The sequence below is a fragment of the Enterococcus sp. DIV0724b genome, from assembly GCF_050531475.1.
Taxonomy (GTDB): Bacteria; Bacillota; Bacilli; order Lactobacillales; family Enterococcaceae; genus Enterococcus_L; species Enterococcus_L haemoperoxidus.
The window spans coordinates 2,941,238-2,998,908 of sequence record NZ_CP172890.1 but is presented as its reverse complement, the minus strand read 5'-3'; the positions used below and the strand labels follow the sequence as shown (position 1 = coordinate 2,998,908).

The window sequence follows — 57,671 nt, the reverse complement described above, 5'->3', positions numbered from 1 at the left end:
ATTGCTGGATTTGCATCCGTTTTAAATGCAGTAGATGTAATAGAAGAAAAAAATCCAGATTTGGTTTTAAGTATTTTTCCAATCGAAATTGTAAATCGTCCTTTTGTTAAAGTGAATCCGCTACCGACAGAAGCAGATATTCATAGTATTCAAGAGGAAGTCAATAAAATTTTGACGCATACAAAAACAGGCAAGGTCCCACGATTGATTCCTCGTCAACAAATAAAAGAAAAACAAGGAATCGAAGCGGAAAGTAGAGATATTCTTGTACGGACCTATGTGATCTATGAAGAATTACTTAAAGCATTTGCTGAAAAATTGACGCAAGAATATAAAGAAGCGTTTTTACTTCATGTAATGCTGATGGTCCATCGAATCACTTTTGATAGTCAATACGAAAGTGAAGGGAATATTGTTAAAGAGACTTTGTTGGCACAGCAAGAATTAGTTGAACAAATAGAACGAATTTTTGCTAAAAACGATCTAATGGTTAATCAAGCAGAAATTACTGCTTTATTGAATTATATAAGAGAGGAGGGGCACACATGAAGTTAAATGACGATGCTCAAAAAATCATTGATGAAAGCCCAAATAGAGTTGAGTTGGAAGCATCACTGGAAAAAATCAATACATTGTTAGTAGAACAAGCAATTCAGCCGACTGAATTACAATGGACGATTTTGATCAATCATGTCAATGAAATGATCAAACGCTCGATTGCAGATGAAAAAATGTCTGGCGTTGATCCAATAATGTTTGAAGAAGTATCTAAAGAAGCGTTAGCGATTGCAGATCAAGTTGTTCAGCATATTGGAAATCTACCGCAAGACGAGATGTATGTATTATCGATCCATTTTGAAGCAGCAAGACAAAATGAAGCATAAGAGAAAATAGAAGCATCAATGATGCACGTTTAAATAAAAAATTGGAGGAATAAATCATGATAACAGTAGTAATTGCAGATCGTTTAGGTAAAGGTCAAAATGTTGCAAAAGGGGTAGAAGCAGCTGGCGGCAAAGCAGTTGTTGTGCCGGGAATGGGTGCAGATATGCGTTTAGGAGATGTCATGCAACAAGAAAATGCGGATCTAGGGATTTCATTTTGCGGAAGCGGTGGTGCAGGTGCATTAACAGCTGCTACAAAATATGGCTACCCAGAACGTCACGGTATGCGTTCTATTGATGAAGGTGTGACAGCAATCAATGATGGTAAAACGGTATTAGGTTTTGGTTTTATGGATCAAGAAGAATTAGGGAAACGTATAGTGGAAGCGTATCTGAAAAAGAACGCCTAACATTAAAACTGGAGGGGGAGAACCAAATGGAAAAAGTAACAATTAAAAAGCGTCAGGTCATTCAGGTCGAAGGGACAGGAAAAGAAAAAAATCTGGCTTTTGCAAATGCGTTGAATCAAATCCATAATCGTGTATTAAAAGAAAAAGATGATGTGATCGTTCGAATTGAACCGCTGGATATTCAAATCGTAAAAGCAGAACAAGAAACCTTTACAGAGCGCTTTTTCTTTTTCTTTTTACCTCGTACACGTGCAGATTATCGTGTATTGTTGGATGTTGAAGTTGAAATTACATTGATTGAAATGGAAACAATTCCGTTTATCGAAAAAAGAGTTACTGATCCAAATGGTCTTCCAATCCCTTTTGGAAAGAAAAACAGAATGCATAAGGGGGCAAATTAAATGGATGTTTTAGTCGTTTTACTCAAGTCATTATTGATTGGGGGATTAGTTGGATTTGCAGCAGGAGCAGGAGCTGCAAGAATGTTCCATGCGCCAAGCACACAAGGACTAGGTGCTTTTAGAACGTTAGGTGAAATGAACGCTTGTGAAGGAGATGCGGCCAGTCATTTTTCATTTGGACTAGGATTCTTCTTTAATGCTTGGGCATCAACTGTTGGAGCAGGAGCATTTACTCAAGATGTGGATCACCGTGTGATTCCTAACTGGGCAGCAGCAGCATTATTAGTAAAAAATAAAAATGTTTCTGAAACAATGCATAACCCGAAAAAAATGGGGATTTCAGGTGCAATTGTTGGGATGCTAGTCGTGGCTTTCTTGAATACGACGGCTTCTGCAATTCCAGAATCATTACAAGTAACTGCGGTTGCAGTTTTAGTACCGGCAGCAAATTTATTGATCAATACAGTAATGCCAGTTTTATTCTGGTTAGCAGCGATTGATGCTGGAAAACGCTCTGGACTTTGGGCAACAATTTTTGGTGGTCTTGCAACGATGATCATGGGAAATGCAGTTCCAGGTGTTGTACTAGGAATTCTAATTGGTAAAGGTGTCGATGAAATCGGCTGGAACAAAGTAACGAAAAGCATGATGGCAGCAGTTATTCTATTATTTGTACTTAGTGCTTTTTTCCGAGGATTCGATTTACAAATGATCGAAAGTTTCCGTTTACAGATTCCAGGTTGGCTGCAAAATATGCATGATATTTTTAGTATAGGCAAGTAACTAAATAGAAAGTGGGGAACCTTAATGGATGAAATAGTAGAATTAGAAAAAAAGAATTTTTGGTTTGCTGATTGGTCATTTCCGATTTTAGTCGGGTTATTATCAGCAGGTGTGTTTGCTGGAACGCATATGTATATAGAGCATGGCGTGGGAGCTTTTAATGAAGTGGCAATCGTTGCGATGTTAAAAGCTGGAATGGACGGCGGCTCTTATGGTGCAGCTGCGGCATTTGGGGCAAGTTTCTTGTTTGCACGTATTTTGGAAGGATCATTAGTCGGTATTTTAGATATTGGCGGAGCGATTTTAACTGGAGTTGGGATTGGGGTTCCAGCGATTCTTTTAAGTATGGGAATCACAGCACCCGTTGAAAACTTTGGACTTTCCTTACTAACTGGGATGGTTCTTGGATTGATTATCGGTGGAATTATTATTATGATTCGGAAATTTACAATCAATCAGTCAAATTCTACATTTGGTGCGGATGTCATGATGGGAGCTGGAAATGCTTCTGGCCGTTTCTTAGGTCCTTTGATCATTATTAGTGCATGTGGGGCTTCGGCTCCAATCGGTATTGGCTCAATTATCGGGGCTGTAATTTTCTATGTGTGGAAAAAACCAATTGCTGGTGGTGCAATTTTAGGTGCAATGATCTTTGGTGCAATATTCCCAGTTGATTTACCTAGTTAAAGTCAATTAAAGTTGCACTATTCATTTGAAAACCGTTTACATTATAATGTTACCATGTTATTATGAATAGGAAATAATTTGATTTTTTATTCATACTAATTTTTTGAACGGAGGACAAAAGAAATGAATGGTTTTGTGCAATGGATGGAAGTAAAATTGATGCCGATCGCCAATAAATTTGGCTCTCAAAGGCATATGACGGCGATCAGAAAGGGCCTTATTGCAACTATGCCTTTGACGATCGTGGGTGCTTTTTTCACAGTATTTCAGAATATTCCAATCGATGCTTACATGAAATTTATTGAACCCTATGAAGCAGTTTTAGATATTCCATCTCGGTATACAATGGGGATTTTAGCTCTGTATGCAACATTTGGTATTGCCTCTTCTTTGGCGACGAGTTATAGATTAGATTCTTTAACTTGTGGGATCTTAGCAGTGATGGCCTTTTTGGTCACAGCAGCTCCACCAACTCGTGTTTTTGAAGACGTAAAAGATGTTATTGGTGCAGGCCGTTACATTAATTTAGCTAATATAGGTTCCGCTTCGTTGTTTGGAGCGATTGTTACAGCGCTAGTTTCTGTGGAAATCTACCGCTTCTTTATTCAAAAGGATATTACGATAAAAATGCCTGATGGTGTTCCACCAGAAGTTTCCAATTCGTTTATCGCGCTGATTCCTGGCGCTGTGATTTTATTGTTATTCTGGGTGATTCGTCATGTGATTGGTTTTGACTTAAATGGTTTCTTGAGTACGTTATTAATGCCTTTGAAAGATACCTTAGCTGGAAACAGCTTATTTGGTGGGCTACTTACCGTCTTCTTGATTTGTTTCTTCTGGGTTTTAGGGATTCACGGACCAGCTATTATGGGACCTATCATCAGACCATTTTGGGATATGTCGATTGCAGAGAATACACTTGCTTTCCAAGAAGGTGCATCGGTTCATAATTTGCCAAATATCTTTACTGAACAATTTTTACAGTGGTTTATCTGGATCGGTGGCGCCGGTACTACTTTAGCTTTAGTCGTTTTAATGATGTTTTCTAAATCAACATACTTGAAAAGTTTAGGACGTTTGTCCTTCCTACCAGGATTATTTAATATTAATGAACCAGTGATTTTTGGTACACCGATCGTAATGAACCCAATATTAGGGATTCCGTTTATCGTGGCACCGTTGATCACAACAACTTTTTCTTATTTCTTAACTGTGACAAATGTGATCCCAATGATGGCAGCGCGTTTACCATTTGCCATACCTGCGCCGATTGCCGCTTGGATGAGTACAAACTGGAGCGTACCAGCAGCACTGCTTGTTTGCGTTAATTTCGCGATTACTTTGGCGATTTACTACCCATTCTTCAAAGTATATGAAAAACAACAGTTAGACAAAGAAGCAGAAGAGTTGGCGGCTGAACAAAAAGCAAAATCAGCTGCTTAATTAAGAAGAGAGGGAGGGTAGTAGTGTTACTATCCTCTTTGGTGATTAAGGTCATGATAATTTGGTTTATTGTATTTTTTATTCTTAGTCAAGTAATGATTGAAAAGAAGTGGCTACCTGCAAAATTTATGGAATTAAGATTATTATATTTGTGTATAGCTTCGATTGGGTTGATTTTCTTATCAATCGTGATTGGAATTTTAATCAAACAACCTGTATTCATAGTAGGGACCGTAACCATATTGTGCAGCTCAGTACTTTCTTTTAAATATCGTAATAAATTCGACCATATAAAGCGAGGGTAAAAGCCATGAAAAGAGCATTAGGTGTATCTGTATATCCAGATCATAGTGATACAGAAAAAGATAAAGCGTATTTGAAAAAGGCCAGTGAATGTGGGTTTTCACGAATTTTTATGAGTATGTTGGAAGTAACAGAAGGCAAAGAAGTTGTAAAAGAAAAGTTCAAATCGTTGATTGCTTTTGCAAAAGAGTTAGGGTATGAAACGATTTTAGATGTGGCACCGAATATTTTTGATGAATTACAAATTTCATATGATGATTTAACGTTCTTTTATGAGACTGGTGCTGACGGTATTCGGTTAGATGCTGGATTTGATGGCAACAAGGAAGCGAAGCTGACGTTTAATCCATTTGATTTAGCGATTGAACTGAATATGAGTAACGATGTGGCGTATCTTGATAATATTTTGACCTATGAAGCCAACGTTCCATTTCTTTATGGATGTCACAACTTTTATCCGCAGGAAGGGACAGCTTTGCCGTATGATTTCTTTGAGCGCTGTAGTGTTCGTTTTAAAAAACATGGGATTCGAACAGCGGCATTTATCAATTCTCAAGCAGGCAAGATTGGTCCTTGGGATGTGAATGATGGATTGCCAACATTAGAAATGCACCGACATTTACCAGTAGATATCCAAACAAAACATTTATTTGCAACGGGCTTGATTGATGATGTGATTATTGGAAATGCCTATGCATCAGATGAAGAATTAGAATTACTAGGCAGCTTAAATCGTTATCAATTAGAATTCGCTGTTGAATTTAAAGAGGATACAAACAAGGTTGAAAAGGTGATTATATTGAATGAACAGCACTTCCGTCGTGGGGACATTACGGATCAAGTGGTTCGTTCAACCGAAGTACGTAAAAAATACAAGAATGAAGCCAATCCAGCACATGACAATACAGAAGGATTTCAAGTTGGAGATGTTGTGATCGGCAATGATGCGTTTGGGAAATACAAAAATGAGCTGCAAATTGTTTTACAGCCGCATTCAGATGACCGTAAAAATAAAGTAGGTCAAATAACAGAGAAAGAATTGTTGTTGTTGGATTTTGTAAAACCCTGGACAAAATTTAGATTTAAAGAAAAGTAGGGGATAAAATGAGTTACGACTTAATTATAAAAAATGGGCAAACCATTGAAGGTAGACCAATAGAAATAGCAATTAATGCTGGGAAAATTGCAAAAGTTGCCGATAAAATCGAAGCAGATAGTAAGAAAGTTGTTGAATTATCAGCGGACGCTTATGTATCCGCTGGTTGGATCGATGATCATGTCCATTGTTTTGAAAAAATGACTTTGTATTATGATTTTCCAGATGAAATTGGTGTTAAAAAAGGCGTAACGACCGTAATTGATGCGGGTACGACAGGTGCAGAAAATATCCATGAATTTTATGACTTAGCCAAAAAAGCGAAAACCAATGTTTATGCTTTAGTGAATATTTCAAAATGGGGGATCGTTGAACAAGACGAATTGGCAGATCTTAGTAAGGTGAAAGAAGAATTAGTTCATAAAGTATTGACTGAACTGCCAGATTTTGTTGTAGGAATCAAGGCCCGCATGAGTAAAACGGTGATCGGGGACAATGGGATCACTCCTTTAGAAATGGCTAAGAAGATTCAAAAAGCAAACAATGATCTGCCTTTGATGGTGCATATTGGATCGGCTCCACCAGAATTGGATGAAATCCTAGCACATATGTCTAAAGGTGATATACTGACCCATTGTTTCAATGGCAAACCAAACGGGATTTTGGATCAATCAACAGATAAGATTAAAGAATTTGCATGGGAAGCCTATGATAAAGGGATTGTTTTTGATATTGGTCACGGAACGGACAGTTTCAATTTTCATGTTGCTGAAACGGCATTATCTGAAGGAATGAAAGCAACATCAATCAGCACAGATATTTATATCCGTAACCGTGAAAAAGGACCTGTGCATGATTTAGCTACTACAATGGAAAAATTACGTGTAGTTGGTTATGACTGGTCTGAAATCATTGAAAAAGTGACCATTGCTCCTGCTGAAAATTTCCGATTTGAGTCAAAAGGTCAGTTGAAAGAAGGATATGATGCTGATATCACGATCTTTACAATTGAAGCAGGTCAAAAGACCTTGACAGATTCCAACGGATTTACCAGAGAAGCAAAAGAATTGATCAAACCTGTAAAAACCATTATTGGAGGAACAGTCTATGACAATTAGTTATGAAAAATTCAACCTAAAAGAAGTCATCAATGCCTCAGGTAGAATGACGATTTTAGGGGTATCAAAAGTGTCAGAAAATGTCTTAGCTGCTCAAAAATTTGGCGGCGAACATTTCTTTGAAATGAGTGAGTTAAGTATTCAAACAGGTGCTTATTTAGCGAAACTTTTAGGAGTTGAAGATGCTCAAGTCGTTTCTTCCGCATCTGCTGGTATCGCACAAAGTGTGGCTGCTTTGATTGGTGAGGGTTCCGTTTATCATGCTTATCATCCCTACACAGATAAAATCACTAAACGGGAAATAATCCTACCTAAAGGGCACAATGTAGATTATGGGACGCCTGTTGAAGTGATGGTCGAACAAGGTGGTGGTCAAGTTATAGAGGCTGGTTACGCTAATATGTGTTCACCAGAACATATCGAAATGATGATTACGGATCAAACGGCTGCGATTCTTTATATCAAGAGTCATCATACTGTTCAAAAAAGTATGTTAAGTGTTGAAGAAGCAGCAACCGTAGCGCAGAAACATAAGCTACCATTGATTGTGGATGCCGCAGCAGAAGAGGACCTGTTCAAATACATCAAAGCAGGTGCAGATCTAGTGATTTATAGTGGTGCAAAGGCTATCGAAGGTCCAAGTGCAGGACTTGTGATTGGGAAAAAAGACTATATCGAATGGATTCGCCTGCAAGGAAAAGGAATCGGAAGAGCGATGAAAATCGGTAAAGATAACATTCTAGGATTTACCCAAGCGGTAGAGGATTATGTGAAAAATGGTAGTGAAGCAGGGGATTCAATGCAAGCACGATTAACACCATTTATCGATAGTCTAAATAAAATCACAAATATTGAAGCTAAAATCGTTCAGGACGGTGCAGGTAGAGATATTTATCGTGCTAGTATCAAAGTAAGTGGCGTAAAATCAGCTAAAGAAGTCATCCAAGAACTAAGAGCTGAGAGCCCTGCAATATATACTCGTGAATACCAAGCAAACAACGGTATCATCGAATTCGATATCCGTTCAGTCAATGAAGAAGAAATGAATAAAATCGTGACTCGTTTAACCGAAATCATGAAATAAAAAAATTATAAACAGGAGTGAATCAATCATGACATTAACACCAAATTATTTAGAAAACCGTATTTGCCTAAACGTCCTAGCTAACTCAGTAGAAAATGCGAAAGACTGTTATGAAGCAGCAGAAGGACACATTGTATTAGGTGTATTATCTAAAAACTATCCAACTGACGAAGCTGCGATTGAAGACATGAAAAAATATGCCGCAGAAACGAACAACGCATTATCTGTTGGTTTAGGTGCAGGTGATCCAAATCAAAGCCAAATGGTATCAAGAATTTCAAAAGAATTACAACCCCAACATGTCAACCAAGTCTTTACAGGTGTAGGTACATCACGTGCATTATTAGGTCAAAACGAAACAATCGTCAATGGCTTAGTATCACCAACAGGTAAAGTCGGCATTGTCAATATCGCTACAGGTCCATTAAGCTCACAAACACCAGCTGGCGAAGTTACGATCGAAACAGCGATTCGTTTATTACAAGATATGGGGGGCAGCTCAATCAAATTCTTCCCAATGAAAGGCTTAGCACATATCGAAGAATATAAGTCAGTCGCTGAAGCATGTGCTAAATATGACTTCTACCTAGAGCCAACAGGGGGAATCGATTTAGAAAACTTTGAAGAAATCGTACAAATCGCAGTAGATGCCGGAGTGAAGAAAATCATCCCTCACGTGTATAGCTCAATCATCGATTCAACAACAGGAGATACAAGACCAGAAGATGTGAAAACATTACTTGGGATGATCAAAAATACATTAAAAAAATAAAAGCTGAGTGAAGTTCGTTCGGCGCTGACAGAAAAATAGGAAAATATGACTGAGGCGAAATGTGTCTCACTCATATTTTGTCTTTTTTCCGAAACGCAAGCTCACAAAGCTAGAAAAATAAAAGCTGAGTGAGCTCGTTCAGCGTTGACAGAAAAATAGGAAAATATGACTGAGGCGAAATGTGCCTCATTCATATTTTGTCTTTTTTTCGAAACGCAAGCTCACAAAGCTAGATAAAAATAAAAGCTGAACGAACTCGTGAAGCTAAGAAATAGGCAGGGATCGACATGAGAATTGCAGCATTTGGTGAAATAATGATGCGTTTGACGCCACCAGAATATCTGATGTTGGAACAAACCAAAGAATTACGTTTAGACTTTACAGGAACAGGAGTTAATATTTTAAGTAACCTCGCTCATTTTGGCTGTCAAACAAGTTTACTGACAAATCTTCCTAACAACCGATTAGGTGAAGCAGCTAAAGCAAGTGTCCGTCAGTTAGGGATTCAAGATCGTTGGATCGGTTTTTCTGGTGATCATATTGGTTCTTATTTTGCAGAAATGGGGTTTGGACCAAGACCGACACAAGTAACGTATCAAAATCGTCGAAACAGTTCATTTGGTGTGAGTGGAGCTTCTAAGTATAATTTCGATATATTTTTAGCTGAAACCGATTTAGTGCATATTTGTGGAATTTCATTAAGTTTGACAGAAGAAACTCGTGAGGCTGCGTTTGTTTTAGCCGAAAAGGCGCATGCTCTAGGAAAGAAAGTCTGTTTCGACTTTAATTTTCGACCTAGTTTAAATGAAGTGCATGGTACTTCATTTATGAAGGAACAATATGAAAAAATACTACCATATTGCGATTTAGTTTTTGGTAGTCAACGTGATTTAACAGACTTATTGGGAATGAAGCTTGATGAAACAGTGGAACCGTCTAAACAGTTTGAAGCATTAATTCACCAATTTATGCTGGAATATCAGATTGAACGCTTTGCTGGGACGATTCGTCAAGGCGAAGGGAATAAACATTATTTAACTGGTTTTTTATTCGATTTAGAAAGCTATGTTCAATCAGCTCCCCGCGAGATTATTAATTTGGATCGAATCGGTGCAGGTGACGGTTATGCTGCAGGGATTTTGCTTGGATATAGTGAATCATGGTCATTACTAGAAACAGTAGAATTTGCCACTGCCAATGGCGTTTTGGCGCATACAATTCAAGGAGATGTTCCGCTGACAACGCGAAAACAAGTTAGGCATATCATGGAACAACCAACGGTAGATTTGATCCGCTAGAGGAAAGATTAGAATGAAAAAGTGTAAATGCGTTTATACTACTTTCGTTCTAGTCTTTTTTTCATTATAATGAGTATGAGCTGGAATTTAGCGAAACCATTTACGTAGCTGGGATAAATTGGTATGCTAAAGGAGTAGTGAATACATACATGTTATTTTTTTTAAAAGTCTGTTTGTAGGAGGAGATCAACGTGACCGATGAAAATATTTGGAAAGCACTAGACGATGATGTTTTGAAAGATAGTATTCGAAAACGACCAGGTATGTACATTGGTGGAATTGGTTCGACAGGCTTGGAAAGTATGGTGCTGCAAGTGCTGGATCATTTGCTGCAATTGGCAGTTGATCTAAAGCAGACAGAACTGTCGATCGAACTTTCAAAGACGCAATTCATTTTTTCTTTTTTTAGTAAAAAAGGGTTATTTTTAGATAAAAGTCCTGAAGAACAGTATACACCGCCTTATCTTTTTCTTTCTGTCGTCAATGCGTTGTCAGAACAATTAGGTTTTGGGGTAGAAAAATTAGGGAAGCGAACGATTCAAATCTATCAAAATGGACAGCTGAATAAAAAAGCGCTGATTCCTTCGGAAGATGAAGGGCAAAGAATCGAGCTGGCCTTTACACCAGATGAGACATTATTTGGCAATAAGCCGGTATCCTATTTTGTTTTATTTAACCGATGTCAAGAACTAGCAATGCTAAATAGCGGGTTGACTATTTCGTTGACCGATGGTAAAAAACAGAAAAATTATTTTCATTATGAGCAAGGTCTCGTAGATTATATTTTTCAAAAAGATGACAGTATCACGCGCAGCGGTCAACCATTGAGCATTAATACGATCAGTGAAGGTGTGACGATTCAAGCTGTCATCTCAAAAAATGGTTCGACGAGTATTAAAGACAGTTTCGTCAACGGGCATTTACCTTCTGATGGCGGAACACATCTTGATGGATTTGTGCAAGGGACTGTTGACGCAATCAATCAATTTTTAGAGGAAACGAATCGCTTGAAATACTTAACAACAGATAATTTTTCAGAACGTTTTGACGTCGTTTTGTCAATTCAAGTCAAACGACCAAGATACACTGGGGCGATCAAAAAGAAAATCAGAAATCCTGAGCTTTATAAAATCGTGAAAGAAGCGGTATTCACTGAAGTTTCTATCTTCTTAAAACGACATCCTGCTTGGTATTTAAACTAAGATCAAAGCACTGAAAGGAAACGAGGATGAAAATTTTTGTCGATGGTGATGGTTCACCGGTAAAAGATACTACAATTGAAGTTGCCTTAACTTATTCACTTGAGGTTGTGATCGTAACGAGTATCGATCATTATTCTTTGAAAGAGTATCCTAAAAACGTTTCATTTGTTTATGTTGACAAAGGGGCTGATGCTGCTGATTTTAGAATTGTTCAACTGATCAAAAGAGAGGACCTTTTAGTGACACAAGATTATGGGTTAGCTTCATTAGTTTTGCCTAAAGGTGTGTGCGTACTTCATCAGTTGGGCTATCAATACACAGAAGCAAACATCGATGGATTATTAGAACAACGATATTTTAGTGCGAAAGTTCGCAAAAGTGGTGGTCATACAAAGGGACCTAAAGCATTTACAGCAGAAGATCGTGCGACCTTTAAAGGGAAGTTAATCGAAGTAATCGAGGCGAAAAAAGAGGATTTATATGTAGAATAAGGCATACTTAATTGAATGCTTTATTTTTTTTTATCTTTCATATCAGGCAAATCAATGCACTTTTCTCGATTAAAAGAATACCAAGGCTGAAAAATTTCCTTGATTTAATGATTTGTTTCTATTCGGACTGTGGCTTTTATGCTAAAATATGAAAGAGCTATTTCGAATTTCTCTGTTGATGCAACAGTATAGAAGAAAATTTAGGAGGAAAAGCATTTGAAGATTATTTTGCTATATGGTGGGAGAAGTGAAGAACATGATGTTTCCATACTATCTGCCTATTCCGTTTTAAATGCGATTTATTATAATTACTATCAAGTCCAACTGGTCTTTATTAGTAAAGAGGGACAATGGGTCAAAGGACCGATCCTAACAGAAAAACCTGAAAGTAAGGATATTCTTAAACTAACTTGGTCTGAGGATGGGGAAATAGATAAATGGGGTGAATTTACTGGTAAAGTGATTCAACCTTGTGATATTCAAGAAGAAGATGCAATCGTCTTCCCAGTATTGCACGGGCCAAATGGTGAGGATGGAACGATTCAAGGCTTTTTAGAAACGATTGGAATGCCCTATGTCGGAGCTGGCGTATTAGCTAGTGCTAATGCAATGGACAAGATTATGACGAAGTATTTGCTTCAAACAGCAGGTATCCCTCAAGTACCATATGTTCCAGTTTTAAAAAGCAATTGGAAAGAAAATCCTAAGAAGGTTTTTGAACAGTGTGAAGGCTCTTTGATTTATCCTGTTTTCGTCAAACCTGCTAACATGGGTTCTAGTGTGGGAATCAGCAAAGCCGAAAATCGTGAAGAGTTACAAAATGCTTTAGAAGAAGCGTATCGCTATGATTCACGTGCAATTGTTGAACAAGGGATCGAAGCACGCGAAATCGAAGTGGCTATTTTAGGAAATGAAGATGTACGGACAACACAACCTGGTGAAATTGTAAAAGATGTTGAATTTTATGATTACAACTCAAAATATATCGATAATCAAATCACAATGCAAATTCCAGCAGAAGTGCCAGATGAAGTTCATCAAAAAGCACAGGAATATGCTAAAAAAGCCTATACTATATTAGATGGTAGTGGATTGAGTCGCTGCGATTTCTTTTTAACAAGTAAGAATGAATTATTCTTAAATGAATTAAATACTATGCCTGGTTTTACTCAATTTAGCATGTATCCATTGCTATGGGAAAATATGGGGTTGAAGTATAGTGATTTAATTGAAGAGTTGATACAATTAGCGTTAAATCGTTTTAAACAAAGACAAAGTTTTTTCGAAAGATAAAAAATAGGGAGGAGATAAAACCGTAGAAGTTTTGTCTCAGCCCTTTTCTGGTTAAGAGTACTAAAAAATAATTGTATCTGATTGAACTTGATCGATCGCACAATTAAGAAGGAGAACAAAACAATGAAACTAACTTTCTGGGAAGCGGCCGAAGCAATCAAAGCAACCAATGATTGGAAACAATGGCCTGATTTCGACTTGACTGGCATTGAATTTGATAGTCGTTTGATTCAGTCGAATAATCTGTTTGTGCCACTAAAAGGAGAAAATGATGGACATTCATTTATTGAGAGTGCCATAGAAAAAGGCGTGGGTGCTACACTTTGGAGTGCAACAAAAGCGGCACCAGAGAAATTACCGATTCTACAAGTTTCGGATACTTTAAAAGCTATGCAGGATTTAGCAGTTTATTATTTAAAAAAAATGAAGCCAACGGTCATTGCGATTACTGGAAGTAACGGCAAAACAACAACAAAAGATATGACTGAAGCTGTTTTGGCGCAACAATTTAAAACGTATAAAACGCAAGGTAACTATAATAATGACATCGGTTTACCCTATACTATTTTACATATGCCAGACGAAACAGAGAAACTAATTTTAGAGATGGGTATGGATCACGCAAATGAAATTGATTTTCTATCGAGACTGGCTCAGCCAGATGTGGCAGCCATTACAATGATTGGTGAGGCGCATATTGAAAATCTTGGTTCAAGAGCAGGAATTGCAAAAGCAAAAATGGAAATCACTGCAGGACTTGCTAAGAGCGGTCTGTTGATTATTCCAGCAGATGAACCATTATTATTGCCATTGACAAAAGAGTTACCGCAAGCGATCAAAACATTTGGTCTAGTACAAGCGGACTGTATGGCTGAGATCATTGAAGCGCAAAAAGAATTTACATCGTTTAAAATAAGCGGTTCAAACACATTATTTACGATTCCTGTTCTAGGTGAATATAACGTAGGAAATGCCTTGATTGCCATCAGTATTGGTCAGTGGTTTGAACTTTCAGAAGAAAAAATCAAAATTGGCTTAGCTGATTTTAAATTAACTAAAAATCGCACAGAATGGCTAAAAAGCAGTACAGGTATTGAAATTTTAAGTGATGTTTATAATGCGAATCCCACAGCAATGAATTTAGTGCTGGATAGTTTTAGTCAAATGCCTACACAAGGAAAACGAGTGGCTGTTTTAGGGGATATGCTTGAGTTAGGGCCTGATTCTGCTAGTATGCACGCTTCTGTGAGTGAACATTTAAAGCCAACAGAAATCGATGAAGTTGTTCTTTATGGATCTGAAATGCAAGCATTATATGATAGTCTGACGACAAAATATGAAAAAAAACATCTCCATTATTTCAAAAAAACAGAAAAAGCAGCGTTAACGGATACATTAAAAGAAATTCTTGAACCAAAAGATATGGTTATTTTAAAAGCAAGTAACGGGATGGGTTTAAATGAAGTAGTCACTAAACTTCTCGAAATTTAGCAAGCTTTCATAAAACTTGCTGAAAATGTAAATCTATGCTAAAATAACCTATTGCCGAAAGATCGAAGTAGATAAAACGAAAGTACCTATTGAAGATACTTTTCTATCATATAAAGATTAAAAAAGCTGAACGAACTCGTTTGGCTTTTCTAGTGCCTGTAGCTTCATAAGGTGGATTTTTCGGTAACGCTAATGAGAAAATAAACTAAACCTATGTTGAAGGTTTACTGACTCCATGAACATTTTCGAAATTAGTGAAAGTCAAATCACCTGTAACACTATTAAATTAGAAGAATCACTTTCTTCTGCAACAAACACTATTAGGAGGATATCATTTGAAATTTAAAGAACTAGGTTTAGAAACAGATTTATTGGCAGCAATCGAGCGCTCAGGATTCGAAGAAGCAACACCCATCCAAGAGGAAACAATCCCTCTAGCATTAGCAGGAAAAGACGTAATTGGACAAGCACAAACTGGTACTGGTAAAACTGCTGCGTTTGGCTTACCAATGTTGCAAAAAATTGATACATCAAACCGTGTCTTGCAAGGAATCGTTATTGCACCAACACGTGAATTAGCGATCCAAACACAAGAAGAATTATACCGTTTAGGCCGCGACAAAAAAATCCGTGTACAAGCAGTTTATGGCGGAGCTGATATTGGCCGTCAAATTCGTGGATTAAAAGAAAACCCACATGTTGTTGTCGGAACACCTGGACGTTTATTGGATCACATCAATCGCCGCACATTAAAACTAGATACAATTGAAACATTAGTTTTAGATGAAGCAGACGAAATGTTGAACATGGGATTCTTAGAAGATATCGAAAAAATCATCTCTAAAATTCCGTCAGCACGTCAAACATTACTATTTTCAGCAACAATGCCGCCAGCAATCAAAAATATTGGCGTGAAATTCATGAAAGAACCAGAACACGTGAAAATCAAAGCAAAAGAAATGACTGCAGATTTGATCGATCAATATTACGTACGTTCAAAAGACTTTGAAAAATTCGATGTGATGACGCGTTTATTGGACGTTCAAACTCCAGAATTAACCATTGTTTTTGGTCGTACAAAACGTCGTGTAGATGAATTAGCTCGTGGTCTAGAAGCTCGTGGATATAAAGCTGAAGGAATTCATGGGGATTTATCTCAACAAAAACGTATGAGTGTTTTACGTTCATTCAAGAGTGGAAACTTAGATATCTTAGTAGCAACAGACGTTGCAGCTCGTGGGTTAGACATTTCTGGTGTAACACATGTTTATAACTACGATATCCCACAAGATCCAGAAAGCTATGTTCACCGTATCGGCCGTACTGGTCGTGCTGGTAAAGGCGGAATGTCAGTGACTTTCGTTACACCAAACGAAATGGGCTACTTGCATGTTATCGAAGAATTGACGAAAAAACGTATGACACCATTACGTCCACCAAATGAACAAGAAGCATTTAAAGGACAATTAGGTGCAGCAATCGAAACAGTCGAAGAAAAAATGGCAGAAAATGGTCTAGATAATTACTTGCCTGCTGCTAAAGATCTTTTAGAAAAGTACTCTGCTGAAGATTTAGCAGCATTACTACTAAAAACTATTTCTAAAGACCCATCAGATGCTGTTCCAGTTAAAATTACACCAGAACGTCCATTACCATCAAATAAAAAAGGTTTCAACAAAAATAATCGCAGCGGAGGCGGCGGAAATAGCCGTAATCGTAATAAAAACGGTGGTGGCGGCTATCGTGGCAACAAGAATAACAAAGGTACAGGCGGCGGCACTGGAAACGGTGGCGGCTACAATAAGAGCAAAGATAATCGTTCAGCAAAACGCCACAACGATAAAAAACGTAGCTTTGTTATTAGAGACAACTCAAATTAATGAATCCATAAAGGCTAGAAATCAGAACTACTTATTTATTTCGTAGTATTTGCTGGATTTTAAGAGGGTGGAACAAAGCATATACGCTTTGTTCCACCCTCTTTTATTTGATTTTATCTCATTGGAAAAAAGATAAAACTTGACTGAGGAAAGAGGTGCCTCAGTCCCATTTTTCTCTTTTTCGGTCGAGATAAAATGAGTTCATTCAGCTTTTTATTAATTTTTCCATTATTATGTGGAAAAATTGCTAAAATTTGATAGAATAAGAGTAATTTATAAAATAAAAAAAGAGGGCTCTGAAGAATGATAAAAGGAATTGGTATAGACATGGTAGAACTTTCAAGAATCGATAAAATTATCGGCAATAAATCTTCTTTTGTACAACGAGTTCTCACCGATAATGAATATGTGCTCTTTCAAAAATTACCACATAAACGTCAAGTAGAGTTTTTAGCGGGGCGTTTCGCTTGTAAAGAGGCTTTTTCTAAAGCTTGGGGAACTGGAATAGGAAGTTTGGGATTACGTGATGTTGAGATTTTAAAAGAAGATAACGGAGCGCCTAAAGTGACAAAATCTCCCCATGAAGGAAATGTATTTGTGTCTATCTCACATACAGACACACATGCTGTTGCTCAAATTATTTTGGAGACGAGTTAAACGAGAACGCATTTTATCTATAAAATTTGAATAAAGGTCCAGATAAATCCTCTGAACTGATAGACTTGGTTCTTTTCAGTTTGAGATGTGACTTAGATCGTTTGACTATTTTGATTCGACTTTAAAAGAAAGAAGGATACATATGGCTGTAGGATGGCATCGCCCCACAAAGTTAGTAATCGATACACAGGCAATTAAAGAAAATGTTTGCAATGAAGTAAAACGTATGCCCGAAGGAACAGAGTTATTTGCTGTAGTCAAAGCAAACGGCTACGGACATGGAGCTGTTCAGACGGCACAAGCGGCCATTAAAGGAGGCGCTACTGGGTTTTGCGTGGCACTCTTGGATGAAGCTGTAGAACTACGAGAAGCCGGTATTACAGAACCGATACTCATTTTAAGTGTCGTAGATGTTTCTTACATAGACTTGTTGCTAAAATACGATTTATCTGTCACTGTAGCAACTCAAGAATGGTTGGAGCAGGCAATCGATCAATTGAACCATATAGAAACACAAACACCATTGAAAATACATATAAAAGTCGATACAGGGATGGGACGTATTGGATTTACTACGCCTGAAGCTGTTAAACAAGTAGTTGAATTAGTACAATCGACTCAATTCTTTATTTGGGAAGGGTTGTTTACTCATTTTTCTACTGCAGATGAAAAAAACGGATGCTACTTTGAAAAACAGACACAACGTTTTCAAGCAATATTATCAGTATTGATTGAATTGCCAAAATATGTTCATGTAAGCAATAGTGCAACGGCCCTTTGGCATCCTGATAATGTGGGAAATATGATTCGATTTGGTATAGCTATGTATGGATTAAATCCTTCAGGCCGGGCATTGCCAGAAGTTTATCCGTTAAAACCTGCATTAAGTTTATTCTCCTCTCTAATTCAAGTGAAACAACTTTCAGCTGGAGAAGGAATAGGTTACGGCAATACGTATACGACAACTGAAAAAGAATGGATTGGCACGGTACCGATTGGTTATGCTGACGGATGGCTACGTCACCTGCAAGGTTTTTCAGTATTGGTTAATGGCGAAAAATGTGAGATCGTTGGAAGAATCTGTATGGATCAATGCATGATTCGTTTGCCTAAAAAAACAGCAGTAGGAACGCAAGTCACACTGATCGGACACGATCACGGAGAACAGATCACAATGCAGATGGTGGCAGATAAATTAGAGACGATCCACTATGAGGTGGCATGTACGTTTTCTGAACGCATGCCAAGGGAGTATAAATAGAATAGGAGGCTTCAAATGGTCAAAAGGGGTGACATATATTTTGCAGACTTATCCCCTGTTGTAGGATCAGAACAAGGGGGAGTACGTCCAGTACTAGTCATACAAAATAATTTAGGCAATCATTTTAGTCCAACCATTATTGTCGCTGCAATAACAGCGAAGATGGCAAAGCCAAAATTGCCTACACATATAGGAATTAATTCTGAAGAAACAGGAATTGAGCGCGATTCAGTTATTTTACTGGAACAGATCCGCACCATTGACAAAATACGTTTAAAAGAAAAAGTTTGCCATCTAGGTATAGAAATTATGGATTCTGTCGACCGAGCATTAGGAGTTAGCGTAGGGATTTTTGAGGCAGAACTAGAAGAAGAAAATCTTGGTACATATCGTTAAGAGCATCAGGCTATTTAAAATAGAACATAAAACCTATTCTATCTTCAGAATAGCTGTTTCAGACAACATAAGATGAAATAGAGAAACCTTACTAATTACTTATGAGCTGTTATTTTTTCTTGCTTTTTAATGAATAGAAAAAATACGGATATCAAGAACAAAATACTGTAAAACAATCACATATATATAATTTCCTTTAGCTTAAATAATAAAAAAATACTTAATTTTGAGAATCACCCTATTGTTTTTATTGACTTTTAACTGTGTTTATAAAAAAAAGTTGGCAATAACGTAACGTAATGTTACAATAAACTATGTATAATTGGGTGGAAAGTGGATAACTTTCAAAAAAATAGATATATTGAGTGTTTTTTTATTAAGGGATAAAGGAGTTTATATTTGATGACAATTTTCATGTTTGTATTAGTAGCAATACTGTTTCTTTTTTTCAGTTATCAGTTGTATGTTCGTTTTCAATTGGAGAGTCTAGATTCTGATAGTCCAAAAATGAAACGCAAGATTAATTTTTATAAGTATCAAGAGAATAATCGATCATTATTATTTTTGATGATTGCAGCAATTATTTTTTGTCTAATACTTTTTGGGATACTTTATAATCAAGATGCTTTAAGAAAAGATAATAAAGATTTAGAATTGAAAATAGGGGAAATTAAGGATGCCAGAGGCGGAGCTTCTGGTGCTGAAATTGAGAGCTATAAAGAAAATTCATTGAAATTGACGGAATTCCCTTGGAAAAAAGTCGTTGAAAGTCGCGATGCTCAAACACTAGATAACTATGAACTTCAATTTTTGAGAGATTGGCAACCCTTTTTTGGAGAGGCAAACGTGGCAATCATGATCAGTCAAAAAACGGAAACATTGACAATCTCAGTCTTTCCAACAGCATTGACATTTAGTGATTTCCAAACCGCTGAAAAAAATATCGAGACATTTATTAACGAGTTACAGCCAGTAAAAGAAATCACAATGATTGATTTTAACTTTACATATCGAGATAAAACGAACAAACTATCTAAAAAATCGATCGTTTATACAAGAGAATCGAAAGAGAGTAACTTAGAAAAGGTAGTATTAGAAAAATAGAGTAGAGAAATAAAAGACGGGGTGTAAAACACATGGCAAAGAGACGGTTAATTAAGAAAATTAACGAAGTTTCCGAAGAAGAATTAACACAAGAGGTAGATTTTAATTCGGAAAATGAAGAGAGACCATCTACAGTAACAACAAATAATAGTAGTTTATTGGCTGAACAAGAGCAAGAGATCACACGCTTAAGAGAATTGATCGAAGAATATAGATTGCAAGAAACTGAATTTGAACAAAATAAAGAAGAAAATTTTCGTTTATCTCAACAAAATAAACAGTTAGTAATCAAGGTTGAAAGCAATCAAGATGAACTTGAATTGTTAAAAGAGAAAAATGATGAATTGGCAACACAACTGAATCAAAAAGAAACTGAAATTTTTGAATTGGAAGATGTGAATGAAACAGCTGGCTCTTCTGAAGAAATCACAAGTTTAAAAGCTCAAATAGAAGAATTAAAAAAAGAAAACGTCAGTGGACAAGAACAAATTGCTTACTTGGAAACAGCCCTTGTTGAAAAAGAAAAAGCATTAGAAACACAAATTCTTGAAAAAGAAAAAGAAGTACAACAATTACAAGCTGATTTAGCTGCCCGAGGAACAATCGGAGAAAAACAAGAAGCATTGGAGACGGTGAAGATGGAATTAGAATCATTGAATGAAAAACTTCAAACTACTGATAAAGAAAATCAAGAGTTGACACAAAAACTTGCTGATCTTCAAGAGCAAATGCACCAATTACAACAAGAAAACCAAGAATTAAAAGAAAAAGAAATCACTCTATCAACAAATAGTGATGCTTCTGTTGATAACAGCCGCGTTGAAGAACTAAAAAGAGAATTAGAATCTGTTCTAAAAGATAAGAGCGAATTAGAAACAAGCTTAGGACGTATCCAAGGTTTGAATGATAAGTATTCGATTCAAAAAAATGTATTTGAATCTGAATTAGCTGGCTTAAGAAGCATCTATAAAGAAAAAGAAGAAGAGTTAGAAAACTTAAATGCTGAACTTGAAACAATGCGCAGCATGTCTGCAACGGGTGAAGCAACAGGAAATCAATTAGCTGAACTATTACAAGCAAAACAACAAATCAATGATTTATTATTGAAAAACCAATCATTGCAAGAAGAAGCCTTGAAATCACAACAAGAAATCGGTGAAGTAATGGTTTCTGCTAAGAAAGAAGCAAATCGTATTATCAGTGAAGCTCAAGTTGAAGCAAAACACATGGTCAACTCAGCTGAACTTGAAATGCTAAATATTGGAAATCGCGCGAAAAATATTTCTAATGAAGTAGAAGAGTCTAAAAATGAAGTAATGACGATCTATCGCGAATTAGAAGAACGTTTAAGTAAACTATCACGTTTGGACAAATCTGGAAACTAAATGACCACAAAACAAATGAAGGGAAGAACAATATGAAAAAACGAATCAATAAAAAAAATTCTATACTGTTGATTTTTTCTGCAATATTGTTTAGTACTGCTATCTACTTTATGTCTAGTTCATTGGTTTTAGGAGCATCAGTCGGAGGCTCTTCACCAGTAACTGCTGGTGGGGAAGAAGTGGTTTTACCTACTCCAACGCCTGCGCCTATTGCGCCAGAATCAGAACAACAGAAAGAAACAACAAATGAGAATACTGTTGCTGAACAAAAGGAAAAAGAAGCGCCTAAAGAAGTCTATATTGTAAAGACGGGTCAAACTTTATGGGAAATTGCTCAAGATTCAGGCCTATCGATCCAAAACTTAATGAACAAAAATCAGCTTAGTAGTAGTGTCATTGTTGAAGGACAAGAATTAGTATTTGATTAATAATCGATAGTATCGTATAGGTACTCAAAAAGTATTGACTGAATTATAGGTGAGTGAAGTAAAACTTTTAGAGTTTTACCTCACTCGCTTTTTTCAATATAAAAAGCAGTAAACGAATAAAGAGACACTGAAAATAGCTGAGAACAAATCAGCATGTTTTTGCTAGTGTATAGAGGAAGTCTGGATGCTTTTCATACTTCCCGAGTTTTGTATGGAAAAATGGACAGCAGTCTGTTATTCTTAATTAAGAGTATTAATTGGTAGGATTGAGGTGTACCATGGATGAGATAAAAAAGCGTTTTGAACGACTAAAACGCCAATTAAATAGGAAATTCAATAAAAATAAAAAATCAAAAAATAGAACTAAAAATAGAGAACATTCGCAAGCTGTAGTTAAAAAGAAACGACCGCAACCTAGAGAACGAGTGGTACCAATAAAAGAAGATATTCAAGCTAAATCAAGACTTAAAGAAGAGCAAGCTAGAAAAAATCCTCCGACTAATAAAAAGAGAAAAAAGAAAAAATTAACGAAAGAAGAATTCGAAAAAAGAAAAAAGAAAAAAAGAAAAGAAAGCATTATTGAAATCGTCAAATTTATGCTCCCAGTTGTTTTTTTTGCAATTTTTGTTTTTTTCTTTATCTTAAATACGTCACCCCATATGGTTGATGGAGACTCAATGAAACCAACGTTATTAAATAAAGATCGCGTTATTGTTCGACGTACGAAAGAGCCAAAGAGATATGAGGTTATCACATTTAAACCACCTGTGAAAAGTGATTTTCAATATGTAAAACGTATCATAGGGATGCCAGGAGACTTGGTTTGGACAGAGGGGACTGATTTATTCATCAATCATCAGGCCGAATCATTACCAAAAAGCTCAGAATTCTCCGCTGCTAGCGAATTACCGGATGGAACGATCAAAATAAATGTATCGGAAGATTGTTTGGACCAGATGTCACAATTGAAAAAAATCCCTAAAGGACATTATTTTGTATTAGGAGACAATCGAAATAATTCCAGCGATAGTAGAGCGTTTGGATTAGTGGACGGTCAAGCAATCGAAGGGGTTGTTTCCTTCAGATTTGCTCCGTTTGATAACATAGGTTGGATAAAATAAAAAAACGATATTTTTATATCGTTTTTTTTTGTTTTTGTAAATGAACTAAAAAAGATTAATATTTGCAAAAAATGTAGAAATATTTATAAACAAAAATGCGAAAAAATAGCTCAAATTTATGATTATTCTCATTAAATTTAATAGATATCAAGAAAACGGAGAACATCAAGAGCATGTTCTCTGCTATAATTTCATTAGTAGTATATGAATAAAAAATTGTTTTATCTAGTATCAATCAGCTGAATGATCAGTTTTTCGATTTCAGTCATATCATAACTATTCCCAATATCTGAAAAGATATAGACTAATTCTTGTTTTTCAGAGATCACTTCACTATAAATATTAGAAAGTAATATATCATAGTGACTATCTTCTTTGAAAGCTTCTGCTTTGATGGGATATTTGTGTCCTAAAACATTTGTTAAGTGCTGGATAACTAATTCACCAATAAATGGATTCAGTGAATGATAAACACCAATCGCAATTTTTTCTTCATTTAATTCAGCAATGTGATTTAATATGATCGTATAGTGAATTTCGGTAAATTTATTTTTATAGCTACCTTTTTCACCATCTTGATCAAACTTTTTAGTCGCAATATCCATCAATTCAAAAACTTCATTACCCGAAAACGGATGACGATGTGCATTGACTATGGATTTTATAGTCCAACTATCAAAAGGCAGGATAAAACCATCAAAGTAATAAAGTTGAGAATGAAGTTGGAACAATAGATTTTCAATATACAATAATCGAGCGGATGAAGCATAGCTCGATAAATAACCTTGTTGCTTTAGATATTTTAAGATCACTTTATTCATATAGTTTAAATAAGAACTTTCCCTGCGTTGTTTTTCTGCCAATCTAAACGCAAAAGAAGAGTTCGGAGAAAAATTATGCATAGAACAAAAGAAGTCATAAAACATGTATGCTTCATAAATAGTATATGGACGGTCGATTTTTTTCATATATGTATGTAAGGCTAGATTGATTTCTTCAAATAACGGTCGATCGGGATAATCATAATTCGGACTGATGACAGGATTGTATTCAGTAGTCAGCCGCCTGAACGATATTTTCATCCACAATTTAATTTGCAATACTTCAGTTGGATCAAACACTAGGTTAAGAGAATCCTTTAAAATATCTACAAAGCCAAGATACTGATTAGCAGTCTCTTTTTCCAAGCTTGTCTTATCTTCAAAAAGAAACCAAAAGAAACTAAAGAAAAAATAGCGTATTTGTTTTTCTTCGCCAATAAGTTTTCCGCGTTTGATTTGCAAGCGAAATTCCTTTAAAAGGTCATTTAGTTCAGTGATCTTACGATAATACGTTGCGGAGCTGATTGCATAGTTCAACTGAAAATAGTCACAGGTTAGCTCCCCTTTATTGAATAATTGATTGATCATTTGAAATTTAATTGATTTTTCTAGAAAAAGAACAACGACTTTCTTTAATGGAAAAGTTGGTTGTTTTTTCAACGAAATATTTTCACCGTTTAATGTTATTTCTACTTGCTCACTTACTTGGTTCTCTTCAAGGAAACTTTGTAAGAAAGACAGGTATTCATTTAATGTTGGTAAGCTAATTTGAAATTCAGTGACTAGCTCATTTTTTGTCGCTTTGCCTTGATTGTTGTATAAAAATAATAATATATCATTCATATAATCGAAGGGCTTTTCTAAAAAATCTCGTTTTAGCATAATAGACACCTCACTTTAAGGATACTTGATTCATAAGAAAATGGCAATACGCAACCTATAAAAAGAAATTTACTACTTAATTATTATTTAAAAAAATCAAATTTTTATATATAATGGGATAGAATGTTGCTTATATTTATGCAATTATATAAATAGGTTATTTGATCGAAAGGAGAAGAACCTTAGTGAAAGTGGTAATTATCGGAGCCTCACATGGTGGGCTTCATGCAGCATTAACATTGAAGAAATTAAATCCTCAAACTGAGGTTATTCTAATTGAAAAAAGAAATGAGGTTAGTTTTGTTTCAAGTGGAATCATATTGAGAATGAATCAATTAGTCGATGAATTAGATAAAGTGAGATATCTTACATCAGAAGAATTGGATAAAAAAGGCATAGACGTTTTACTTAATGCAACAGTTACTACGATCCATCCTGATAAAAAGACAATTATTTATGAAGATATCCATAAAAACACAAGGGAAGTCAGTTACGAGAAATTAATTCTTGCAACGGGATCAAATCAATTTTCAACAAATCTGACATTGCCAAGTAAAGACAAAGTAACGGTTTTTAAAAGCTACCCCAGTTCAGTGGAAGTCCTGAAAAAATTAGAAAAAGCGAAATCAATTTCAATTGTCGGAGGCGGCTATATTGGAGTAGAGTTATGTGATGCATTGAAAGGAAAAGGAAAAGAAATTCACTTGATCGAAAGCGCAGACTCAGTCCTTTTTCGATATTTAGGTAAGGAACTATCTGAACTAATTGAACAAAAAATAAGAGATTCGGGGGTCAAACTTCATTTAAATGAAAGTGTTATTGGTTTTTCTAACATAGATGAAGAGACGTTTATCACAAAAACAACGAATGAGGAAATCAGAAATGATTATGTGATTGTGGCAGTAAACGCTCGTCCGGATACTACTTTAGTGAAAGAATTTTTAGATTTAAATGCGAATGGAACAGTTCGGGTCAATGAGCATATGCAAACAAGCGATCCTGATATTTTTGCATTAGGTGACGTTATTTCTTATCCAGTTCGTAATAGTTACCGTAAATCATTTATTCCATTAGTGAATAATGTTGTACGAAGTGCAACCGTTGCGGCTATGAATGTATTGGGCCATCCGATGAAATACAATATGACGCAAAAGACAACTGCGACAAAAATTTTTAACAGCTACGTTGCTAGCACAGGACTTACAGAAGTCGAGGCTAAATTCGAAGGCATTGAAGTTGAAAGTACCTTTTTAACATTACCATGTCAATTACCTTTTCTTGAATTACAAGAAGAAGTACATATCAAAATGGTTTTCGAAAAAGGATCGCACAAATTAATCGGCGGTCAGTTGATGTCTGAAAAAGATATTACCCAATCAATCAACACATTGTCACTAGCAATTGATAAAGAAACAACACTGGAAGAATTAGTTACAATGGATTTCTACTTTAATCCAGGAATCAACCAGCCAATGGGGATCATAAGTCGAGCAGCGTATGAATTTTTAATTGAAAAGTATAAAGTTTAAAAGATCGACGAGCAATTAATGATTTTTGGATCAGTTTGCAAAACAAGGAGATAAAGCTGGTGTTTGTTTATTTTGTTTTTTCACATAATTCTATTTTAGGATGATAAAAGCAAATCACTTCTACTTATTGTTATTTAAGTTTATAATAGAATAAAATTCTAGGAGGCATAAGCGATGAAAGCAGACGAAAAGAAATTTTATGACTTCATAATGGATCGAACAACAGCGGAGCATCAAGAAGACATGAAACATTTACTAGCAGAATTGATGGAAAGAAAATCAACGGATAAGCTAGATAAGATGTATCTTATGAGTGTGGTTCCTAGAGCACTTTCCTACTTAGATCCTGATTCAGTGAACGAAGTTAAAAAAGTAGTATCAGAGTTTTCAGCAAAACTATAAACAGTTAAGGTAAAGACAAGCTGATTCAGTCGGATGAGTTTGTCTTTTTTTAGGTGTCAGAAAGGCTCCGCTAAATACATAGAAGAAATCTCTACGACAATTTGAGAGACCTGTCGTAGAAATGGACAAAAAAATGATTTTTCATTTGTTATTGATAAAAAGATTATGCTAAAGTAAATCAGTCATTAAAAAGAGTGGGTGAACAGGATGAAACACATAAAAAATACATTGAAGTTATTTAAATTAGATTGGCAACGCATTTTTAAAAACCCAATTGCTACATTTTTGATTATTGCACTGATGATTATTCCATCACTTTATGCATGGTTCAATATTAAAGCCTTATGGGATCCTTATGCAAACACAGGAGAATTACCGATTGCAGTATACAGCGACGACAAAGCAGCAACCTTCAAAGACAAAGAGGTCAATATTGGTGATGAAGTTCTTAAAAATCTTCATAAGAATAAGCAATTAGGTTGGAAATTCGTAGACTCGAAACAGGAATTAGATAAAGGGGTAAGATCTGGTAAGTATTATGCGGGTATTTATTTACCAAAAGATTTCTCTAAAGATTTGTTGAGTTTCACGACGGGGGAAATTACTAAGCCTAAAATAGATTATTCAATCAATGAGAAAATCAATGCGATTGCTCCTAAAATTGCAGAAAAAGGTGCGTCTTCTTTACAAGCACAAATTACAGATGAATTCACTAAAACAGCCAGCGGCACATTAGTTAGTGTGTTTAACGATATTGGTTACAATTTAGATTCTAATCTAGTTAGTATCACTAAAGTGAAGAACATGATTCTTTCAACAGATGAGAATATCGATCAAATCGATAAGTATACACAAGAAGTTGTAGATTTACATGGTAAAATGCCAGAGCTGAAAACAAAACTAGCTAAAGCAAATGAATTTGTGGAATACTTACCTCAAGTCGATGCATTAGGTGCAAAACTAGTCGACTTAAATAGTAAGATGCCGACGATCAAAGAACAAGCCAAAGTTATTTTAACCTTACAGCAAAAAATTCCGGAAATTCAAAATGCCGGTAAACAGTTAGCGATGATCGATGAGGACTTCGCTTCAGTTGAACAAACAATGACTGAAGGAATCAATGAAGCAAAACAAGGACTAACAATTATTCAAGGGGTACAAACAGCTTTACCAGATATTCAAAAGCTGGGTGATCAAGCAGATAGTTTAGCGACAGCAACTTCTGAAGGGGCGGCTAAACTACAAGAAGCGCTACCAGGCATCACCAGTAGCATGAAAGTAACTTTACAAGCAATTGGAACCATTAGCTCAAGCGTTGCCTCTGTGGTAGAACAACTGCGTGACAATCGTTTGACACCAGAAGAACGTGAAGTATTGAAACAACAGTTATCAAATAGTTTAGGGCAACAAAAAGCGGTCATTCAACAATTGATCCAAACCTTGACTCAGATACAAGAATCGGCTGGAAATCAAGATTTACAGCCTACTATTGATAAGCTAAATACAGTTAGTAATTTGATTTCGACTTTAAAAGCTAAAGTGGATAGTTTAGACGTCAATGCAATCACGGATGCTGATTTGGAAGCTATTCAAAATGGTGCAAATGAAATTGCTGCAACAGCTTCAAGTATTGATGTTGATGCAGTTTCAACGATGGTCAATGATATTTTAACTAAATTAATCGCGACGATCGGCACGGCTCAAGGTTTACTAGATAAAGCAAAACAAATCGATTTTGCTACATTACTAAATTCAACAGAGGGCACAGTCGCTAATGCGATCGGTATCTTAGAGAAATACCAAGCTGAATTACCTGCAATCAAACAAGAAGTCCACGATGCCAATGTTCTATTGAACGGTCATATGGATACGATCGTAAATGGTATCAATAAAGGGGCAGACCTTTACAATAACGAATTACCAGTTATAGAAGAAAAATTAGGTTTAGCAGCTGGATTTATTCAAAATGATTATCCAGGAATCAAAGAAAACATCACAAGTACTTTAAAAACAGTCAATGAAAAAATGCCTGATCTTGAAGCCGCTTTGGATAAAGCCAATGACCTTGTTCAAAATGACTGGCCAAACATCAAAACAGGTCTTCATAAAGCCGCTGAAGCAATCCGTAAAGGGGAAAAGGATGTTGACCTTGGTCAAGTGATAAAGTTGCTTAAACTGGATGCTAATGCTGAAAGTGACTTTTTTGCTAAACCAGTTGAAGTTTCTGAAAATAAAATTTATCCTATCGCCAATAACGGATCAGCAAGCACACCATTTTATACAGCTCTTTGTTTATGGGTGGGGGCCGTTTTATTTTCAAGTGTTGCAACAACCGACTTTCATTTAGACGAAAAAGACCGCGGAAAATATTCTAAACGAGAACAATTTTCTGCAAGGATGTTAACATTCTTAGTCATGGGACTAGCTCAAGCTTTGATTGTGACATTAGGAAATTACTTCTTATTGGGCGTAGATGTAAGGCAACCATTTTACAGTGTCTTGTTTGCGCTATTGATCGCCTTTGCCTTTATGATGATGGTTTATGTACTTGTAGCCTTGTTCGGCAATGTCGGAAAAGGAGCTGCAATCATTATTCTAGTACTTTCTATTTCCGGAGGTGGAGGAAATTATCCAATTCAAGTCTCTGGTAAATTCTTCCAATTTATCAATCCATTTTTACCATTTACGCATGCGGTGAACTTATTGCGTGAATCTGCTGGAGGAATATACTGGCCTAATGCTTGGAAGGCGATCATTATCTTAAGTTGTATTTCAATTGTATTCTGTGTATTAGGGATTTTCTTCTACCCTTATATCGAAGAAAAAACGAAAAAATTGGCGAAGGTTTCACACGAAAGTCATATTTTCCATTAAAATTCAGTAGTGATCTATAGCAAAAGATTGAGGCGACGTTCTAATAAGTCAGCTTCAATCTTTTGCTATTTAGTGACGATCAAAACATGATATAAGTCATTATTTTCTTTCAAGGCATCCCTAATAAAAAAACAAAGAAGTCCAATCAATCAACTTGGGTCTTTCTAAACAATAAAAAGTCACTAATAAAAGCTCCTTTTCACTATACAAATTTCTGAAATCATTTTATAGTCTTAAGATATGCTAAAAACGAGGTAGGGAATATGATGATAAATTTTTTAATTGATCGCTTTGAAAAAAAACAACAAAAAAGTGCTGATCTTAGAACGGCATTTGGAATTTTTGCCGGGATCATCGGCTTATTATCCAACTTGCTGCTTTTTGTCAGTAAATTATTGATTGGGCTAGTTTCAGGAAGTGTGTCGATCATGGCCGATGCGATGAACAACCTGTCAGATACAGTGTCTTCGGTTTTGACACTCGTTGGTTTTTATATTTCTGGGAAACCAGCAGACGAAGAACACCCGTATGGACATGAACGTTTTGAATATATCAGTGGTATGTTAGTGTCATTGTTGATCACGTTTGTAGGATTTCAATTTTTTATGACATCTATCGAACGAATCAAAGACCCGCAAAGTATCAAGGTAACACCTGTGATTTTGATCGTGTTGTTATTGTCTATTTTGATCAAAGTTTGGCAAAGTGTTTTTTACAAACGAGTTGCTAAGAGAATTGATTCGAATACCCTGATCGCAACTGCTAAAGATAGCTTAAATGATGTATTCACAACAATTGCTGTTTTAGTTTCAGCTTCGGTTGAAGGACTTACTGGATTGAGAATCGATGGAATCGTGGGACTAGTAATTGCTTGTTATATTATTTTTAGTGGGTTGCAGTTGATCCGAGAGTTTGTAAATGAATTGATGGGGCTACGGCCTAATCAAGAGGCTATCGATAAAATGAAACTTTATTTATCTTCCGTTCCGGAAATCATAGGGTATCATGATTTGCTGATTCATCAATACGGACCGAATAAAACCTTTGCTTCGGTGCATATTGAAATCGATGATCGCTGGGATTTGACACAGGCCCATGAAACAATTGATGAGATTGAAAAGAAATTTAAAGAGCAGTTAGATGTGGATCTTGTTTGCCATATCGATCCGGTAAACTTACACGATCAAACACAACAGTTCATTCACCAAGAACTAAAGAAAATCATTAAAGGGATCAATGGCGAATTAAAAGGACATGATATTCGTTTAGTCGATCATGGTGGGAAACAACGTATTTTATTTGATTTAGTTGTTCCAAATCATTTTAAGGCAACAGATCAAGAACTAAGGATTCGTCTACAAGAACAAGTGTATAGAAACATTGGTGATTATATCGTAGAAGTGACCTTTGATCACAATTATTTACTTTAAATATATATTAAAAGATAAAAAATATAATAATATATTAATTTTTCTCAAAAAAATATCTAAAACCAGTGGTTTTTACTAAAAAAATGAAAAAATATGGACTTCTAACATGGTAACATAGTGATGGGATTGTTAGGAGGAATTATAAATGGATACAAATTTAGTAATGGTGCTATATTTTTTAGTGGTCGTAATCGTTGTTTTGACCTTGGTCATTGTTAGAGAAAAACATTTTTTAGAGAATTTATTGGGTAAAAAGGATATACAACAAGAGGAAATCATGGATTTAAAGTTAGAAAAAATCCGTTTGAAACATATAATAAAAATGCAGGATGAAACAATTTCTCATATGTTGACAGCGAATGCTCAGTATTCTAAATCAATAGAATTTGAGTATCCTAAAAGGAATACTTTAGAAGAACCTGCAGTACAAGAATGGCACTTAGATGAATATGAAAGTATGAATAGAGACTATTATCAATTATAAAAATAAATAACGAGGACGAGACAAAAGCGTTTAGCTCCGAGTAATAAGAAGAAATTCACGAAAATTATTTTTCAAATTTATGTGAATTTCAGCTTGTTTCTCGGAGCTGCTTTTTTCTATCCAGTTATTCAGCTTTGTTGCTTTTGGATTTTCGAAAGTACGAGTCAATTGTGTTTACTCTTTTCCTTGTAAGTAAATATACAAAACCCTATACTAAAATTAAAAGGAGGATGTTGAATGGAGGCTCAATTGATTGTAATAGGATTTATCGGACTGATTATGTTGATTATTACTATAATGGAAACACATAATCGTTTGAAATTAAAGACAATGGTAAAAAGGAAATGGGGAACATTTCCCAGCGGGCGTTTTTTTGATAAAGAAGAGAGCTTAAAACTTGCGTGGCAAAAAGCTAAAAAGTATAGAACTTACGATAGTGAGGTCGATGATATTACTTGGTATGATTTAGACGGATTTGCTTTGTTTGAACGAATCAATGGAACGTATTCGAGTATTGGTTCCCAAGCGCTGTATCAACGCTTAAGGAATTTCAACTTTTCTGAAAAAAGTCACGATCGTTTGGAAATGCTGATCAACTACTATCAACAAAATCCTGATATTCGTGAAGCAGTTCAATTTCAATTTGCCTGTTTAGGTAAACAAGATAATAATCATGTAGAAAGTTATCTAAGTGAAACAAGAAGCCAAGAGTTACCAAATACAACATTATACTTAGTGTGCGGATTATTGCCGATTGCAGCTTTAGTATTGTTACTAGTATTTCCAACAACGCTATCCATTGTATTGCTTTTAGGGTCAGTTTTATTTAATGTGATCTATTATCAGATAAAAAAAGAAACCTTACAACGTGAGTTGATTTGTATGGGCTACCTAGTTCAAACGGTTGTTTGTGCAAAGAAATTAGTGAAAATAAAAACTCCTTTTCAAGAAGAGTTAATGAAAAATCTACAACCACTTAGCTCAATGACTAAATTTGGTATTTCTTTCAGAATGAAGTCTAATAGTGAAGCTGAGATGATGTTTGACTACTTAGCAATGATTTTCATGTTGCCATTTATTTCGTATAATTTTGTTTTGAAAAAGTTATCAAATTATGAGATTCAGGCAAAAGAAATGTGGCGTCTACTTGGAGAATTAGAAGTTGCAGCGGCTGTTTTAAACTTTCGAACAGTAATGCCTGATACAAGCCAACCCATCTTTTCCGATGAAATCGTGGTAACTGGAACAGAAGTTTACCACCCCTTATTAGCGACACCTATGCCGAATGATGTGGATTGGAGGAAAAACACTCTTGTAACAGGTTCAAATGCTTCAGGCAAGTCAACTTACGTCAAAAGTGTCGCAATCAGTTGTATCCTTTCTGCAACGATTCACACGGCTTTAGCCACTGAGTTTCAATTACCATTTGGACATATCTTGACCTCAATGGCTGTTGAAGATAATATTTTTGAAGGAGACAGTTATTTTGTGGCAGAAACTAAGTCTGTTAAACGAGTGCTGGACTTTGCCGAAACGAGAGTTCCTTGTCTGTGTTTCATTGATGAAATATTAAAAGGAACAAATACGATTGAACGAATAGCCGCTTCATCTAGTATGATTCATTGGTTAAATCATTACCCATCGCTCGCTTTTGTAGCAACTCATGATATCGAGCTAACAGAAATTTTGAAAGAATCGTGCGAAAATGTTCATTTTGAAGAACAAGTAACGAAAGAACAGGGCGTGACTTTTGATTACCGCTTGAAACAAGGGCCTTCAACAACGAGAAATGCTATTCAGCTTTTGCATGTACTGAATTATCCAGAAAGCGTCGTTGAACAGGCGAAAAGAGAAGCTGATTATTTTGATAACTATCGCACTTGGCAAACGTTAGAATAATCTTGAAGACATGGACAGCTATTAAGGCTGGTCGTGTCTTTTTTGCACGATCAAAAATAGGATAATCGAAATATTTTTTTTGAAAAGAGAATCTTGATAAAATGAAGAAAATAAAAGGTTTGAGAGTTTCTTTAATAGATAAAGAGGAAGGAATGAATATTTCAAGAGTTTAGCAGATAAATAATTGACAATTGTAATTTATGAGAGTAGCATATGTCATTGTTTGTGGAAAAAATATAGTTTTTTTCTGAAAATAGGATAGAAAAAATCAGAGAAGGAGAGAGTAAAAAAGTGGACTATTTAAAACGATTGTTTATCGGAAAGCCCTTAAAATCTACTGAAAACGATGAGCATAAATTAAGTCGATTTGCAGCACTGGCGTTATTGTCATCTGATGCTTTGTCTTCGATTGCTTATGGTACTGAACAGATCGTTGTTGTACTTGTTACATTATCCGCTGCTGCCATATGGTATTCGTTACCGATCGCTGCTTTTGTTATTATTTTACTTATTTCATTAACGTTATCTTATCGGCAAATCATTCATGCGTATCCTCATGGCGGCGGTGCTTATGTTGTCAGTAGTGAAAATTTAGGAAAGAATGCAGGTTTAGTGGCTGGCGGATCACTACTAGTTGATTATATGCTGACAGTTGCTGTTTCTGTTTCTGCAGGAGCTGAGGCGATAATTTCAGCAGTGCCTGCATTGTATGGGCATCAAGTAGCCATTTCAATCGTCATTGTTTTGTTGATTATGTTGATGAATCTGCGAGGTTTAAGAGAATCGGCTAGTTTTTTGATGTTTCCTGTGTATAGTTTTATAGCTGTAATCACCTTGTTGATTGCAACAGGTTTGTTTAAAATCATGACAGGAGTCGTGCCGTTGCATGCAACCGCCATACCTGGAACCGTTGTACCCGGCATTACGGTAGCCTTGATTTTACGAGCATTTTCTTCTGGTTCGTCTTCATTGACAGGGGTTGAAGCAATTAGTAATGCAGTGCCTTTTTTTAAAAAGCCTAGAGCAAAAAATGCGGCAGGTACGTTAACATTGATGGCGGCAATTTTAGGGTTTTTCTTTGTTGGGATTACATTCATAAATTATTGGTATGGAATTGTTCCTCAAACTGAAGTGACTGTGTTGGCTCAAATCGGAAAAGCAGTTTTTGGGCAAAATATACTTTATTATGTCTTGCAATTTACGACAGCACTAATTTTAGCTGTAGCCGCCAATACGGGATTTTCAGCCTTTCCAGTGCTAGCCTATAATTTAGCGAAAGATAAATTTATGCCGCATATGTATATGGACCGGGGGGATCGTTTAGGCTATTCAAATGGTATTTTGACCTTAGCTGCGGGTTCTGTTGTGTTACTATTGATTTTTCAAGGGTCAACTGAACGATTGATTCCGCTCTATTCAATTGGTGTATTTATTCCATTTGCACTATCTCAGACTGGGATGGTTATTAAGTGGCGGAAAGAGACTAAAAAATGGTTATCAAAATCGATTGCTAATATTGTGGGTGCTTTGATTTCTTATGCGATCATCGTTATCTTATTCATGTATCGTTTAGGCGATATCTGGCCTTTCTTTATAATTATGCCAGTTTTGATTTTTGTTTTTTACAGTATTCATGCTCATTACCAAAACGTAGCCGAACAATTACGTTTAGAAGAAACGGTGAAGGAACAGGCGTTTCATGGGAATACAGTGATTGTTTTAGTAGGTAATGCGACCCAAGCAAATGTGGGGGCAGTGAATTATGCACGTTCAATCGGTGATTATGTGGTTGCGATGCATGTGTCACTAGACGAAAATATCGAAAAAGAAAAGGAAATTGAAGCGGAGTTTAAACAACAATTTCCTGATATTCGTTTTTCTATTGTTCATTCTTCGTATCGTTCTATCACAAATCCAATTCTCCGTTATGTAGATTTGGTAAGTAAAAATTCAGCGAAACGGAATTATACGACGACGGTTTTGATTCCCCAATTCGTTCCGAATCGACGTTGGCAAAATATTTTGCATAATCAGACGAGTTTACGGTTACGGTTAAAATTATCTTGGCGGGAAAATATTGTTGTGGCTACGTATAGTTATCATTTGAAGAAGTAATAATCAAAACCTCCAGTGAGAACTGGAGGTTTGCTCTTCGGCTGAAAGCCTCTTTTACCGGCCACGGCCTAAAAGGCCTTCTGATCGGGTCTCCCTCACGCACCACTTCTTCTCGCTGATTCTAAAAGAATCTCATTTTTTATTTTTTGCTATTTTTATTACCTGTGAACGGATCATACTCCTCAAACAACGTCAGCTGATCTGCTATATGATCTTCCTGAACTTGATTGCGTATATATTCTTCTATTTGTTTTTTGTTTCGGCCAACGGTATCGACATAATAGCCACGACACCAAAACTTACGGTTGCCATATCGATACTTTAAATTCGCATGTCTATCGAAAATCATTAAACTACTTTTTCCTTTTAGGTAACCGATAAAACCCGAGACACTTAATTTCGGTGGAATACTGACCAACAAATGAATGTGATCTCGACATGCATTTGCCTCGATGATGTCGACGCCTTTTCTTTCACATAAAAGTCGAATGATTTCTCCGATACTTTTCTTGTACTTGCCATAAATGATTTGGCGACGGTATTTTGGCGCAAAGACGATGTGATACTTACATTTCCATACGGTGTGTGATAAACTTTGATTGTCCTTTTTCATAAAGGAACCTCCTTTAATGTTGATGATACGGTCGGGAAACCTATATCAGTTTAACATTTTAGGGGGCTTTTTTATTACCTCGCTGGAAGCTCTATGGAACCACCCGCATAGCAGGTGGTTTTCAGAACACACAATAAAAGCAGATAAGAATCTGAAGAGATTCTTATCTGCTTTTTTTTGAAAGAACGGGTTTATTCCGCTTTTCTATGAATGTTTACTCGCTGGATCTAATCGGCGTTCGATCATGCCTAATACCCAGTCTGTAATGATTGCCATTAAAGCAGTAGGTAAGGCTCCAACAAGGATGATCGCGGTGCCGTCAGTTGCATTGGTTCCGCGAATAATGATGTCACCAAGGCCACCGGCGCCTACAAACGCTCCAATTGCTGTGATTCCAATCGCCACAACTAAAGCATTACGAATACCAGCCATGATCACGGAAACAGAGAGTGGCAATTCTACCATATAAAGTCGCTGCCATTTTGTCATGCCCATTCCTTTACCAACATCTAAAATATTTCGATCGACTTGGATCATTCCAGTGTAGGTATTCTTGATGATCGGTAATAGAGAATAGAGGAAGACGGTGACAATAACAGTATTTACCCCAAGTCCAAGACCGAGCATCAAAATTGAAAGCATAGCAAGGGAAGGAACTGTTTGGATCAAGTTAGCGATACTTACGACCCAGCCAGCCATTTTTCTTCTGCGAGCAATGAAAATGCCAATCGGTATTCCAACAATTGCGGCAAATAATACACCGTAGATAGAAATTAGAAAATGTCTGACAAATTGACTCAAGACATAGCTACCGTTTTGTTCAAAGTAATAGATAAACTGCTGCAGTAAATTCATATCTTGTAGGTTCTGCATTATTTTCCACCTCCTTCAGACTCGAAGAAATGGTGTTCTTTTAAGAAATTATCAGCAACAGTCTCAGGTTCCATCAAATCATTATCTGCTTGATAATTTAGTTTTTGCATCGTTTCTGTTGAAATTTGTCCAGATAACTTAGCTAGAACGTCATTTAATTCAGGATGTTTTTTTAAGATTTCATCTGTTGCAACAGCACAAGCATCATAAGGCGGGAAGAAATGGAGATCATCTTCTAAAATAACCAAATCATAACTGCCGATTCGGCCATCTGTTGAATAACCTAAAACGACATCCATCTTATTTGCCGCAACAGCATCATAAACTAAACCAATCTGCATCGGGAAAACGCGTTTGAAATCAAAACCATATGTTTCAGTAAAGCCTTTATAACCATCACCTTTACGGTCAATCCAAGAAGTATCCACACCAGCTGTCAATTGATCACCAACTTTTTTTAGGTCGCTGATGGTTTTTAAATTATACTTTTTAGCGGTTTCTTGTGTGACCATAAATGCGTAGGTATTAGCGAATCCATAAGAATTAAACCATTTTTGCTGAAATCTTTTTTGAAACTCTGATTGTACAACTTCAAAGGCTTTTTTAGGATCTTTGATGGGTTCTAAGTTTAATGTAGTGGTTAAATCAGTCCCTGTATAACGGGCAGCTGAAATTTGTGCGTCGCCATTCATCATAGCTTGATGATTGATCGTAGTTGTTGCCAAATTATTGATGATCGTTGTTTTTTCATCCGTGTAATGTTCAATCATGCCAGCGACTAAACTTGCTAGTATTTGTGCTTCTGATGTGATTCCCCCAGTAATGGAAATTGTTGAGTCATCAGAGTTAGAAGCAAGTCCTGGTAAAGAACAACCGGATAATAATAAAGCGCTACAAAAAGTTATGAGTAATAATTTAAATTTTCGTTTCATCATTCTGCCTCCTTCAATGCTTTAGGAGTAAGTTTCTTCTCTAACAGACCGAGTAACAAGTCTGCTGCTAAAGCTAAAATAGTAACAGGAATGGTTCCAGCAAAAATCAAATCAGGTTGATAATTATTTAATCCACTGAAAATAAAGTCTCCAAGGCCACCAGCACCAATGTAAGAAGCAAGTGTTGCCCAAGCGATTACATAAACTGCAGCTAGACGAATCCCAGCCATGATGGTCGGCATTGCTATCGGCAATTCGACCATGAAAATCGACTGAACATTTGTCATGCCCATCCCTTTAGCAGCATCTTTATAATCAGAACTGACTTCTTTGATCCCAATATACGTATTTCTTAAGATAGGGAGTAAAGAGTAAATAAACAAAGCAATGATTGCTGGAATTTTACCAACACCAAAAATCGGAATCATAAGTGCAAGTAATGCCAATGAAGGAACGGTCTGTAAAGCACTTGTTAAGCCGATGACGATGGCTGCAGTCCTTTTGGTTCTAGTTAATAAAATCCCAATCGGTACTGCAAATAAAATCCCTAAAAGGAGTGCTACACCTGAAATGAAAATATGTTCACCAATTTTAGTAACAAGTTCATTTCCTCTTTCTAAAAGAAATTGATTCATTTTTTACACCTCCGCTTGAGGTTGTTTGACATCAGTTGATTCTGTTTCACTTAAAGCGGGAGTCCCATCTTCTGTTTCTTCTTCACCCCAGATGACATCATAAACGATATCTACGAGAGAAGCTCTGGTTAAGATCCCAACTACTTTTTGTTGGTCATCTACAACAGGTACATATTTTAAGCCGCGTTTTAAGATTCGTTGTAAGGTATCGCGTAGTAAAGACGATTTTTTTACAAAGAATACTTTTGGATTCATGATATCACTCACGCTAGTAGCAGTATTTCTACGACGGTCAAGTGTTTCGACATCAATAAAGCCTTTTAATACGCCTGCACCATCCACCACTAAGAGTGTATCAACACGTTTTTCTCTCATTAGCTTGATCGCTTCTGACAATGATTTTTCTGGTGTGATCGTGATGGCATTGTTCAGCATCACTTCACCAACTGTCGTAATATCTGGTTTGGCTTGGATCAGGCGATCTTCACCAATCAATTCTTCAACAAATTCATTGACAGGATGACGTAAAATATTATCTGGTGTATCAAACTGAATAACTTTTCCTTCGCTCATGATTGCGATTCTATTTGATAGTTTTAGTGCTTCATCCATATCATGAGTAACAAAAACAATCGTTTTTCCTAACCGTTCTTGTAAGTCTTTGACTAAATCTTGCAAAGAATCCCTTGTGATTGGATCTAAAGCACCAAACGGTTCATCCATCAAAATGATATCTTGGTTGGCCGCAAGAGCACGGACGACACCGATTCTTTGTTGTTGACCACCGGAAAGTTCATTAGGATAACGATCTAGCATTTCTCTAGGTAGTTCAACTAAATCAATCATTTTTTCTGCAATTTTGTTGCGTTCCTCTAGGTCGACTTTTAATAACTTAGGTACAAGCACGATGTTTTCTCTGATTGTCATATGTGGCATTAAACCGATATTTTGAATGACATAACCGATTTTTCTACGTAACTCTACTGGATTGATTGTTTGAATATCTTCACCATTGATCAAGATTTTTCCTTTTGATGGATCAGTCATTCGATTGATCATCCGCATAGAAGTTGTTTTTCCACTACCACTGGTTCCGATAAAGCAGATAAATTCACCTTTATCAAAAGACAGATTGATGTCATCTACGGCGATTTTACCGCCTTTGTAAATTTTTGAAACATGTTGAAATTCGATCAACTTTCTCACCCCAAATTCTTTTTTCTGTATCTTGTTTCCTAACTGATTTCAGTGTTTCCTAAAAAACGTTTCTACTACTAGTATGCTACAAAACAGAGATTTCGACAAATCAGATGTTTTTTTTCGTTATTTAAGGCCAAAAATAATGGGAAAATCTAATTTTTTAACAACAAATATACTGAAAAAGTTAGTTAAGAATTTTGTGTTGACTATTATTCTATTGACAATAGATGTAAAGCTTAGTATATTGTTGACTATCGACTACTATTTTATGAATAATAGGGAGTGAGAAGGAGAATGAAATAGAAATTTTTGGGTTAGCCTATTTGGTATTTAGTGTAAGTTATTTAGTTTTGTTTTATCTTGTTTCAAAGAAACATGTTGGGTATCGAAAATTTGTATTAACTGGTTTTGCTAGTATTCAATTTATTTACTTGATATGGCGCTTTTTTTCACGATTCCAATGGAAATAGCGCTGAAATCATAGCTAGAAGCTTGTTTTATTAGGTTATTTTATTTTTGAAACCATATAAACGTGCTGAAAATTCATTGAATGAATAAAAAAAATTGCCCACGGTTGATAATTTGAGTGCGACATATGCAGTAGAGGATAAGCAACTAATCAGAGTTAAATTCTATACGATTTTTAAATATATAATCAAAAATCGAAAAAATACAAAAAATCAACAGTTATTGTTATAAAAGGAGCCAATTAGACGTATGAAAAAAAAGAGAATAATTATTATATTAGCTTTTATAGTTGTTGTTTTGACTGGATGCGCAAATAATGCCAATCCGAAAGAGGTTGCTACAGCTTTTATCAACAATGTAATTTATGGTCAAGATAAAGAAGCAGCAGAGAAGTATTTTTATCAATTAGATGCACCAAGTGAAAAGGATTTGATTCAGGATTTTTCTGAACTATTTGACCTTTCAAAGGAACAAGCTAAAGAATTAGCCACAATTTATCAAGAACGATTGGAGAAGGAAACAAGTTTCTCAATAAAAATGAATGATCGTACAGGAAAAAAACAAGAAGCACAAGTGACGGTTATTGGGTTAGATTCGACAAAATTTGATCAAATCATTGATCAAAAAACAGATGAAGAATTGGTACTATGGTTAAAAAAGAAAGGTTACGACACGATCAGAACGATAGAGGATATCGATAAAATTTCTGATGAAAATCAATTAAATGGGATTTTAAAAGAATTAGATGCATTAAATGACAAAGACCTTAATCAAATCCAATTTGAAGCATTGAAAAAAACGTTTAAAGAATTGAAGGCTGACAAAGAACCGAAAACGATTCATTTGGAGTTAGAACCAGATAAGAAAGAAAAGAACTATTGGATCATTGTAGACGAAGAGAAACGTTTTAATGAATTGCTGGATGCTTTCCAAGGATAACTATAGTAAAGAAATATGTTGATTAAGGAGAAGTTAGAATGAAAAAATTTATAGTATTTTGCATAGCTCTTTTGATGATAGGTATCGGGATGACCCAGACAATAAATACCACAACTGCTGCATTTTCTAAAGATGAAGTAGTCAGAGAACGATTTGCTTTAAAAAAAGAGCGTCTAGCTGAAGTTGTTTCAAAAAAAATCGCTCATGTTGAAAACTCAATCAAGAAAAAGCTAAAAGAGCAAGAAGCGCAAAAAGTAAAAAAACAACAAGAAGAGATCGAAAAAAAAGCAGCTGACAAAAAAATAGAAGAAGAAACAGCTGCTAGCCAAATAAGGGAAAAAGAGGTGGGACAAGAGTCAGAAACAGAGCAGGAAGTAGCTAAATCACCGATAGAAAATACACAGGTAGCACCTGTACCTGAAAATGTGGAAGCAGCTGATACGGTTTCTGGTGCTTCAACTAATGGGCGAGAAAGAGGTCAGAAAAACAGAGAGTGGAACGAGCAATTGGGCGATCCTAATTTGACACCAGAAGAGCGTCAAGGTATCATTCAAGAGAAAAAGAATTACAACCGCAATAACCACTGATAAAGCACTTTAGAGCATGACTATTTCTAGTAAATCATAGAATGTTGAGTTTTTTTTAGAAAGCTCATTTTTAAGAATCTAGTACGTTAACATAGTCATATTTACTCTTTTCATAGTCAATTTATTTCAGTGGACAGTTAGGGAAACCGCGGGTAATTTGTCCATTAAAACTGTGATAAGGGGATTGAGCGATGAGAGCTTCTAGCCAATTTAAAAAAGGTGCTTTAGAAATGTGTGTGCTTCATTTTATCCAAAAAGAAGATCGATATGGTTATGAATTAACACAACGAGTGAATCAGTTTATACCAATTACTGAAGGGGCGCTTTACCCAGTTTTGCGTCGTTTAGTCAAAGAATCGTATTGTGTCATTTATACGAAAGAATCGCCAGATGGTCCTTCCAGAAAGTATTACCAAATTACCGAAAAAGGAACAGAATATTTGGAAACTTTGGAGCACGATTGGGATGAATTTGTTGAACAAGTGAGTAAACTGAGGGAGGCAGATTAGTGAATACAATGGAAGAATATTTAAACCAACTAAAGGCTGCTTTTGCTGAAGAAGATATGGAAGATTTTGAGGAGTTAAAGGAAGACTTACTAGAGCAATTAGCCATTTGTTTAGAAGAAGGGCAGACAGAAGCAGAGGTAGTGGCAAGACTTGCTCCTCCAGAAGAAATCGCAGCAGACTACTATGCAGATTTAAGTTTAGATGCTGCAATCAATGCCAAAACTTCTGTTGTACCTAGAGAAGAAATTCAAGACGTATTCATTCAAACACAGAAAAAAAGAATGAGAAAATTTTTAAAAACAGTGTTTATGATGTTAAAACCGTTATTGTTTCTAGTGCTTTTAGGATTGTTTGGCTTTTTTCTAGTCTATACAATAAAAGAGCTAAGTGGAGAGCGAAATCTCGCTGGAATTCCAACGATTTTGTGTTTATTATTGTCCGCCCTCATTTTACAATTGATAAAAGGCGGGATCGTAAAAAAACGAAAATTAATCAACGGATTGACAATTGGTTTATTGGCATTTGGAACGATGATGCTACTGTTTTTTTCAGCTACAGGACAATTGATGTATACCGGCAGACAATATTATAAAGAGATCAGTTTGACTTCTAGTAATCATGCCGCATTTAGTTTTGATTCAGATGCTGATGTTGAGATTACAACTGTAGAAGTATCTAGTACTGAAAAACCAAGTTTGATGGTCAAAGGTCGTTTTAAAGAAAGTGACATTAAAAAAATTGAAAATGGGTCTCACGATAATAAAATCAATTTATCATTAGATAAAGAAAATATTTTTGATACTTTTACTCGAACAGGACGTTCAGAAGTGATTTTCTTCATTCCAAAAGGAACGATCCTAGATGATTTTCATTTAGGCTTAAGCCGTGGAGATCTGCGCTTATTGGATATTCAAACCAAAAATTTCGATTTAGATTTAATTGCTGGTGATGTCTACGCAAAAAATATTATTGCGGATGAAGGCAACATAGATAGTGAGTCTGGCGATGTAATCATAGAAGAATCTGCCATGAATTTAAAGGTTAATAGCATCTCTGGAAAAACAGTTATCACAGGTATGTTAGGGGACTTAACGATTGAAGGCAACAAAGGACTATCTATTTTAAAATTCTTACGTTCGGATAATGTTGCATTAAACAACTATTCAGGCCGTATGATTTTAGAAGATTCTGAAATAAAGAAACTTAAAGCAACTGCCACAGATGGTCAAGTAATTGTTAAACGAACAAAAGGTGATATTTTGCTAAGCAATGAAAACGGGAAAATCGTTTCAGAAGAAAATCTAGGTACGCTAGAGCTAGAAAACGGTTCTGGGCCAACGATTGCGATTCAAGAAAGTAAGGTAAATGCAAAAGTCTCCAGCCAATCTGGATTTATTAAATGGTTGCAAGACCCTAGTCAATCTGTAAAAGTCACAGCAAGTACAGGGACTGGTGAATTGAGAAATGATTTTTCTGATGTAACAGATAGTGGTAAATATAAAATTGACGTGAAATCTAAGACAGGAGATGTCAAAATCTTAGAAAAAGTTGAGTAAGATCAATCAGATGTAATAGATAGAAAATTACTGATAAATGTTTATCTGCAAGATGTTATGTACTATTGGAAGCTATAATTTAAAAGGGGAGCTGGGCAAAACATTACGCGTTTTGCTTAGCTTCCCTTTACTAATGTAGTACATAGATGTCGAGCAAAAGAAATTCTGCTATCTATCAGTGTAGAAGGATTTTGTCTTTGATTCTATATAGAAAAAGTTTTAAGGTATTTGTTTTGCTTGATAGTAGGGAGATGTGTTTTGAAGAAGTAGAGGTCAATTATAATCAAGGTTCTCTTCTAAAAAAAGAAATATTTTAGAACAAGAAGAAATCACTAGAGACTCTTTTAGAAACTACGAAGATTGCATCAAGACACGAGTGTCCAGCAATTATACCAATAGTTAAGCATCATAAGAACTATTAGCAACATAAAATCAGCGAAACAAAAAATTTTCTGACACTTTGTTGACTATGGAATTGTTTTTCTTTAAAATGAATACTAGACGGAAACGAATATAATAAAAAAGGCACTTCACAGATCAGTTGGCGCTGATCCATGAAGCCCTGAGAAGTCAGAGAAAGCTGACCAATCAAGTTGCCCGTGTCAATGCGTAACATCGACATATTCCATTTTACTCAATTTTGGGAGAAATATCTAGAACTTTCTTTACCAGAAGTTAAGCTGGAACATAGGATGTCTATTTGTTGAACATGCAATGGTGTTGGTGTAGTTAACCAACATCATTTTTTTTGTTTGTTTCTGTCTAGAAAGAGCAAAGAAATATAGTACGGACAGCTAGTGATTGAAGCCGACAGTCTAAAGCTTTTCGGTAAATATTATCTTTGTGATTTTGGAATAATCAAAGACAAAAAAGACTGATAGAATCGTTAAATGGGTAATGTTCTAGTTAGTCAAAAGTAGTTTTTGATATTTCAGGGATATAAACAGAGGGTACTTAATAAAAATAACGTTGATTTATTCTAGGTAAATCAGTTTATTTTTAAGCCCCTGTTTATATCTTTTATTAAAAAGACTAAGTACATAGACGATATGAGCAGTTATTCTTAAAATAGCTGCAGGCCAGTTTTTTGTAATTCCTTGTATGATAAATAAATATACAGACCACTAAGGTTATTTTTCTTTATAAATATTGGTTTCTATTTCGACGCGACCTCTTTCTAGAAATGCTGGTAAGGCAAGACTTTCTCCCAACATATTTAACGGTTCATCAATGGTAAATCCTGGCGTTAAAGTAGCAAATTCAACGCGATTACCACTAGGTTCTCTGATGTACAAACTTTTAAAGTACCCACGATGAACTATTTTTTCAATAGTCCACCCTTGATTTTTAGCTCTCTCGTATAAATTCTCCAGTTCATTTTCATCTTTAACGGAAAACGCAACGTGATCCATGCTTCCTCGACCCATTCGTGTTTTTTCAGTTGTTGCTGTTGAGACAAATTGAATAAAGTCAGTTCCATTTAGCTGAATCCGGTTATTGCTAGTTTCCCAACCCAATAATTGAGAGAAAAAATGAGCAGTTTTTTCAGGTTCGGCAACGTGGAATTCAGTCGACAAAAGACCTAAAATCTGTTTGGTCAAAGGAATAGAATTATCCACTTGTCGTTCTTTTTTTAAAGAAGCTTGTTCTACTTCGACTAAACGAATATTCACATGGTCTTTATCTTTAAAATGAAGTGTATTTTGTTCTTTCGTGAATGAGATGTGTAAGTCGCTTAAACGTTGTTCCCAAAAAAGCAGGCTGCCTTTAGGAATCTTTAATCCGATCGTACTTAAAAAATGACGGTTATCATAGCGATGAGCGAGTGATGGAACCACAAAAAATGTAATAACAGAACCAGGAGTCCCAGCATAATCTCCATAATAGTAATGAAGCATCTTATGATTATCTTGATTGACTGTTTTTTTTACGAGACGCAATCCGAGAATTTCAGTATAAAAAAATTGATTATCTTCAGCAAATCTTGTCAATAATGAAACATGATGAATGGGTGCAAACATTAAATGACCTCCTTTGAAAGTAACTTACTAAAAGTAAGTTTATGCTTTTTAAATAACAGTTGCAAGTATTTTGAATTTTAATAGCGGATTTTCTTCATAGCCAGATAGTGTAAAAGATGGTAGAATAGCCAAGACAAATCAAGTAGAAAGAGTGACAAATATGCTTAGTACAGAAGATTTTGATTTTGATTTACCAGAAGAACTAATTGCTCAAACGCCGTTGAAAGATCGAACGAGTTCAAAGCTTTTAGTATTAAATCGCGAGACAAAAGAAATAGAAGATAAACACTTTCATGAAATCGTTGATGAATTGAATTCTGGTGATGCGTTGGTTATGAACGATACGCGAGTATTGCCAGCACGACTATATGGAGAAAAACCTGAGACAGGTGGACACTTAGAAGTCCTTCTTTTAACAAATACAGAAGGGGATACTTGGGAAACCTTAATCAAACCAGCTAAACGTGCGAAAATCGGAACGAAAATCAGTTTTGGTGATGGCCGCTTAACCGCAACAGTTGTTGAAGAATTGGAACATGGCGGCCGGATTGTAACGTTCAAATACGAAGGGATTTTCTTAGAAATCTTAGAATCACTTGGTGAAATGCCATTACCTCCATACATCAAAGAGCGGTTAGAAGATCCTGAACGATACCAAACAGTCTATGCTAAAGAAAATGGCTCTGCAGCGGCTCCTACAGCAGGTTTACACTTTACGCAGGAACTACTTACTAAAATCCAGTCAAAAGGCGTGAAGCTCGTTTATTTGACCTTACACGTTGGTTTAGGAACATTTAGACCTGTCAGTGTGGACAATATTGCAGAACATGAAATGCATAGCGAATTTTATCGTTTAACTGAGGAAGCCGCAGCACAACTAAATGACGTTCGGGAAAATGGCGGTAAAATCGTTGCAGTAGGAACAACCTCGATTCGTACGCTAGAAACAATTGGAACAAAATTTGACGGACAAATCAAAGCAGATAGCGGATGGACGGACATTTTTATTACACCGGGTTATGAGTTTAAAGTTGTACAAGCTTTTTCTACTAATTTCCATTTACCTAAATCGACATTAGTAATGCTAGTCAGTGCATTTGCTGGTAGAGATTTGACACTTTCGGCCTATCAACATGCAATTGATGAACGCTATCGCTTCTTTAGCTTTGGCGATGCGATGTTTGTAAAATAAAAGATAAGAAAAAACTCATTTAGTTTCTAACTGAGCCAGATAAGAAAGAACAACGCTGCGTGCTTTGCAGAGTATATCTATCTTCTAAGGCCTAGTTAAAGACAAAATGAGTTTTTACTTTTTTAGATTCGAGGTAGTAACAGTTATAAGCCACTTAAAAGTAATGTTTGGGATAATTCTCTTTTACGGACTGATCTTGGTAAGAAGCAACGAATTTCATCTTCATTAAAACCAATCTGTAATCTTTTTTCATCAATCATAATTGGTCGGCGTAGTAATCCTGGATTATCTTTGACCAACTCCAATAATACATGCAACGGTAGTTCGTTAATATCTGTATCTAATTTTTGGAAGACTTTAGAACGAATTGAAATAATATCCTCAGTGCCTTCTTCAGTAAGAATTAATATATTTTTAAGTTCATCTAATGTAATAGGAGTAGTGCCAAAATTCTTTTCTTCAAATGGAATATCATGATCGATCAGCCATCTCCGTGCTTTTCTACATGATGTACAGCTATTTGTCGTGTATAATTTTAACATGTTTTTCAGATCCTTTCGAAAATATTGGTACATACCTCTTAATGACTATAATATACGAAAAGTAATAAATTCACAAAATAAATGCTTACAAAATAGCTGTTTATTGCTAACAAAAGATACAAATAACTGTATATTCACAAACGTTTGTTATTTATTTCAGATAAACTGTAATGTTAGGTACGATGCTTGGAAATTCGATCTGTTATGTAACGTTTTTTGTGCTACGTTCATTTTTTCTCGAATAAGTAGAAGCGTTTACAAGTTTTTAGCAGAAGAGAGTATTTATTTTGAAACCTATTACAGATATTGTTTATTTTTCTAGAATAAACAGTTGACTGTAGGGTGACCCTATAGTTTATGCTAGCGGAAGAGTAAAATAGAAATAACGTAAAAGGTGGTCGGTCTTTTTTTGGGGTCAGAAAATATGCACTTTAGGAGGAGAGTAAAATAGAATCGTATTTAACTATGGGACAATTAGCTGAACTAATGGCTATTTCCAAACATCAAATTCGTTATAACGAGGAGAAAGGTTTATTTTCACCAGCATTTATAGACGACAATGGATATCATAAATATGGAATGGATCAAGTTTATCAGCTTGCAAATATTCTTTTGTTGAGAAACTTAGGCGTATCGACAGCTCAAATTGATCAATTTATGAATAATAAGGATAATGTTTGGGCTGAAAGAACGCTGAAAGAAACACTAGAAGCGACAGAAGAAAAAATTCAACAACTAGTTTCTGCAAAAAATAAAATTGAAAACTTATTACCAGAAATTGAACAAAAAGAAGAAACATACATCCAGTTTCCTGAAAGAAAATTAAGTAAAGTCTATTCTTATTCGCTGATGGATTCTTTAAATGTCAGAGACTTTTTTAAAGCTATAAAGAAAAGTCAAAAAAATCATGAACTATGTTTGGAATCGTTCTATTATCTGTTTAATGATCAGCAAGTAGAGGTGTATGTCAAAGAGGAGTCCTCAACGGAAAAACACTTACCGGCAGGTGATTATTTCGTAAAAAGAGTTTGGATAAAAGAAGAACATGAATTGTTAGCTGCAATAGAAAAGTTTAGCCAAGAAATAGAGCAACCTTTTTTTAAAACAGCTGAAATCATTGTTAAAGAAGCTGCATATTCTTCAATCTTAATGAACAATAAAGTCTTATACGAGCTACAGTATTTTATTTCTCTGGAAGGATGAGGTCTGTTTGAAAAGAAAAATAGCTATAGCTGATCGTGATCAATTAAGTGAGCGCGAAAAAAGAGGGGTCTTCTGTTTGCTTTTGACTTCTTTTTCCGCTAAGTTTGCAAGCAACCGTTTGACATTGAAGGAAAAGGTTGATATTTTACTTTATCTTGAACAACATTATGCTTCTCAGAAAAAGTCGCCAGTTGATTATATTGTAAAAGATCAAGATGAAATTATTGGTGTTCTAACAATTTCAGAAAAAACAATGGACTCAAGAAAAAAGAACTACCCGTTTGAATTGTCCAAAAAGTATGGTTTTTTGCCTATTTTTAAATATCTGCTGATGTTGAGTGCTCTTGAATACTCTCCGCAAGGTAGAGAACAGTACATTGAAAATGTTGCTGTTCATGAAAGATATCAAAGACAAGGAATTGCTAAAGTTCTGATTTTAGCGGCGCAAGCCGAAGTAAAAACGGGTGGTAAATTGTCTTTAATCGTTTCTGCTAACAATCAACAGGCAGTGGGATTGTATTTAAAGTGTGGCTTTTCAATTGTTAAAAAACAGAGAGTCCTTATTTTAAGATTTTTAGCAAATGAACCTAATTGGCTTTTTATGGAATGGAGTAGGTAATATGAACTTGATGAAAAAGAGCATGCTTTTTTTGCTAAGTTTGAGTATTATTTTTGGTGCTTTTATTTGGTATGAACACAGCTATGAGATGGAGGAAATGAGTCAGTGGATTCCAACCTCTAAAGGTAAATTATCTGCTGTATTGACAAAACCAGTAGGGACTCGATCTAAAGGAATTGTTGTACTCGTTCACGGAGATGCGCCAGTGGATGCGACTAACGAGGGTGGGTATAGACCAATGATGGAGCAATTTGCTAAAGCAGGTTTCACAACAATCTCTTGGGCGAAACCTGGGGTTGCTGGTTCTACTGGGAATTGGCTCAATCAATCTATGCAAGATCGAGCAGATGAAGTAACAGAAGTCATTCAATGGGCACTGAAGCAGCCCAAACTAAATACAGAAAAAATTATGTTGTGGGGAGTAAGTCAAGGTGGGTGGGTCGTGCCAAAAGTGGCAAGTCAAAAGAAAGTACCTATTTCTAAAGTGATGTTGGTTTCCCCAGCAGTTAATTGGTTGAGTCAAAATACTTATTATACGATACAAAAATTAAAACAGAAAGGTCAAAAGCCAGAACAAATCAACGAAGCACTGGATAGAGAAGCAAAGAGTATCGACTTGTTGAAAAAGGATATTTCTTATAAGGAATATTTAGCAAAAACACTAGAGCAACAGCCAATGTCAAAAGATCGCTGGGAATTTGTAAAAAAAAACTTAGACTCAGATGTTCGCCTAGATTTGGAAAATAGTGATATTCCTGTCGATTTATTCCTTGGGGATCATGATCAAAATGTTGATACTGAAGAGACTGAAAAAACGTATTCAAAAATAATCCCGAACGAATTACTGACGGTTTTTAAGATAAAAAATACTGCTCACAGTATGATTTATTCAAATATTGCGCAGTCTGAGTTTTTTACTGCTGTAGCTTATCTATTGGCACCTAAAGATTTTTTGATTAATAAAGATTTTTTACGGCAGTGTTATTTATCTGTTGGGGGAGATTGAGAAGCTAAAGAACAGTTTTGTTTCGCGCTCTAAATCCGAATAAACGGCGAGAAAAAAGCAACTCCTTCGGAAATAAGCTTTTGTCTCGGCCTCATTTTTTTAAGAATATAGTCAAAATAAAAATAGGATAGTATTTTTCCTACTTTTTTATTATTATTATAAAGAAGACAGAGGATTCTAAAGGAGAGGAAACAATGATTGAAGAGTTGACATATAGCTATGCTACAACAATATTAGAAAGAATTCAGTGTTGGAAGGATTTAAATGTAGAAGCAAACGATTATTTAAAGCAATGGCAATCACGTAAAAGCTTATTAAATAGTACTGATTACGATAAAATGCTTCATCAATATCATTTAGACAAGAAAATCTTTAGTAGAGGATTGTTGCCTTTTACAGAAGAGAGAGCGCAGTTATTATTACCAAAGGTGGAAAAAAGCGAGTGGTTTGAGTTACACAGACAGTTATTTATAGACGAAATACCAATAAAAGAAATGACTTTAACCGCTGCATTGCGTTTTCACTTGGCTTTTTACGAGAAACATATCCAACAACTTTTACAAAAGTTTCCTTTGATTCAGGTATCTGAAAAAGTAATTTCAGAGCTAATTGACCAACTGTCAGATGATTTCTTTTTTATTGCCCAAAAGACATTAGTTTGGGATGTTCATCAGATGATTGAAGAATATCAATTGCAGGCGGAATCGAAAGAAGAAGAGTTCACTAACTATATCAAGGAATTTCTTGGTGATAAACAAAGGACCTATCTTTTTTATGCAGAATATCCCACACTTGCTAGGTTGCTTGCTGTTAGATTGGCATTTGCTTGTGAAATGATCGAAGAGTTTTTTGCTGACTTGAACAATTCTACTGAACAATTGGTAAAAAAATTTTCTGTCTCAATACCAATGGAGCTTACAGAAATCGTACTTGGACAAGGAGATAGCCATGATCGCGGTAAAACAGTGATACAATTTCAGATAGATGAAAAGCCCTTGATTTTTAAATTTAAGAACCTAGAGATAGGGGAGCGTTTTAATGATTTATTGACCTATATCGAAGCGTTAAACCCAACATTATCTTTTTATAAAATCAAAAGATTCGTTCAATCTACCTTCACGATTGAGGAAAAAGTTCCTTATCAGGAATGTAAAGTGGAAAGCGAGGTCATTGATTTTTATCAAAATTATGGTCAGCTGTTAGCAATCGTCTATTGGTTAGGGGCGACGGATCTGCACATGGAGAACTTGATTGCCAATGCTCAATATCCTGTGTTGATCGATGTAGAAACATTGATTCGACCTGAAATGTTTAAATTGACCAACAAATTATCTAGACAAACTCGAATAGAAAAACACTCTGTAATCGTTGCAGGCTTGTTGCCACAAAAAAAACAATGGAAACGAGATCTTGAGATGGATGCATTGTCTGGTACCAAGCAAAAATTACCTAAAAAGGTTAGAAGGTTAAGGAATGATCGCTCCAGCGATATTGCGTTTCAGCTAGAAGAAGCGTATATGGATGGCGCCCAAAATATTCCACGTTTAGATGGAAAAGAAGTTGACTATCTAGTTTATCGCGATGTGATCCAGAGAGCATTTAAAGAAATGAATCAGCTATTATTAGAAAATAAGTCTGAATTTATTGAGAAAGTCAAAGTACTATTTTCAGACACAACAATTCGATTGATATACAGGGATACGCAAGACTACGGGAATTTGTTGAATTTTACCTTGCATACAGATTGTATGTCTAATTACATTGAACGAGAAAAGATTATTGAAAATTTGTGGGCCAGTCCAATCATTCCAGAGGTGCTGATCCCTTTTGAAGTGCAAGCGATGTTAGATCACGATGTACCGTTGGTTACAGCAAATACCTCTTTAACCAATGCCTATACTAATGGTCATGAACTGAGTGACTTGTTAGAGAAAACGCCATTGCAAGATACGGTGGATCATATGGAGCAAATAACAGATAAAACCAGCCATTTTTCTTATCTTTTATTAAAAGAAAGCTTAGGGACTTTAGCGTATAGTCCGCAAGAAATAACGATTTCAATGAAAAATAGTTCCATTGAAGAACCTCTATTACAAAAAGCTGCTGATATTGGTGATAAAATCATTGATCAGATTGTAGTAGATAAAGAAAATAGTGAAGTTGATTGGCTCTCTATTGTTCCTGCATCAGATGGCGAGGTTGAGATTGCTTATCCAGGTATGGATCTTTATGAAGGCGTGGCAGGTGTTTATCTCTTTTTTGTTTATTTGAATCATTTTGTGCCTAAAGATAGTTACCAAGACGTGATCACTATTTTAGAGAAAGAAATTTTTCTAACTGAGGATGGGAATAATACCTATGAAAGTGGATTTTTTGATGAAGGGATGCGGCTGACAGTTGCTTTTTATGTAACTAGATTACTTGATGATCCTAAACATCATTCCTATATGGAAAAAAGCTTGAAAACATTAAGAACATTTCAAATAGCAGCAGAGAACCAAACGAATGAATGGATTTATGGTAAAGCAAGTTTACTCGCAGTTTTAGCAGCTATCTATCAAACATACCCTAGCAAGGAAGCTTATGCTGGGCTTTTACACTATGCACAAGCAGTGACCTGTCAAGAAATGACTGATAATAGTTTTGCTCATGGCTATGCTGGCGTATGCTATGGCCTAAGTAAAGCAGACCAAATTCTTAAAGAAGTGGAAATCCAAGAAAAACTTGAGTGGTATCAAGCAAAATTTGAAAGCAATCTTAAAAAGAATGAAAAAATAAATGATTCTTGGTGTAAAGGGAGAACTGGAATCAAAGAAGTTTGTCAATTGTTACAGCTTACTTTTGCTGATGAGCTGTCTAAAAAAATAGAAGAGCAATATACAGAAGATGCTTGTCTTTGTCATGGGATTTATGGGAATAAAGATGATTATTTAAATGATATTAATTTATTAATACGCGATGTTATTAAACTGAAGTCTGATCCAGCAAGTGTTCCTGTTGGCCTTTTTTGTGGCTTAGCTGGAGTTGGTTATCAAGTATTGAGGGCATACGAACCGTGCATTGTTCAATCCTTGTTATTTATTAAGTGACACAATCTGAAAAAAGAACTTTACTTATCTCGAGGAACGGATTATAATCTAAGTATTAACGCAAGGGGGAGAAATATTATCATGAGAAAATTATCGATTGAAAAAATGGAAACAAAAACAGATGCAAAAAAATTAGACAAATTTGTAGGTGCTTCTTTCGAAAGAAATGAAGAGACTGAAGAAATGTTTAATCGTCTTGAAGAAACTACTCCTAACTCACTTGGTGGTTGGACTAAATTAATTTGTTTCTAAAAAAAAGACCTCTTTACGGAGGTCTTTTTTTATTTTATTCTTCTCAGTATTAATATACCAATTGCTTCAACGCCAGAAATAAGCAATACAAAGAAATTTAGTATCCAGTTAAAAGATAATTCATTCTTTGAAATAATCTCAAAAACTACTGCATTGTTATTCAAAATAGATATTAATACTACTGTAATAATAAAAGAGATGAAACTTGCTGTTGAAATAATTTTCTTTCCACGTTCATCTTTACCTTCTTTGCTAAAGTAAAAATAAATTGAATACACAATGAAAATAACTGATAGTACAGCGATTACTATACTAGACCAATGATTTCTAGGCAAGTTATCAAAAAAAGATTTAAGTGATTCAGTCATAATTTATCCTTTCCTTCCGTTAGTCGGTTTCTTCGTTTGTTTGCTCGTCTTCTGTTAGTTTCTTGAAAGTGAAGATTTGTTCAATCGGCACTTCGAAAACGTCTGCTATGTCGTGAGCCAGTAAAAGGGAAGGATTGTATCTATTTCTTTCTAACTGAATAATTGTTTGTCTAGATACTCCCACTTTGTCAGCAAGTTCCTGTTGGGTCATGCGTTTCATGGCTCTGTAGACGTGAATGGAACTCTCGAAAGATGAGTTCTTCTTTTTTGGCAATGCAAATCCCTCCAATAGTCTAATTTATGTAGTAAATAAAAAGCGCATAGTCAATATACCATATCTTACTTTCACTTACAAATATCATGCAGATAAAATATAAAGAAAAAAGCCAAGCTTCTCGACTAGCTTGGCTCTTGTTTCCGGAAGGAATCAGTGTATCGAATGATTTTTTGTTACTTTTCGTTATACATGCAAAGTAATTAGTTGAATTTCTTGTTCATAAACCAAATGTTGTCTTCATTACATTTTCTACATTTCTTTTTTTTATTTTTTTCAATCAAACTATCTTTATACGTGTTTTTTTGTTGTATTTGGATCGATTGTCCAACTTTTTACACATATTCACTATTTGTAAAGATGCTTTTATGATTTTTATACTTTACATATATTTATTGATGAAAGGTGAATCGTGTTCTGCTAACAATTTTGTGTTTACTCATTCTTGCTTCGAGAAATTCTTCAATACAACTGATATTTCCTCCTTCCTTCTAAAATTATAATACCATATAAAGTAAGCGTTTTCAAGTCGGGTGACTTTTAATCAGTAACTAAATTTTATGGGGTAACTAGTTTACAGGGTTGAAAAAAGTACTAAGAAAAAATGAAAAATTAGCCATATTTATTGAAGTTTGAAAAAAAAACATGGTATAGTGAATATAGATACTATATTAATAGAAGGAAAAAATAAGAATGGGGGGATAGGATGGAAGCATACAAAAAACCTATCGAAACAATTATCAAAGAAGTGAACACAAATAAAGAGCAAGGATTAACAGAACAAGAGGTAAAGAAACGACTCGCTGAACATGGTGCTAATGCGTTCCAAGAAGCGAAAAAAGATTCTATAGTAAAAAAATTTCTTCATAGTCTATCTGATTTTACAACAATTATTTTATTAGTTGCAGCAGCTATTTCGTTCTACACAGCAATTGCTACAGATCACGGGGATTATTTTGAAGGAATCTTGATTATCGCAATTGTGGTAATCAACGCAGTACTGGCAATCGTTCAAGAAGGAAATGCTGAAAAATCGTTAGCTGCATTACAGGATATGAACAAACAAAGCAGTTCAGTGTTACGTGATGGCAAAGTCGAGACCATCGATGCAGAAAATGTTGTTGTTGGGGATATACTTGTGTTGGAATCAGGCTCAATGATTACAGCAGATGCACGTTTGATACAAGCATCACAACTTAGAGTTGAAGAATCTGCCCTTACTGGAGAAAGTGAACCTGTTGAAAAAGATTCGGAATACATAGGAGAAGATGATTCGTCGATCGGTGATCAAATCAACATGGTATTTAAAGGTTGTACTGTATCAAATGGTCGTGGTAGAGCAATTGTCACAGCGACTGGCATGCAAACTGAAATGGGAAAAATCGCTGGATTATTGAATGACGATGTGACACAACAAACACCTTTACAAAAACGTTTGAATCAATTAGGTAAGCGTATTAGCTTAATTGCTTTAGGTGCGGCAGCCTTAGTATTTATTATTGGGGAACTACAAGGTGAGCCAATGTTGGAAATGTTTATGACAGCAGTATCATTGGCCGTTGCAGCAGTGCCTGAAACATTAATGGTGATCGTTACATTAACACTGGCTTATGGTGTTCAGAAAATGGCTAAAAAACACGCGATCATTCGTCGCTTGCCAGCTGTGGAGACTTTGGGAACTGCCAATGTTATTTGTTCCGACAAAACTGGAACGTTGACTCAAAATAAAATGCGTGTCAGACGTGTTTGGTCACGTGGAGATGAAGTAACGGATACAGAAGATGCGATGACAGATGAGGCTATGGAAGTTTTAAAAATGGCCTCTCTTTGTACAGATGTTATTGTGGATAAAGATGGGGATGACTTAGTTATTCAAGGAAACCCAACAGAAGCTGCAATTGTACGTGCCGTTGAAGAGAATTACCATACTAAAGCTGAATTAGAAGAAAAATACCCGAGAATCGGTGAAATTCCATTCGATTCAGAGCGTAAAATGATGACCACTGTGCATAAAATGGGGAAAAAATATATCTCTGTAACAAAAGGTGCTTTCGATGTTTTGTTGACTCGCTTCCGTTTTGGCGATGTAGAACAAGCCGCGGTAGTAAATGACCGCTTTGGAAAACGTGCTTTGCGCGTGATTGCAGTTGGTTATGCGATCTATGATGAAGAACCTACGGAAATTACTTCAGAGGCATTAGAGAAGAATTTAAGGCTATTAGGATTGATTGGCATGATCGATCCACCAAGACCAGAAAGTAAAGGTGCTATTGCCCGAGCTAAAAAAGCTGGGATCAAGACAGTGATGATCACAGGGGATCACGTTGTAACAGCTGGAGCAATTGCGAAAGAATTAGGTATATTAACAGACAAAAGTGAAGCTTTGACTGGCTCAGAGTTACAAAAAATGTCAGATGAAGAATTAGATTCACGAGTGAAATCACTCTCTGTTTATGCTCGGGTAACACCGGAAGATAAGATTCGTATAGTCAAATCATGGCAAAGGACAGGTGCTGTTGTGGCCATGACCGGTGATGGAGTCAACGATGCGCCCGCTTTAAAAGCTAGTGATGTTGGTTGTGCCATGGGAATTACTGGAACGGATGTCGCACAAGGAGCGGCTGATATGATTTTGACGGATGATAATTTTGCGACGATCGTTGATGCAGTCGCACAAGGTCGGGCAGTTTATCGAAATATCCGTAAAGCAGTAAACTTTTTACTAAGCTGTAATATCTCAGAGATATTCATTGTGTTGATTGCCATGCTTTTAGGCTGGGGGGCACCATTTACGGCTGTCCAATTATTATTTGTGAACGTTGTGGCAGATGGTCTCCCAGGGTTTGCGTTAGGGAAAGAACCTGCTGAAAAAGGAATCATGGATGAAGCACCAATTCCAAGAGATGAAGGAATCTTTGCGCGCGGTTTGTGGCAAAAAATTGGAATCAATGCGTTTGTTTTTACTGTAATTACTTTGTTTGGATTTTACTTAGGTGCAAATGTTGATTCAGTTTCATACTTTTTCGAAGCAAGTCATGAAATTGGTCAAACTGTCGCATTCTTGATTTTAGCTTATTCATCTATTTTGCATGTTTTTAATGTGAGAAGTACAGAATCAATTTTTAGAGTAAAATTATCGACAAACAAATCACTCTTTGAAATGGCCGTATTGGCTGTTATCATCACGACAGTCATTGCGTTATTACCATTCACGCAAGAGCTGTTTGGATTAGTTCCAATTGGAATCAATCATTGGTTACTTGTAATGGGCTTATCGATCATCCCAATTTTTGTAAATGAAATGATCAAATTCCATTACTCACCAGAAGAAGATACTGAATAAAAAAAATAAATTCAACGCTTGAAGTG

The 57,671-nt window shown here is 35.7% G+C and carries 53 protein-coding genes (1 of these 53 cut by a window edge); 43 read left to right on the top strand and 10 right to left on the bottom strand.

What is annotated here, in order from left to right:
* The 24 genes from IGJ02_RS13905 to lepB form a co-directional block, all read left to right on the top strand.
* Window positions 1-549 carry the final stretch of a BglG family transcription antiterminator gene (locus IGJ02_RS13905; RefSeq protein ID WP_430602421.1) on the top strand. It extends 1,329 nt beyond the left edge of the window, so the window shows 549 of its 1,878 coding nt (coding positions 1,330-1,878); its start codon lies beyond the left edge, outside the window; the stop codon is at window positions 547-549.
* On the top strand, window positions 546-884 hold the full coding sequence (locus tag IGJ02_RS13900) for a PRD domain-containing protein (RefSeq protein WP_010762574.1): 339 nt from the start codon (window positions 546-548) through the stop codon (window positions 882-884). Before IGJ02_RS13905 ends, IGJ02_RS13900 begins: the two co-directional genes overlap by 4 nt.
* A 56-nt stretch (window positions 885-940) precedes the next feature.
* Complete coding sequence (locus tag IGJ02_RS13895; RefSeq protein WP_010762575.1) at window positions 941-1,294, top strand: glycine-rich SFCGS family protein; 354 nt, start codon at window positions 941-943, stop codon at window positions 1,292-1,294.
* 26 nt (window positions 1,295-1,320) lie between these two features.
* Window positions 1,321-1,695, top strand: a complete 375-nt coding sequence (locus tag IGJ02_RS13890; RefSeq protein WP_010762576.1) for a DUF4312 family protein — start codon at window positions 1,321-1,323, stop codon at window positions 1,693-1,695.
* On the top strand, window positions 1,696-2,478 hold the full coding sequence (locus IGJ02_RS13885) for a DUF4311 domain-containing protein (protein ID WP_430602420.1): 783 nt from the start codon (window positions 1,696-1,698) through the stop codon (window positions 2,476-2,478).
* 24 nt (window positions 2,479-2,502) lie between these two features.
* Window positions 2,503-3,165 (top strand): DUF4310 family protein, encoded by a 663-nt coding sequence (locus tag IGJ02_RS13880; RefSeq protein ID WP_010762578.1) that lies wholly within the window; start codon window positions 2,503-2,505, stop codon window positions 3,163-3,165.
* 123 nt (window positions 3,166-3,288) lie between these two features.
* The gene (locus tag IGJ02_RS13875; RefSeq protein ID WP_430602418.1) at window positions 3,289-4,608 is read left to right on the top strand and encodes a PTS sugar transporter subunit IIC; all 1,320 of its coding nucleotides are present in this window, start codon (window positions 3,289-3,291) and stop codon (window positions 4,606-4,608) included.
* Window positions 4,609-4,918: 310 nt separating this feature from the next.
* Window positions 4,919-6,007 carry a DUF871 domain-containing protein gene (locus IGJ02_RS13870; protein WP_430602416.1) on the top strand — a complete coding sequence of 363 codons (1,089 nt, stop codon included), beginning with the start codon at window positions 4,919-4,921 and terminating at the stop codon, window positions 6,005-6,007.
* Window positions 6,008-6,015: 8 nt separating this feature from the next.
* The gene (locus tag IGJ02_RS13865) at window positions 6,016-7,125 is read left to right on the top strand and encodes an amidohydrolase/deacetylase family metallohydrolase (protein ID WP_430602415.1); all 1,110 of its coding nucleotides are present in this window, start codon (window positions 6,016-6,018) and stop codon (window positions 7,123-7,125) included.
* On the top strand, window positions 7,115-8,209 hold the full coding sequence (locus IGJ02_RS13860) for a DgaE family pyridoxal phosphate-dependent ammonia lyase (RefSeq protein WP_010762583.1): 1,095 nt from the start codon (window positions 7,115-7,117) through the stop codon (window positions 8,207-8,209). Before IGJ02_RS13865 ends, IGJ02_RS13860 begins: the two co-directional genes overlap by 11 nt.
* A 28-nt stretch (window positions 8,210-8,237) precedes the next feature.
* A complete protein-coding gene (gene dagF, locus IGJ02_RS13855) occupies window positions 8,238-8,981 on the top strand; it encodes a 2-dehydro-3-deoxy-phosphogluconate aldolase (protein WP_430602414.1) in 744 nt (247 codons plus the stop codon).
* A gap of 287 nt (window positions 8,982-9,268) precedes the next feature.
* Window positions 9,269-10,279, top strand: coding sequence for a sugar kinase (locus IGJ02_RS13850; protein WP_010762585.1), 1,011 nt, complete (start codon window positions 9,269-9,271; stop codon window positions 10,277-10,279).
* Between the two features lie 191 nt (window positions 10,280-10,470).
* Window positions 10,471-11,481, top strand: coding sequence for a hypothetical protein (locus tag IGJ02_RS13845; RefSeq protein WP_010762586.1), 1,011 nt, complete (start codon window positions 10,471-10,473; stop codon window positions 11,479-11,481).
* Window positions 11,482-11,507: 26 nt separating this feature from the next.
* The gene (locus IGJ02_RS13840) at window positions 11,508-11,972 is read left to right on the top strand and encodes a YaiI/YqxD family protein (protein WP_010762587.1); all 465 of its coding nucleotides are present in this window, start codon (window positions 11,508-11,510) and stop codon (window positions 11,970-11,972) included.
* A 216-nt stretch (window positions 11,973-12,188) separates the two neighbouring features.
* A complete protein-coding gene (locus IGJ02_RS13835) occupies window positions 12,189-13,265 on the top strand; it encodes a D-alanine--D-alanine ligase (protein WP_010762588.1) in 1,077 nt (358 codons plus the stop codon).
* A 123-nt stretch (window positions 13,266-13,388) separates the two neighbouring features.
* Window positions 13,389-14,756, top strand: coding sequence for a UDP-N-acetylmuramoyl-tripeptide--D-alanyl-D-alanine ligase (locus tag IGJ02_RS13830; RefSeq protein ID WP_430602413.1), 1,368 nt, complete (start codon window positions 13,389-13,391; stop codon window positions 14,754-14,756).
* A gap of 335 nt (window positions 14,757-15,091) precedes the next feature.
* Complete coding sequence (cshA, locus tag IGJ02_RS13825; RefSeq protein WP_010762590.1) at window positions 15,092-16,636, top strand: degradosome RNA helicase CshA; 1,545 nt, start codon at window positions 15,092-15,094, stop codon at window positions 16,634-16,636.
* A 303-nt stretch (window positions 16,637-16,939) separates the two neighbouring features.
* Window positions 16,940-17,293 carry a holo-ACP synthase gene (acpS, locus tag IGJ02_RS13820; RefSeq protein ID WP_430602412.1) on the top strand — a complete coding sequence of 118 codons (354 nt, stop codon included), beginning with the start codon at window positions 16,940-16,942 and terminating at the stop codon, window positions 17,291-17,293.
* Window positions 17,294-17,435: 142 nt separating this feature from the next.
* On the top strand, window positions 17,436-18,554 hold the full coding sequence (alr, locus tag IGJ02_RS13815) for an alanine racemase (RefSeq protein WP_430602410.1): 1,119 nt from the start codon (window positions 17,436-17,438) through the stop codon (window positions 18,552-18,554).
* A 15-nt stretch (window positions 18,555-18,569) separates the two neighbouring features.
* A complete protein-coding gene (locus IGJ02_RS13810; protein ID WP_010762593.1) occupies window positions 18,570-18,950 on the top strand; it encodes a type II toxin-antitoxin system PemK/MazF family toxin in 381 nt (126 codons plus the stop codon).
* A 402-nt stretch (window positions 18,951-19,352) separates the two neighbouring features.
* Window positions 19,353-20,054 (top strand): hypothetical protein, encoded by a 702-nt coding sequence (locus IGJ02_RS13805; RefSeq protein WP_430602409.1) that lies wholly within the window; start codon window positions 19,353-19,355, stop codon window positions 20,052-20,054.
* A gap of 32 nt (window positions 20,055-20,086) precedes the next feature.
* Entirely contained in the window at window positions 20,087-21,439 is a 1,353-nt protein-coding gene (locus tag IGJ02_RS13800; protein WP_010762595.1) for a hypothetical protein, read from the top strand.
* A gap of 32 nt (window positions 21,440-21,471) precedes the next feature.
* Window positions 21,472-21,867, top strand: a complete 396-nt coding sequence (locus IGJ02_RS13795; protein WP_010762596.1) for a LysM peptidoglycan-binding domain-containing protein — start codon at window positions 21,472-21,474, stop codon at window positions 21,865-21,867.
* Between the two features lie 278 nt (window positions 21,868-22,145).
* On the top strand, window positions 22,146-22,988 hold the full coding sequence (lepB, locus tag IGJ02_RS13790; RefSeq protein ID WP_430602407.1) for a signal peptidase I: 843 nt from the start codon (window positions 22,146-22,148) through the stop codon (window positions 22,986-22,988).
* 221 nt (window positions 22,989-23,209) lie between these two features.
* Here lepB and IGJ02_RS13785 read toward each other — a convergent pair whose 3' ends face one another.
* Entirely contained in the window at window positions 23,210-24,691 is a 1,482-nt protein-coding gene (locus tag IGJ02_RS13785) for a helix-turn-helix domain-containing protein (RefSeq protein ID WP_010762598.1), read from the bottom strand.
* Between the two features lie 185 nt (window positions 24,692-24,876).
* On the opposite strand from IGJ02_RS13785, the gene IGJ02_RS13780 reads away from it, so the two are divergent.
* The 8 genes from IGJ02_RS13780 (at window position 24,877) to IGJ02_RS13745 (ending at window position 35,424) form a co-directional block, all read left to right on the top strand.
* Window positions 24,877-26,220: an FAD-dependent oxidoreductase gene (locus IGJ02_RS13780; protein ID WP_010762599.1), complete on the top strand. Its 1,344-nt coding sequence runs from the start codon at window positions 24,877-24,879 to the stop codon at window positions 26,218-26,220.
* Window positions 26,221-26,394: 174 nt separating this feature from the next.
* Window positions 26,395-26,622 (top strand): hypothetical protein, encoded by a 228-nt coding sequence (locus IGJ02_RS13775; protein WP_010762600.1) that lies wholly within the window; start codon window positions 26,395-26,397, stop codon window positions 26,620-26,622.
* 207 nt (window positions 26,623-26,829) lie between these two features.
* The gene (locus IGJ02_RS13770) at window positions 26,830-29,496 is read left to right on the top strand and encodes a YhgE/Pip family protein (RefSeq protein WP_430602406.1); all 2,667 of its coding nucleotides are present in this window, start codon (window positions 26,830-26,832) and stop codon (window positions 29,494-29,496) included.
* Between the two features lie 266 nt (window positions 29,497-29,762).
* Window positions 29,763-30,926 carry a cation diffusion facilitator family transporter gene (locus IGJ02_RS13765; RefSeq protein WP_034682979.1) on the top strand — a complete coding sequence of 388 codons (1,164 nt, stop codon included), beginning with the start codon at window positions 29,763-29,765 and terminating at the stop codon, window positions 30,924-30,926.
* Window positions 30,927-31,071: 145 nt separating this feature from the next.
* Window positions 31,072-31,410 (top strand): hypothetical protein, encoded by a 339-nt coding sequence (locus tag IGJ02_RS13760; RefSeq protein WP_010762603.1) that lies wholly within the window; start codon window positions 31,072-31,074, stop codon window positions 31,408-31,410.
* A gap of 6 nt (window positions 31,411-31,416) precedes the next feature.
* A complete protein-coding gene (locus tag IGJ02_RS13755; protein ID WP_430604118.1) occupies window positions 31,417-31,602 on the top strand; it encodes a hypothetical protein in 186 nt (61 codons plus the stop codon).
* A gap of 45 nt (window positions 31,603-31,647) precedes the next feature.
* Window positions 31,648-33,309 (top strand): MutS-related protein, encoded by a 1,662-nt coding sequence (locus IGJ02_RS13750; RefSeq protein WP_430602404.1) that lies wholly within the window; start codon window positions 31,648-31,650, stop codon window positions 33,307-33,309.
* 291 nt (window positions 33,310-33,600) lie between these two features.
* A complete protein-coding gene (locus IGJ02_RS13745; RefSeq protein ID WP_430602403.1) occupies window positions 33,601-35,424 on the top strand; it encodes an APC family permease in 1,824 nt (607 codons plus the stop codon).
* A gap of 139 nt (window positions 35,425-35,563) precedes the next feature.
* Here the strand turns inward: IGJ02_RS13745 and tnpA are convergent, their stop codons facing one another.
* The 5 genes from tnpA to IGJ02_RS13720 all read right to left on the bottom strand — a co-directional run bounded on the left by tnpA (window position 35,564) and on the right by IGJ02_RS13720 (window position 39,674).
* Window positions 35,564-36,037 carry an IS200/IS605 family transposase gene (tnpA, locus tag IGJ02_RS13740; protein ID WP_069655109.1) on the bottom strand — a complete coding sequence of 158 codons (474 nt, stop codon included), beginning with the start codon at window positions 36,035-36,037 and terminating at the stop codon, window positions 35,564-35,566.
* A 204-nt stretch (window positions 36,038-36,241) separates the two neighbouring features.
* Window positions 36,242-36,910, bottom strand: coding sequence for an ABC transporter permease (locus IGJ02_RS13735; protein WP_010762606.1), 669 nt, complete (start codon window positions 36,908-36,910; stop codon window positions 36,242-36,244).
* The gene (locus IGJ02_RS13730; RefSeq protein WP_174270358.1) at window positions 36,910-37,845 is read right to left on the bottom strand and encodes an osmoprotectant ABC transporter substrate-binding protein; all 936 of its coding nucleotides are present in this window, start codon (window positions 37,843-37,845) and stop codon (window positions 36,910-36,912) included. The genes IGJ02_RS13735 and IGJ02_RS13730 overlap by 1 nt, the downstream gene beginning before the upstream one ends.
* Window positions 37,842-38,477, bottom strand: coding sequence for an ABC transporter permease (locus IGJ02_RS13725; RefSeq protein ID WP_010762608.1), 636 nt, complete (start codon window positions 38,475-38,477; stop codon window positions 37,842-37,844). The genes IGJ02_RS13730 and IGJ02_RS13725 overlap by 4 nt, the downstream gene beginning before the upstream one ends.
* A 3-nt stretch (window positions 38,478-38,480) precedes the next feature.
* Window positions 38,481-39,674 carry a betaine/proline/choline family ABC transporter ATP-binding protein gene (locus IGJ02_RS13720; RefSeq protein ID WP_174270359.1) on the bottom strand — a complete coding sequence of 398 codons (1,194 nt, stop codon included), beginning with the start codon at window positions 39,672-39,674 and terminating at the stop codon, window positions 38,481-38,483.
* Window positions 39,675-40,394: 720 nt separating this feature from the next.
* On the opposite strand from IGJ02_RS13720, the gene IGJ02_RS13715 reads away from it, so the two are divergent.
* The 4 genes from IGJ02_RS13715 to IGJ02_RS13700 all read left to right on the top strand — a co-directional run bounded on the left by IGJ02_RS13715 (window position 40,395) and on the right by IGJ02_RS13700 (window position 43,736).
* Window positions 40,395-41,084, top strand: coding sequence for a hypothetical protein (locus IGJ02_RS13715; protein WP_430602401.1), 690 nt, complete (start codon window positions 40,395-40,397; stop codon window positions 41,082-41,084).
* A 38-nt stretch (window positions 41,085-41,122) separates the two neighbouring features.
* Complete coding sequence (locus IGJ02_RS13710; RefSeq protein WP_430602400.1) at window positions 41,123-41,671, top strand: hypothetical protein; 549 nt, start codon at window positions 41,123-41,125, stop codon at window positions 41,669-41,671.
* Window positions 41,672-41,862: 191 nt separating this feature from the next.
* The gene (locus IGJ02_RS13705; RefSeq protein WP_010762613.1) at window positions 41,863-42,180 is read left to right on the top strand and encodes a PadR family transcriptional regulator; all 318 of its coding nucleotides are present in this window, start codon (window positions 41,863-41,865) and stop codon (window positions 42,178-42,180) included.
* 8 nt (window positions 42,181-42,188) lie between these two features.
* A complete protein-coding gene (locus IGJ02_RS13700) occupies window positions 42,189-43,736 on the top strand; it encodes a DUF4097 family beta strand repeat-containing protein (RefSeq protein ID WP_244264873.1) in 1,548 nt (515 codons plus the stop codon).
* A 1,130-nt stretch (window positions 43,737-44,866) separates the two neighbouring features.
* Here the strand turns inward: IGJ02_RS13700 and IGJ02_RS13695 are convergent.
* Entirely contained in the window at window positions 44,867-45,757 is an 891-nt protein-coding gene (locus IGJ02_RS13695) for a VOC family protein (RefSeq protein ID WP_430602398.1), read from the bottom strand.
* Window positions 45,758-45,917: 160 nt separating this feature from the next.
* Here IGJ02_RS13695 and queA point away from each other — a divergent pair, with 160 nt between their 5' ends.
* Window positions 45,918-46,949 carry a tRNA preQ1(34) S-adenosylmethionine ribosyltransferase-isomerase QueA gene (queA, locus tag IGJ02_RS13690; protein WP_430602397.1) on the top strand — a complete coding sequence of 344 codons (1,032 nt, stop codon included), beginning with the start codon at window positions 45,918-45,920 and terminating at the stop codon, window positions 46,947-46,949.
* 143 nt (window positions 46,950-47,092) lie between these two features.
* On the opposite strand, the gene spx is transcribed toward queA, so the two are convergent.
* On the bottom strand, window positions 47,093-47,491 hold the full coding sequence (gene spx, locus IGJ02_RS13685; RefSeq protein ID WP_010762617.1) for a transcriptional regulator Spx: 399 nt from the start codon (window positions 47,489-47,491) through the stop codon (window positions 47,093-47,095).
* Between the two features lie 465 nt (window positions 47,492-47,956).
* Between spx and IGJ02_RS13680 the strand changes: the two genes are divergently transcribed.
* The 5 genes from IGJ02_RS13680 to IGJ02_RS13660 all read left to right on the top strand — a co-directional run bounded on the left by IGJ02_RS13680 (window position 47,957) and on the right by IGJ02_RS13660 (window position 53,660).
* Entirely contained in the window at window positions 47,957-48,694 is a 738-nt protein-coding gene (locus IGJ02_RS13680) for a MerR family transcriptional regulator (protein ID WP_430602395.1), read from the top strand.
* 7 nt (window positions 48,695-48,701) lie between these two features.
* Entirely contained in the window at window positions 48,702-49,313 is a 612-nt protein-coding gene (locus tag IGJ02_RS13675) for a GNAT family N-acetyltransferase (RefSeq protein WP_430602394.1), read from the top strand.
* 1 nt (window position 49,314) lies between these two features.
* Complete coding sequence (locus IGJ02_RS13670; protein WP_430602392.1) at window positions 49,315-50,319, top strand: alpha/beta hydrolase family protein; 1,005 nt, start codon at window positions 49,315-49,317, stop codon at window positions 50,317-50,319.
* 194 nt (window positions 50,320-50,513) lie between these two features.
* The gene (lanM, locus tag IGJ02_RS13665; RefSeq protein WP_430602391.1) at window positions 50,514-53,408 is read left to right on the top strand and encodes a type 2 lanthipeptide synthetase LanM; all 2,895 of its coding nucleotides are present in this window, start codon (window positions 50,514-50,516) and stop codon (window positions 53,406-53,408) included.
* Window positions 53,409-53,489: 81 nt separating this feature from the next.
* Entirely contained in the window at window positions 53,490-53,660 is a 171-nt protein-coding gene (locus IGJ02_RS13660) for a hypothetical protein (protein ID WP_010762623.1), read from the top strand.
* Between the two features lie 29 nt (window positions 53,661-53,689).
* On the opposite strand, the gene IGJ02_RS13655 is transcribed toward IGJ02_RS13660, so the two are convergent.
* Window positions 53,690-54,028 (bottom strand): hypothetical protein, encoded by a 339-nt coding sequence (locus tag IGJ02_RS13655; RefSeq protein ID WP_010762624.1) that lies wholly within the window; start codon window positions 54,026-54,028, stop codon window positions 53,690-53,692.
* Window positions 54,029-54,047: 19 nt separating this feature from the next.
* Window positions 54,048-54,302, bottom strand: coding sequence for a helix-turn-helix transcriptional regulator (locus tag IGJ02_RS13650; protein ID WP_010762625.1), 255 nt, complete (start codon window positions 54,300-54,302; stop codon window positions 54,048-54,050).
* A gap of 706 nt (window positions 54,303-55,008) precedes the next feature.
* Between IGJ02_RS13650 and IGJ02_RS13645 the strand changes: the two genes are divergently transcribed.
* Window positions 55,009-57,645 carry a cation-translocating P-type ATPase gene (locus IGJ02_RS13645; protein WP_430602390.1) on the top strand — a complete coding sequence of 879 codons (2,637 nt, stop codon included), beginning with the start codon at window positions 55,009-55,011 and terminating at the stop codon, window positions 57,643-57,645.
* The last annotated feature ends 26 nt before the right edge of the window (window positions 57,646-57,671 follow it).

What these genes read in the sequence shown, in the direction of transcription:
- IGJ02_RS13900 (WP_010762574.1), top strand. Translation starts at nt 546, where the DNA reads ATGAAGTTAAATGACGATGCTCAAAAAATCATTGATGAAAGCCCAAAT.
- IGJ02_RS13895 (WP_010762575.1), top strand. Translation starts at nt 941, where the DNA reads ATGATAACAGTAGTAATTGCAGATCGTTTAGGTAAAGGTCAAAATGTT.
- IGJ02_RS13890 (WP_010762576.1), top strand. Translation starts at nt 1,321, where the DNA reads ATGGAAAAAGTAACAATTAAAAAGCGTCAGGTCATTCAGGTCGAAGGG.
- IGJ02_RS13885 (WP_430602420.1), top strand. Translation starts at nt 1,696, where the DNA reads ATGGATGTTTTAGTCGTTTTACTCAAGTCATTATTGATTGGGGGATTA.
- IGJ02_RS13880 (WP_010762578.1), top strand. Translation starts at nt 2,503, where the DNA reads ATGGATGAAATAGTAGAATTAGAAAAAAAGAATTTTTGGTTTGCTGAT.
- IGJ02_RS13875 (WP_430602418.1), top strand. Translation starts at nt 3,289, where the DNA reads ATGAATGGTTTTGTGCAATGGATGGAAGTAAAATTGATGCCGATCGCC.
- IGJ02_RS13870 (WP_430602416.1), top strand. Translation starts at nt 4,919, where the DNA reads ATGAAAAGAGCATTAGGTGTATCTGTATATCCAGATCATAGTGATACA.
- IGJ02_RS13865 (WP_430602415.1), top strand. Translation starts at nt 6,016, where the DNA reads ATGAGTTACGACTTAATTATAAAAAATGGGCAAACCATTGAAGGTAGA.
- IGJ02_RS13860 (WP_010762583.1), top strand. Translation starts at nt 7,115, where the DNA reads ATGACAATTAGTTATGAAAAATTCAACCTAAAAGAAGTCATCAATGCC.
- dagF (WP_430602414.1), top strand. Translation starts at nt 8,238, where the DNA reads ATGACATTAACACCAAATTATTTAGAAAACCGTATTTGCCTAAACGTC.
- IGJ02_RS13850 (WP_010762585.1), top strand. Translation starts at nt 9,269, where the DNA reads ATGAGAATTGCAGCATTTGGTGAAATAATGATGCGTTTGACGCCACCA.
- IGJ02_RS13840 (WP_010762587.1), top strand. Translation starts at nt 11,508, where the DNA reads ATGAAAATTTTTGTCGATGGTGATGGTTCACCGGTAAAAGATACTACA.
- IGJ02_RS13830 (WP_430602413.1), top strand. Translation starts at nt 13,389, where the DNA reads ATGAAACTAACTTTCTGGGAAGCGGCCGAAGCAATCAAAGCAACCAAT.
- acpS (WP_430602412.1), top strand. Translation starts at nt 16,940, where the DNA reads ATGATAAAAGGAATTGGTATAGACATGGTAGAACTTTCAAGAATCGAT.
- alr (WP_430602410.1), top strand. Translation starts at nt 17,436, where the DNA reads ATGGCTGTAGGATGGCATCGCCCCACAAAGTTAGTAATCGATACACAG.
- IGJ02_RS13810 (WP_010762593.1), top strand. Translation starts at nt 18,570, where the DNA reads ATGGTCAAAAGGGGTGACATATATTTTGCAGACTTATCCCCTGTTGTA.
- IGJ02_RS13805 (WP_430602409.1), top strand. Translation starts at nt 19,353, where the DNA reads ATGACAATTTTCATGTTTGTATTAGTAGCAATACTGTTTCTTTTTTTC.
- IGJ02_RS13800 (WP_010762595.1), top strand. Translation starts at nt 20,087, where the DNA reads ATGGCAAAGAGACGGTTAATTAAGAAAATTAACGAAGTTTCCGAAGAA.
- IGJ02_RS13795 (WP_010762596.1), top strand. Translation starts at nt 21,472, where the DNA reads ATGAAAAAACGAATCAATAAAAAAAATTCTATACTGTTGATTTTTTCT.
- lepB (WP_430602407.1), top strand. Translation starts at nt 22,146, where the DNA reads ATGGATGAGATAAAAAAGCGTTTTGAACGACTAAAACGCCAATTAAAT.
- IGJ02_RS13785 (WP_010762598.1), bottom strand. Translation starts at nt 24,691, where the DNA reads ATGCTAAAACGAGATTTTTTAGAAAAGCCCTTCGATTATATGAATGAT.
- IGJ02_RS13775 (WP_010762600.1), top strand. Translation starts at nt 26,395, where the DNA reads ATGAAAGCAGACGAAAAGAAATTTTATGACTTCATAATGGATCGAACA.
- IGJ02_RS13770 (WP_430602406.1), top strand. Translation starts at nt 26,830, where the DNA reads ATGAAACACATAAAAAATACATTGAAGTTATTTAAATTAGATTGGCAA.
- IGJ02_RS13765 (WP_034682979.1), top strand. Translation starts at nt 29,763, where the DNA reads ATGATAAATTTTTTAATTGATCGCTTTGAAAAAAAACAACAAAAAAGT.
- IGJ02_RS13760 (WP_010762603.1), top strand. Translation starts at nt 31,072, where the DNA reads ATGGATACAAATTTAGTAATGGTGCTATATTTTTTAGTGGTCGTAATC.
- IGJ02_RS13750 (WP_430602404.1), top strand. Translation starts at nt 31,648, where the DNA reads ATGGAGGCTCAATTGATTGTAATAGGATTTATCGGACTGATTATGTTG.
- tnpA (WP_069655109.1), bottom strand. Translation starts at nt 36,037, where the DNA reads ATGAAAAAGGACAATCAAAGTTTATCACACACCGTATGGAAATGTAAG.
- IGJ02_RS13735 (WP_010762606.1), bottom strand. Translation starts at nt 36,910, where the DNA reads ATGCAGAACCTACAAGATATGAATTTACTGCAGCAGTTTATCTATTAC.
- IGJ02_RS13730 (WP_174270358.1), bottom strand. Translation starts at nt 37,845, where the DNA reads ATGATGAAACGAAAATTTAAATTATTACTCATAACTTTTTGTAGCGCT.
- IGJ02_RS13725 (WP_010762608.1), bottom strand. Translation starts at nt 38,477, where the DNA reads ATGAATCAATTTCTTTTAGAAAGAGGAAATGAACTTGTTACTAAAATT.
- IGJ02_RS13715 (WP_430602401.1), top strand. Translation starts at nt 40,395, where the DNA reads ATGAAAAAAAAGAGAATAATTATTATATTAGCTTTTATAGTTGTTGTT.
- IGJ02_RS13710 (WP_430602400.1), top strand. Translation starts at nt 41,123, where the DNA reads ATGAAAAAATTTATAGTATTTTGCATAGCTCTTTTGATGATAGGTATC.
- IGJ02_RS13705 (WP_010762613.1), top strand. Translation starts at nt 41,863, where the DNA reads ATGAGAGCTTCTAGCCAATTTAAAAAAGGTGCTTTAGAAATGTGTGTG.
- IGJ02_RS13700 (WP_244264873.1), top strand. Translation starts at nt 42,189, where the DNA reads ATGGAAGAATATTTAAACCAACTAAAGGCTGCTTTTGCTGAAGAAGAT.
- IGJ02_RS13695 (WP_430602398.1), bottom strand. Translation starts at nt 45,757, where the DNA reads ATGTTTGCACCCATTCATCATGTTTCATTATTGACAAGATTTGCTGAA.
- queA (WP_430602397.1), top strand. Translation starts at nt 45,918, where the DNA reads ATGCTTAGTACAGAAGATTTTGATTTTGATTTACCAGAAGAACTAATT.
- spx (WP_010762617.1), bottom strand. Translation starts at nt 47,491, where the DNA reads ATGTTAAAATTATACACGACAAATAGCTGTACATCATGTAGAAAAGCA.
- IGJ02_RS13680 (WP_430602395.1), top strand. Translation starts at nt 47,957, where the DNA reads ATGGGACAATTAGCTGAACTAATGGCTATTTCCAAACATCAAATTCGT.
- IGJ02_RS13670 (WP_430602392.1), top strand. Translation starts at nt 49,315, where the DNA reads ATGAACTTGATGAAAAAGAGCATGCTTTTTTTGCTAAGTTTGAGTATT.
- lanM (WP_430602391.1), top strand. Translation starts at nt 50,514, where the DNA reads ATGATTGAAGAGTTGACATATAGCTATGCTACAACAATATTAGAAAGA.
- IGJ02_RS13660 (WP_010762623.1), top strand. Translation starts at nt 53,490, where the DNA reads ATGAGAAAATTATCGATTGAAAAAATGGAAACAAAAACAGATGCAAAA.
- IGJ02_RS13655 (WP_010762624.1), bottom strand. Translation starts at nt 54,028, where the DNA reads ATGACTGAATCACTTAAATCTTTTTTTGATAACTTGCCTAGAAATCAT.
- IGJ02_RS13645 (WP_430602390.1), top strand. Translation starts at nt 55,009, where the DNA reads ATGGAAGCATACAAAAAACCTATCGAAACAATTATCAAAGAAGTGAAC.